This is a genomic window from Actinomadura rubrisoli (assembly GCF_004349215.1).
In the GTDB taxonomy this organism is placed as follows: Bacteria; Actinomycetota; Actinomycetes; order Streptosporangiales; family Streptosporangiaceae; genus Spirillospora; species Spirillospora rubrisoli.
The window spans coordinates 1-56,758 of the sequence record NZ_SMKU01000006.1; the positions used below are offsets into that span (position 1 = coordinate 1).

51 protein-coding genes and 2 CRISPR repeat arrays (1 of these 53 cut by a window edge) are annotated in these 56,758 nt (G+C 68.8%); of the genes, 25 read left to right on the forward strand and 26 right to left on the reverse strand.

What is annotated here, in order from left to right; genetic code table 11:
- The 9 genes from E1298_RS02895 to E1298_RS51090 all read right to left on the reverse strand — a co-directional run.
- A partial coding sequence (locus E1298_RS02895; protein WP_131889159.1) for a type I-E CRISPR-associated protein Cas6/Cse3/CasE occupies positions 1-392 on the reverse strand: 392 nt, incomplete at its 3' end.
- Between the two features lies 1 nt (position 393).
- A complete protein-coding gene (gene cas5e, locus E1298_RS02900) occupies positions 394-1,089 on the reverse strand; it encodes a type I-E CRISPR-associated protein Cas5/CasD (protein ID WP_131889160.1) in 696 nt (231 codons plus the stop codon).
- Entirely contained in the window at positions 1,086-2,279 is a 1,194-nt protein-coding gene (cas7e, locus tag E1298_RS02905; RefSeq protein ID WP_131889161.1) for a type I-E CRISPR-associated protein Cas7/Cse4/CasC, read from the reverse strand. The genes cas5e and cas7e overlap by 4 nt, the downstream gene beginning before the upstream one ends.
- Positions 2,276-2,833 carry a type I-E CRISPR-associated protein Cse2/CasB gene (gene casB, locus E1298_RS02910; protein WP_243725358.1) on the reverse strand — a complete coding sequence of 186 codons (558 nt, stop codon included), beginning with the start codon at positions 2,831-2,833 and terminating at the stop codon, positions 2,276-2,278. The genes cas7e and casB overlap by 4 nt, the downstream gene beginning before the upstream one ends.
- Before the next feature lie 77 nt (positions 2,834-2,910).
- The gene (casA, locus tag E1298_RS02915; RefSeq protein WP_424923056.1) at positions 2,911-4,599 is read right to left on the reverse strand and encodes a type I-E CRISPR-associated protein Cse1/CasA; all 1,689 of its coding nucleotides are present in this window, start codon (positions 4,597-4,599) and stop codon (positions 2,911-2,913) included.
- The gene (gene cas3 / locus E1298_RS02920) at positions 4,565-7,459 is read right to left on the reverse strand and encodes a CRISPR-associated helicase Cas3' (RefSeq protein ID WP_243725359.1); all 2,895 of its coding nucleotides are present in this window, start codon (positions 7,457-7,459) and stop codon (positions 4,565-4,567) included. Before cas3 ends, casA begins: the two co-directional genes overlap by 35 nt.
- A gap of 298 nt (positions 7,460-7,757) precedes the next feature.
- Positions 7,758-8,879: a CRISPR direct-repeat array (repeat unit 29 nt; unit sequence GTGCTCCCCGCGCACGCGGGGATGGTCCC).
- Between the two features lie 91 nt (positions 8,880-8,970).
- A CRISPR array of direct repeats spans positions 8,971-9,548; the repeat unit is 29 nt; unit sequence GTGCTCCCCGCGCACGCGGGGATGGTCCC.
- Between the two features lie 46 nt (positions 9,549-9,594).
- On the reverse strand, positions 9,595-10,962 hold the full coding sequence (locus E1298_RS02925; protein WP_243725360.1) for a tyrosine-type recombinase/integrase: 1,368 nt from the start codon (positions 10,960-10,962) through the stop codon (positions 9,595-9,597).
- Between the two features lie 268 nt (positions 10,963-11,230).
- Complete coding sequence (locus tag E1298_RS51690; RefSeq protein ID WP_207944404.1) at positions 11,231-11,893, reverse strand: tyrosine-type recombinase/integrase; 663 nt, start codon at positions 11,891-11,893, stop codon at positions 11,231-11,233.
- Entirely contained in the window at positions 11,893-12,063 is a 171-nt protein-coding gene (locus E1298_RS51090) for an excisionase family DNA-binding protein (protein ID WP_131889223.1), read from the reverse strand. The genes E1298_RS51690 and E1298_RS51090 overlap by 1 nt, the downstream gene beginning before the upstream one ends.
- Positions 12,064-12,111: 48 nt before the next feature.
- On the opposite strand from E1298_RS51090, the gene E1298_RS02940 reads away from it, so the two are divergent.
- The 3 genes from E1298_RS02940 (at position 12,112) to E1298_RS02950 (ending at position 15,294) form a co-directional block, all read left to right on the forward strand.
- Positions 12,112-12,630 carry a hypothetical protein gene (locus E1298_RS02940; RefSeq protein WP_131889165.1) on the forward strand — a complete coding sequence of 173 codons (519 nt, stop codon included), beginning with the start codon at positions 12,112-12,114 and terminating at the stop codon, positions 12,628-12,630.
- 730 nt (positions 12,631-13,360) lie between these two features.
- Positions 13,361-14,161, forward strand: coding sequence for a phytanoyl-CoA dioxygenase family protein (locus E1298_RS02945; RefSeq protein ID WP_207944405.1), 801 nt, complete (start codon positions 13,361-13,363; stop codon positions 14,159-14,161).
- Between the two features lie 8 nt (positions 14,162-14,169).
- Positions 14,170-15,294, forward strand: coding sequence for a glycoside hydrolase family protein (locus E1298_RS02950; RefSeq protein ID WP_131889167.1), 1,125 nt, complete (start codon positions 14,170-14,172; stop codon positions 15,292-15,294).
- 50 nt (positions 15,295-15,344) lie between these two features.
- Here the strand turns inward: E1298_RS02950 and E1298_RS02955 are convergent, their stop codons facing one another.
- Both E1298_RS02955 and E1298_RS02960 read right to left on the reverse strand, forming a co-directional pair.
- A complete protein-coding gene (locus E1298_RS02955; RefSeq protein WP_131889168.1) occupies positions 15,345-17,513 on the reverse strand; it encodes a discoidin domain-containing protein in 2,169 nt (722 codons plus the stop codon).
- A 146-nt stretch (positions 17,514-17,659) separates the two neighbouring features.
- Positions 17,660-18,976: an aspartate aminotransferase family protein gene (locus tag E1298_RS02960; RefSeq protein ID WP_131889169.1), complete on the reverse strand. Its 1,317-nt coding sequence runs from the start codon at positions 18,974-18,976 to the stop codon at positions 17,660-17,662.
- A gap of 122 nt (positions 18,977-19,098) precedes the next feature.
- Between E1298_RS02960 and E1298_RS02965 the strand changes: the two genes are divergently transcribed.
- The 15 genes from E1298_RS02965 to E1298_RS03035 all read left to right on the forward strand — a co-directional run bounded on the left by E1298_RS02965 (position 19,099) and on the right by E1298_RS03035 (position 34,011).
- Positions 19,099-20,175, forward strand: coding sequence for a Gfo/Idh/MocA family protein (locus E1298_RS02965; protein ID WP_131889170.1), 1,077 nt, complete (start codon positions 19,099-19,101; stop codon positions 20,173-20,175).
- Entirely contained in the window at positions 20,172-21,188 is a 1,017-nt protein-coding gene (locus E1298_RS02970; RefSeq protein ID WP_131889171.1) for a Gfo/Idh/MocA family protein, read from the forward strand. Before E1298_RS02965 ends, E1298_RS02970 begins: the two co-directional genes overlap by 4 nt.
- Positions 21,185-22,072, forward strand: a complete 888-nt coding sequence (locus E1298_RS02975) for a fumarylacetoacetate hydrolase family protein (protein ID WP_131889172.1) — start codon at positions 21,185-21,187, stop codon at positions 22,070-22,072. The genes E1298_RS02970 and E1298_RS02975 overlap by 4 nt, the downstream gene beginning before the upstream one ends.
- Entirely contained in the window at positions 22,069-23,631 is a 1,563-nt protein-coding gene (locus E1298_RS02980) for an ABC transporter substrate-binding protein (RefSeq protein WP_131889173.1), read from the forward strand. The genes E1298_RS02975 and E1298_RS02980 overlap by 4 nt, the downstream gene beginning before the upstream one ends.
- A 24-nt stretch (positions 23,632-23,655) precedes the next feature.
- Entirely contained in the window at positions 23,656-24,615 is a 960-nt protein-coding gene (locus E1298_RS02985; protein WP_131889174.1) for an ABC transporter permease, read from the forward strand.
- On the forward strand, positions 24,612-25,511 hold the full coding sequence (gene opp4C / locus E1298_RS02990; RefSeq protein WP_131889175.1) for an oligopeptide ABC transporter permease: 900 nt from the start codon (positions 24,612-24,614) through the stop codon (positions 25,509-25,511). The genes E1298_RS02985 and opp4C overlap by 4 nt, the downstream gene beginning before the upstream one ends.
- Entirely contained in the window at positions 25,508-26,533 is a 1,026-nt protein-coding gene (locus E1298_RS02995; protein WP_207944406.1) for an ABC transporter ATP-binding protein, read from the forward strand. Before opp4C ends, E1298_RS02995 begins: the two co-directional genes overlap by 4 nt.
- The gene (locus E1298_RS03000; RefSeq protein ID WP_131889176.1) at positions 26,530-27,537 is read left to right on the forward strand and encodes an ABC transporter ATP-binding protein; all 1,008 of its coding nucleotides are present in this window, start codon (positions 26,530-26,532) and stop codon (positions 27,535-27,537) included. The genes E1298_RS02995 and E1298_RS03000 overlap by 4 nt, the downstream gene beginning before the upstream one ends.
- The gene (locus E1298_RS03005) at positions 27,534-27,974 is read left to right on the forward strand and encodes a RidA family protein (protein ID WP_131889177.1); all 441 of its coding nucleotides are present in this window, start codon (positions 27,534-27,536) and stop codon (positions 27,972-27,974) included. Before E1298_RS03000 ends, E1298_RS03005 begins: the two co-directional genes overlap by 4 nt.
- Positions 27,971-29,572 (forward strand): N-acyl-D-amino-acid deacylase family protein, encoded by a 1,602-nt coding sequence (locus tag E1298_RS03010; RefSeq protein ID WP_131889178.1) that lies wholly within the window; start codon positions 27,971-27,973, stop codon positions 29,570-29,572. Before E1298_RS03005 ends, E1298_RS03010 begins: the two co-directional genes overlap by 4 nt.
- Positions 29,569-30,438, forward strand: a complete 870-nt coding sequence (locus E1298_RS03015) for an IclR family transcriptional regulator (protein WP_131889179.1) — start codon at positions 29,569-29,571, stop codon at positions 30,436-30,438. Before E1298_RS03010 ends, E1298_RS03015 begins: the two co-directional genes overlap by 4 nt.
- Complete coding sequence (locus tag E1298_RS03020) at positions 30,435-31,262, forward strand: amidohydrolase family protein (protein ID WP_165975268.1); 828 nt, start codon at positions 30,435-30,437, stop codon at positions 31,260-31,262. The genes E1298_RS03015 and E1298_RS03020 overlap by 4 nt, the downstream gene beginning before the upstream one ends.
- On the forward strand, positions 31,259-32,344 hold the full coding sequence (locus tag E1298_RS03025) for an alanine racemase (RefSeq protein WP_131889181.1): 1,086 nt from the start codon (positions 31,259-31,261) through the stop codon (positions 32,342-32,344). The genes E1298_RS03020 and E1298_RS03025 overlap by 4 nt, the downstream gene beginning before the upstream one ends.
- Before the next feature lie 10 nt (positions 32,345-32,354).
- Entirely contained in the window at positions 32,355-33,353 is a 999-nt protein-coding gene (locus E1298_RS03030; protein ID WP_131889182.1) for a zinc-dependent alcohol dehydrogenase, read from the forward strand.
- A gap of 169 nt (positions 33,354-33,522) precedes the next feature.
- Positions 33,523-34,011 carry a pyridoxamine 5'-phosphate oxidase family protein gene (locus E1298_RS03035; RefSeq protein WP_207944407.1) on the forward strand — a complete coding sequence of 163 codons (489 nt, stop codon included), beginning with the start codon at positions 33,523-33,525 and terminating at the stop codon, positions 34,009-34,011.
- 78 nt (positions 34,012-34,089) lie between these two features.
- On the opposite strand, the gene E1298_RS03040 is transcribed toward E1298_RS03035, so the two are convergent.
- The 3 genes from E1298_RS03040 to E1298_RS03050 all read right to left on the reverse strand — a co-directional run bounded on the left by E1298_RS03040 (position 34,090) and on the right by E1298_RS03050 (position 36,296).
- Positions 34,090-34,746, reverse strand: coding sequence for a DUF4360 domain-containing protein (locus tag E1298_RS03040; protein ID WP_131889183.1), 657 nt, complete (start codon positions 34,744-34,746; stop codon positions 34,090-34,092).
- Positions 34,747-34,766: 20 nt separating this feature from the next.
- Positions 34,767-35,429, reverse strand: coding sequence for a DUF4360 domain-containing protein (locus E1298_RS03045; protein WP_131889184.1), 663 nt, complete (start codon positions 35,427-35,429; stop codon positions 34,767-34,769).
- 414 nt (positions 35,430-35,843) lie between these two features.
- A complete protein-coding gene (locus tag E1298_RS03050; RefSeq protein WP_131889185.1) occupies positions 35,844-36,296 on the reverse strand; it encodes a winged helix-turn-helix transcriptional regulator in 453 nt (150 codons plus the stop codon).
- Positions 36,297-36,427: 131 nt separating this feature from the next.
- Here E1298_RS03050 and E1298_RS03055 point away from each other — a divergent pair, with 131 nt between their 5' ends.
- Both E1298_RS03055 and E1298_RS03060 read left to right on the forward strand, forming a co-directional pair.
- Positions 36,428-37,708, forward strand: a complete 1,281-nt coding sequence (locus E1298_RS03055; protein WP_131889186.1) for an MFS transporter — start codon at positions 36,428-36,430, stop codon at positions 37,706-37,708.
- Positions 37,705-38,613: an alpha/beta fold hydrolase gene (locus E1298_RS03060; protein ID WP_131889187.1), complete on the forward strand. Its 909-nt coding sequence runs from the start codon at positions 37,705-37,707 to the stop codon at positions 38,611-38,613. Before E1298_RS03055 ends, E1298_RS03060 begins: the two co-directional genes overlap by 4 nt.
- 50 nt (positions 38,614-38,663) lie before the next feature.
- Here E1298_RS03060 and helR read toward each other — a convergent pair whose 3' ends face one another.
- Positions 38,664-40,853, reverse strand: coding sequence for an RNA polymerase recycling motor ATPase HelR (gene helR, locus E1298_RS03065; RefSeq protein ID WP_131889188.1), 2,190 nt, complete (start codon positions 40,851-40,853; stop codon positions 38,664-38,666).
- 556 nt (positions 40,854-41,409) lie between these two features.
- Here helR and E1298_RS03070 point away from each other — a divergent pair.
- Positions 41,410-44,148: a helix-turn-helix transcriptional regulator gene (locus E1298_RS03070; protein WP_131889189.1), complete on the forward strand. Its 2,739-nt coding sequence runs from the start codon at positions 41,410-41,412 to the stop codon at positions 44,146-44,148.
- Between the two features lie 12 nt (positions 44,149-44,160).
- Positions 44,161-44,502, forward strand: coding sequence for a cupin domain-containing protein (locus E1298_RS03075; protein ID WP_131889190.1), 342 nt, complete (start codon positions 44,161-44,163; stop codon positions 44,500-44,502).
- A 6-nt stretch (positions 44,503-44,508) separates the two neighbouring features.
- On the opposite strand, the gene E1298_RS03080 is transcribed toward E1298_RS03075, so the two are convergent.
- Positions 44,509-44,850, reverse strand: a complete 342-nt coding sequence (locus tag E1298_RS03080; RefSeq protein WP_131889191.1) for a DUF1330 domain-containing protein — start codon at positions 44,848-44,850, stop codon at positions 44,509-44,511.
- 99 nt (positions 44,851-44,949) lie between these two features.
- Entirely contained in the window at positions 44,950-45,309 is a 360-nt protein-coding gene (locus tag E1298_RS03085; protein ID WP_131889192.1) for a nuclear transport factor 2 family protein, read from the reverse strand.
- Between the two features lie 162 nt (positions 45,310-45,471).
- On the opposite strand from E1298_RS03085, the gene E1298_RS03090 reads away from it, so the two are divergent.
- Entirely contained in the window at positions 45,472-46,245 is a 774-nt protein-coding gene (locus tag E1298_RS03090) for a DUF5995 family protein (protein WP_131889193.1), read from the forward strand.
- A gap of 41 nt (positions 46,246-46,286) precedes the next feature.
- Here the strand turns inward: E1298_RS03090 and E1298_RS03095 are convergent, their stop codons facing one another.
- Positions 46,287-46,499: a hypothetical protein gene (locus E1298_RS03095; protein WP_131889194.1), complete on the reverse strand. Its 213-nt coding sequence runs from the start codon at positions 46,497-46,499 to the stop codon at positions 46,287-46,289.
- Between the two features lie 143 nt (positions 46,500-46,642).
- Positions 46,643-47,110, reverse strand: coding sequence for a cupin domain-containing protein (locus E1298_RS03100; protein ID WP_131889195.1), 468 nt, complete (start codon positions 47,108-47,110; stop codon positions 46,643-46,645).
- Between the two features lie 168 nt (positions 47,111-47,278).
- Between E1298_RS03100 and E1298_RS03105 the strand changes: the two genes are divergently transcribed.
- On the forward strand, positions 47,279-47,977 hold the full coding sequence (locus tag E1298_RS03105) for a TetR/AcrR family transcriptional regulator (protein ID WP_131889196.1): 699 nt from the start codon (positions 47,279-47,281) through the stop codon (positions 47,975-47,977).
- Positions 47,978-48,071: 94 nt separating this feature from the next.
- Here the strand turns inward: E1298_RS03105 and E1298_RS03110 are convergent, their stop codons facing one another.
- Positions 48,072-48,662: a hypothetical protein gene (locus E1298_RS03110; protein WP_131889197.1), complete on the reverse strand. Its 591-nt coding sequence runs from the start codon at positions 48,660-48,662 to the stop codon at positions 48,072-48,074.
- A 93-nt stretch (positions 48,663-48,755) separates the two neighbouring features.
- Here E1298_RS03110 and E1298_RS03115 point away from each other — a divergent pair, with 93 nt between their 5' ends.
- Positions 48,756-50,516, forward strand: coding sequence for an alpha/beta fold hydrolase (locus E1298_RS03115; RefSeq protein ID WP_131889198.1), 1,761 nt, complete (start codon positions 48,756-48,758; stop codon positions 50,514-50,516).
- 67 nt (positions 50,517-50,583) lie between these two features.
- On the opposite strand, the gene E1298_RS03120 is transcribed toward E1298_RS03115, so the two are convergent.
- From E1298_RS03120 to E1298_RS03145, 6 genes are all read right to left on the reverse strand, one after another.
- On the reverse strand, positions 50,584-51,609 hold the full coding sequence (locus E1298_RS03120) for a beta-ketoacyl-ACP synthase 3 (protein WP_207944408.1): 1,026 nt from the start codon (positions 51,607-51,609) through the stop codon (positions 50,584-50,586).
- Positions 51,606-51,869, reverse strand: coding sequence for an acyl carrier protein (locus E1298_RS03125; protein WP_131889200.1), 264 nt, complete (start codon positions 51,867-51,869; stop codon positions 51,606-51,608). Before E1298_RS03125 ends, E1298_RS03120 begins: the two co-directional genes overlap by 4 nt.
- Positions 51,870-51,921: 52 nt before the next feature.
- A complete protein-coding gene (locus E1298_RS03130; RefSeq protein WP_131889201.1) occupies positions 51,922-53,832 on the reverse strand; it encodes an acyl-CoA dehydrogenase in 1,911 nt (636 codons plus the stop codon).
- Positions 53,833-53,838: 6 nt separating this feature from the next.
- Positions 53,839-54,762: a hypothetical protein gene (locus E1298_RS03135; RefSeq protein ID WP_131889202.1), complete on the reverse strand. Its 924-nt coding sequence runs from the start codon at positions 54,760-54,762 to the stop codon at positions 53,839-53,841.
- A 1-nt stretch (position 54,763) separates the two neighbouring features.
- Positions 54,764-55,804: a 3-oxoacyl-ACP synthase III family protein gene (locus E1298_RS03140; protein ID WP_131889203.1), complete on the reverse strand. Its 1,041-nt coding sequence runs from the start codon at positions 55,802-55,804 to the stop codon at positions 54,764-54,766.
- Positions 55,805-56,040: 236 nt separating this feature from the next.
- On the reverse strand, positions 56,041-56,758 hold the 3' portion of the coding sequence (locus E1298_RS03145) for a serine hydrolase domain-containing protein (protein ID WP_165975269.1). Its footprint extends 452 nt past the window's final position; only the last 718 of its 1,170 coding nucleotides appear in the window; the start codon falls outside the window, past its right edge; it ends in the stop codon at positions 56,041-56,043.

A 56,758-nucleotide genomic window follows, 5' to 3' on the forward strand; every position in this document is an offset into this window, starting at 1 on the left:
GGGGCGAGGTGGGCGGTGATCTTGGTGGGTTCGCCGTCTTTCCGTCGGACACTGTGGACGGGGTTGGCGGTGATTCTGAAGCTCCAGGTGTCGCCAGTGTCCAGGCGTTTCAGGAACGGGGCGTAGTCGAAGGTGTCCCAGCGGGCGGTGGTCGGCCAGCCTGCCTGTTCGACCAGGTGCGTGAGGTCTGGCCGCATGGGGCTGACGATGCACAGGTGAGTGTCGGCGTTGCTGTTGCGGTCCAGGCGCCACAGGACCCGAGGTCTGTTGCCGCCGGGTCCGGGCGCCTCGGCGAAGGACGTCATGACTGCTGCGTGCATGGCCTGGGGAGAGGCCAGGATTTTTCGGGCGCCGACGCGTCCGGTGTTGATACGGAAACGCGTCAGGTACATTTCACTCACTCCTCAGGACGATCGTCGGGTCGTGTCCGGGTGGTCGAGCCGCCGCAGGGGCGGCCATCTCGATGTGGAAGGTGCGGACGCCACGCAGTGCGTACTGCCGGTGAGCTGGGTTGTAGCTGATGGGCTGGTCGCGAAGGTAGTCGGCCGGTTGGTCTTCACCGGTCGTCTCCACCAGGATCTCGACCGTGTTGCCGTGCCGCCGCCGGTACCATTCCGCCGCCAGCCATTGCGTGGTTCTCAGCGCCGTTTCGAGGTCGAGATCGTCGTGCAGGCCCAAGTCGATGGGTCGAGATGGGGGGCATGATCGGCGCCCCAGGTAGGGCAGGAAGCCGGGTCGTTGGAGGGCTCGGTGCAGGGTCGAGAGCTGGTCGTGGGGCCCTTCGGTAGCGGCGACGAAGACAGCATCGGCCAGGTAGAACCGCTCGGAGACCGGCAGTGCGTCGCCGGTGTCGAGTTCGTGGGCGGTGTGGAAGTCCCGGACGGGTGTGCCGCGCTGGTCGACGCGGACACCGAAGCGCAGCGCGGCGAGGTCGGATGGGTCGGCGGTGCGGGGACGTCCCAGCGCGGCGGCCAGCAGGCCGAGCACCCCGCTCTTGGTCGGGGCATGCTCTGTGGTGCGTCGGGCGAATCGTGCCGATGCACCCCAGGATTGGAGCGGGCCCGCGAGCTGGATCAGCAGGACGCTCATACCGCGCCGTTCTGCCGCCGCTCGGCCTCGGCGCCGATCGCCGACACCAGTTGTCCCAATGGCAGTTCGGTACCGAGCGAGGACAGCGCCTGGGTGTCGTCGCCGGCGCGTGTGACCCAGGTGAGGGTGTCGCCGCCCACGTCGAAAGCGGTCTCAATGGCGGGGATCTGCTTGGCCAGCCTCTCACTCGCCTCCAGGACGTGACCACCGGAGTCTTCGTTGGCGCGGCAAGGACGCTCGAACGCGCCGACGAAGTTGACCGGACGCGTCGAGCGCACCTTGGCCACGACCGCATCGGGCAGGGTGTGGTGCCCGAACGTGTTGATCTTCCCGGTGGGCAGGGACTCGACGAAGCCGCGGACGAACGCTTCCACCGCGCGGCGGACGGGCACGTCCGCAGGGTCGTCTTCACGCAGTCCCTTGCCCAGGTTCCTGCGGAGTAGGTCGACGTCCAGGGCGGCGTAGCGGTACAGGGTCGCGGAGTTGAACTCGACCGTGCCGATCATTCCGGCGCCTTTGTCGTCCTCTTCGCGCTCCTTGTGGTCGTCGACAGCGGTGTAGTAGTCGGACTCGACGTCGACGCGGTGGACGCTGATGGCGTGGGCGACCTGCGCGGCGGCGTCGACGTTGATGTCGGAGCCGTCGGCGACCATCCGTCCGAACAAGGCGATGTCAACCGAGTGACGGCTGTTGGCGAGCTGCTTGGCCGCGGCCTTGTTCTCCTTGTTCTTGAAGAAGGCGGCGATGTCGTCGCGGCCCTGGACCGCAAGCTCGGCGAGCGCGTCCAGTTGGCGCGCGCTGAGGAAGATCAGATACTTGGCTTCGGGTGCCGGTTCGGGCTCGCCTTCCTTGGTGTTGCGCTTGAGGGGCTCGATCTTGGCGCCGGTCGCGGCCGTGATCGTGGCGGCCGCGACGGCCCACGCCTGGTCCTCGGGAATCGACTTGTCGAGGCCCCGGATTCGCTTGCCCAGCAGCTCGGCGAGACGGCGGGTCCGGACACCCAGCTCCGTGGGGTCCAGGAGCTCTTGGAAGACTTTCCGGGTGGCCCGCTTCCATGCCTGGCTAGACACGCGTGCCCGGCGCACCCCGCCGTAGACGGCGGACTTGGGGGTGCCGGTGTCGTCCCGGTTGAGGTTGCTCGGCGGAACGGTCTGCAGGATGTGCAGCTCAACGATGGTGCGGGAGGTCATGCGGTGTCCTTGTCGGTGGAGGCGCCGTCGTCGGCACCGGTCTTGTAGGTATGGAAGCTTCGGCCCCAGTCGCGGCGCACCTGGCTCATGCCGTCGGGGGTCTGGGCCAGGTAGAGCTGTCCGGCGAGCCGTCCGTAGTCCAGCGGGATGGCGCCGTTGCGCAGCAGGGAGATGACCTCGCGGAGCCGGTAGGCCAGGACGTCGGCGGTCGCGGCGGTGCCGACCCGGACGAAACGGCGGCGGATGGTCTCGTCGATCTCGCCCCGGGGCATCAGCCGCCGGATGCCTTGGCCGAGATCCTCGCCTGTCTTGTGCATGGGGGTGCCCTGAGACTGCTGGTGAAGGGCGTACAAGGTGACAGCCACGAAGAAGCCCACCTCAGCGCGTTCTGCGCGGGTGTCGTCGCCGGACAGCGACTGGTCGTGAAAGAGCTGCTCGGTGCCGGTGACGCCCCACAGCTCGGGCACTTGCCCGGGGAGCTTGCCCGCGCCCCGGCGGAGCTGGGCCAGCGCCCCGACCGCAGCGGGCCGGTCGGCAAGGAAGCCAGCCTGCAAGTCGCTAATGAAGCGACCCGCGGTGGCCTCCACCAGGGACCGTACTGAAGACCGCCGCGCGGCCGGGGCTGTCGAGGTCATGGCTGAACTTCCGTCGTCGGGCGGCCGGGGCTGCGCCCGGCGGGGAGGGCTTGGGCGAGCCTGCCGGTGAAGATCTGCTCGGCTCGGGTCGAGCTCAGCCAGATATCCCGGCCGTCTTTGGTGGTCACTACTCGTCCTTGCCAGGCGGATTCACCGGCGGCGGCCACCATGTCGCTACCGAGATCGCGGATGACCGCGTGTGCCGTCTTCTGCCATGCGTCTTGCGAAAGCTGGGCATCGTCCCCGGGCCGCAATGCGGCGAGCCAGTCACGGAACGGGCCGTCGAGCATGCCGAACCCAAGATTCCGGGCGGCCTCCCGGCGCGGGGCGGGGACGTCGCCGGCGGCTTGGGCGAGATCGGAGGCAAGGTCGCCCAAGATGCCCACGGCATGGTCGGCGTGCGAGACGGCATCGATCGCAGTAGTCGCCAGGTCTGGGTGTTGCTCGTGCAGGAGCACCACCGGCATTCTCACCTCATCGTCGATCACTTCGTCGATGACCGACTGCTGCGTCCCGTACACCGCACCGATCAGCCGGGCCCGCAGCAGATGGTCCTGTGGCAGCGGCCCTTCGACGGTGAGGCGGGCCACCCAGTCCAGGATCCGTGGCCGGACGATCGCCGCCGCCTCGCGGCGCTGCTCGGCCCCTTCGGCTTGTCCGGCGATCAGGGCGCCCAGGCCGCGCCATGCGCTGCGGGTGGGATCGTGCTCGCGCGGTAGGTAGACCTGCTCCTGCCTGAGTTTCTTCTCCTGCGCCGGGCTGCGCCGCCACGCCGTCATCGGCTCGCAGACATGCTTGTTGCGCGGGGCGAGAGCATCTCCGTAGGCCAGGACGACGCCGTACACGCCCGCGTCGTCGAAATGCAGGCGGACACGGCGCGACGGCCAGGTGTACAGGTCGCGCGGCCCGTAGGGGCGCCGAGCCGCCTGCACATCCTCCAGCGGCTCGGCGGTGGGAACATCCCCCGCCCAGGCCGGCCGGTCGTTCTTAGGATCGACCTGGAGAGATGTGGTGTCGAAGGCGATCAGGTTGAGCAGCAACGTCGTCCGCAGATCGTCTCCGGCGGCGAGCACACCGCCCAGGTTGCCCGCCCAGGCGACCCCTTGCGGATACCCCTTGCCGCCCTTGACCCGCGGGTCACCGACCGCTCCCGACTTGATGCCCGAGGTGTCGAACGCCTGCGCGTGCACCAGCCACCGCGCTGCCTCGGCGAAATCGAGCCGGTCGACTCCACCGCCCCGCATGGTGAACAGGCGAGCGCCATTGGGCACATCGGCGATGATCTTTTCGAGAGAGGACAGCTCGTTCCTCGCGGTGTGCAGCGAAGGCGTCTGCAGAAACGGCGTCCGAGGATGAAGCAGGTCGAAACGGTCACGATATTCGTCCAGATACGCCTGCACGCGTTCGAGTGGAAGGCCCCCATCCCACAGTTCCTCCCATTCCTGCAGGTCCTGCGGGCCATCAATGGCGTCGTGCAAGATCGCCAGCAGCAGCCGCATCAGCGCAAACTCCTGCGTAGGCAGATCCCCGACGATCCGGCGCAGCCCACCGGCCTGGACGAAGACCTCCCTGAGTGACAGCACGTCTCTGCTGCCATCGGTGCGCAGCACCGGGATCCAAGGCTCGCAGGTCAGGCGGTAGGACGGTGATTCATTCGGCACAAATGATCTCCAATCCATCATCATCGCTGTAATGCAGCTCGTAGCCTGCCAGCCGGGTACGACAGTTCTCGTCCAGAAACAAGATCAATTCTCCGGCCAGCCACGAACTGTCGCGCGACTGCCATGCCGGAATGACCTCTTTCTCCAGTTCTGCGATGGCCTGATCGGCGATTTCGGGGATGGAGAACTGGATCGGCAACCGCAGCCCGCACGCCGCCACGATGCGACCCAACCACGGTTGCGGGACGGTGTGGGTAGCCAGAGTGAGTCCTCCCTGACCACCGTCCAGCCACGGCAAGGTACGGACCGTCCCGTCGGCCAGGCGCTGCACCACCAGCACCTCAAGCGATTCCACGCCGTCGCGGACCTGAGCCCGCCCAGCGGGAGTGTCGTCAGCGTCGCCCACCCCCGCGTCGATCCAGCCAATCAGCGCGCTACCGTCCCTGCCGGTGTCCGCCAACTGGAAACTCTCGGCCTTCGCACGCTGCCTCTCCCGATGGGCCCGATACTTGTCGCCGGCCGCGTGCATGTCCGGCTGCCATGACTCCGGCCCGACTGCCCTCGTTCCGTACGCGCTCTGAACTATGGGGCTGATGTCTTCGGGCAGACGCACCGTTCGCCCGGTCGACGCCGTCCCGTTCAGGTAGGGCCAAAGCACCCCGGCCGACCGCAAGAGCGCGTAGCGTCCGTACACCCGCTGGGAGCCCGGCACCGGTTCCACCGGAACCGCGCTCCAGTCCGCACCGGTCACCAGGCACCGCGCACGGCGCAGCCGCTCGGGACGGTCCCCCTGGCCCCGGCCGCGCTGGTGGCGGTGCAACCTACCCATCCGCTGTAGCAGTAGGTCGACCGGGCATAGATCCGACACCAGCAGATCGAAGTCGATGTCCAACGACTGCTCGGCCACCTGGCTCGCGACCACGACATGGGGGCCGCGCGGACGCCCCTCGGCCTCGCCTGGCGGCCCAAACCTTCGGGTCAGGTCACTGTCCTTGCGTATCCGATCCAGGTCGATGAAGCGCGCATGCGCGACAGTGACGTTCTCCTCCCCTATCCGGCGCCGCAGGTAAGCGGCGGTATCCAGGACGCGGGCCACGGTGTTGCGCACCACCAGCGCGCAACCACCATCGGCCAGCTCACCGGCCAGTCGGTCGCCCAGCACCTCCAGGTCGTCGTCCAACCACTCAATATGCACATCCGTGCGCCGACCCGATGCGGCAACCGCCTTCACTGTCGCCGCCTGGTCCCGCCCCACGACGGTTATCAGCGGGTAACCGTCCGCCGATTCGACCTCCTGGCGATCGGCACCGTCCGTACCGGCGTATGCCTCCACCAGCTCACGACGGCGACCCGCCGGAAGGGTCGCCGACAACACGACCACCGGCACCCCATAGGAACTCAACCACGACAGCACCCGATCCAGATAAGAGTTCATGTAAGCGTCGTAGGCGTGCGCCTCATCGATCAGCACCACCTTCCCGGCAAGCGCCAGATGCCGCAGCGCCAGATGCCGGCTCTTGAGCCCCATGAACAGAAGCTGATCAATGGTCCCCACACCGAAAGAGGCGAGCATGCCCTTCTTTCGGCCACGCAGCCACTGATGAGCAACCAGCTCTGCCGCCGCCCCGTCCGCTCCCTGCTCGTCCGGCTGCACCCCCTGCACCGATCGCGGGTCAACCCGGGTCAACGCCCGGAAATCCTCATTCAACGCGGCCTTGGAATGCGCCAGCTGGACCGCCCATGCACCCGTCCCTGAATCCGCATCTGGAAGACGCCGCAGCCACTGCAACACCCGGGAGAACATCGCATTACTCGTCGCCATCGTCGGCAACGCGACAAACACCCCACCAGCACCCGACCTGCTAGCGAAGATCTCTGCGACGGCGAGCCCGGCCTCGGTCTTACCCTCCCCCATCGGCCCTTCAATGACCATCAGGCCGGGTGCCATGCCACGCGCGATCAGAACCGCCTGCTCCTGCAGCGGCCGGATCCGGGCACCAGAAGGCAACGCGAATCGGGACGCGAACATCGCCGACGAATCGGCCTCCGGCGCAGAAGCCCGCCACGGCGACGGAAGCGCCAAACCGCGCCACGCCGCCTCAATGCGTTCACGATCGCTTGTTCCCGCGGTGTCGAGCGAATAGGGGAACAAATCGGCGTTACTAGCGATCCAGTCCGCGACAATCACCACGCCCGTCAGCAACGCCTGCGCAGCCTGCGGCAAATTCACCTGCCGCCACTCCGGCAACCGATCCCGCACACCACACACCTCGGCGCAGGCGTCCAGCAACTCCCCCTGCACAGCCCGCCATGCCTGCGCCGCTCCGGGCGTCCGCAACAAACGCCGCCGCGCAGCCAACGCTTGAACGTCCCCCATGGTCGGCGGCACGCCATGATGACCACCCGCGACGATCGCCCACTGCCACGCCTGCCGCTTCGACCAGCCGTACCGCTCGGTGAGCCACTCGTGCAGAAGAAGCATCCCCGCCAGCCCGTGAGGAGCCAGCCGACGATCGTTCAACTGGCGATGCGACGGCATTTCCAAGCCCACGCCGCGCATCTTGTCGGCAAGCGACTCGACTTGGCAGGCAAACGCCGGCGTTGCCTTCCCAATGTCATGCGTAACCGCCGACCAGACCACCAACCGCCGCGCGTCCTCCCCACCTCCAGGCAAGACCGCACCGATCACATCCCGCACCTGAAGAGGCAGCCATTCATCCCAAAGCAGCCCCGCGACCGCCCCGCTATCCGCCAGATGCCGCCATAACGGAAGCCAATCGTCCTTGTCGCGATCATGCTTGGCCCACACGGCACGCGCCGCTTCGGACAGTCCGTCCCCGAGCCGCGCCAACTCCGCCGCATATTCAAACACACTGGCATCCAAGCCGCCCGCCCCTGTGGCCACAGGGGTTCTTCGGCCAATTGGACCAGAAACGGACAAGCCACTACTGACTGCATCGAGTCGTGCTACAGAGCGACACCTCCACCCTGCCTGACCAAGGACCGACTCTTCTCGTCGTCGACGAACTTGCAGACGGCGGCCTTATCACCAGGCAGCTGAACAGTCTTAGACTGCGAGTGCCCGGCGACACTTCCCCATGCCACACAAGTCCAAAATGTCCAAATCCTCAGAAGTGCTCGATTCTTACCCCCTCCCGAGATAGACGCCCAGGTCAGGCAGGGTGCTCCCCGCGCACGCGGGGATGGTCCCGGGCCCTAGTTTCAGATCGTTGACGAGCCCGAGTGCTCCCCGCGCACGCGGGGATGGTCCCCTCAAGGATCCAGTGGTGAACGCGAAGCTGGCGTGCTCCCCGCGCACGCGGGGATGGTCCCTAGCTGCGGAGTGGGCAGCCGGCCGTGACCCTGTGCTCCCCGCGCACGCGGGGATGGTCCCTGATTGGGGAGGTCCTGGACCTGCTCGCGGATGTGCTCCCCGCGCACGCGGGGATGGTCCCGGTTGTGGAACGCCCTGGATGCGCTGCGCATCGTGCTCCCCGCGCACGCGGGGATGGTCCCCGCCAGGCAGGGACGTCAGGCGGTGAGTCCGGGTGCTCCCCGCGCACGCGGGGATGGTCCCGCGACCGCCCCGGCGTCGGACAGCGCGACCAGGTGCTCCCCGCGCACGCGGGGATGGTCCCGCCGAGCAGGAACGCCAACCGATCCGCAGCCGGTGCTCCCCGCGCACGCGGGGATGGTCCCTCGGCCCGCACGCCCGCGACCTCGTACGGGTCGTGCTCCCCGCGCACGCGGGGATGGTCCCGGCTCGGCCGCCCACTTATCGAACGGCCGCAGGTGCTCCCCGCGCACGCGGGGATGGTCCCTCAGTGCCGGTGTCCAGGTCGCGCAGGAACCAGTGCTCCCCGCGCACGCGGGGATGGTCCTGACGACCTGGGCACCTTCGCGGGCGACGGTGTGTGCTCCCCGCGCACGCGGGGATGGTCCTGACGACCTGGGCACCTTCGCGGGCGACGGTGTGTGCTCCCCGCGCACGCGGGGATGGTCCCCCGGGGTAGCGGGCGGGGAACTTGGTCAGCAGGTGCTCCCCGCGCACGCGGGGATGGTCCCGAGGACTACGTGGCCGCCACCAGTCACGCCGTGTGCTCCCCGCGCACGCGGGGATGGTCCCCAGGGTGTACGTGACCCGGTCCCGGTGTCGCTGTGCTCCCCGCGCACGCGGGGATGGTCCCCGGACGCCGAGCCGCTGTACCCGCCGCGCGACGTGCTCCCCGCGCACGCGGGGATGGTCCCTCTCTGAATTGCGGGGGGGTATCTCTGTGCTCCCCGCGCACGCGGGGATGGTCCCGCGTTGATGACCTGCGGGGTCTGTCGCTTCGGGTGCTCCCCGCGCACGCGGGATGGTCCCAGCTCATGGAGCAAGCGGAGAACGCTTCTCGCGTGCTCCCCGCGCACGCGGGGATGGTCCCCGCCAGGCAGGGACGCCAGGCGGTGAGTCCGGGTGCTCCCTGCGCACGCGGGGATGGTCCCCTCAGCCGCCTCCCCGCCCGCCGGGTCGCCACGCGCTCCCCGCGCACGCGGGGATGGTCCCCCGTCTGCGACCAGCTGCCCTCCCTGGACCTGGTGCTCCCCGCGCACGCGGGGATGGTCCCGCCGCGCCCACGATGATGCCGACCTCCCGGAGGTGCTCACCGCGCACGCGGGGATGGTCCCCGGGCGCGGGCCCGGTAGGGCACGGTGACCACGTGCTCCCCGCGCACGCGGGGATGGTCCCGGCGGGGCCGAGCGCACCGTGCGGTCGGTGATGTGCTCCCCGCGCACGCGGGGATGGTCCCCAGTCTCGCCGTCGGCGCAGACGTAGGTCACGGTGCTCCCCGCGCACGCGGGGATGGTCCCGGTCTTGCGCGCTGCCTGTGTTGGACGAACTGGTGCTCCCTGCGCACGCGGGGATGGTCCCCCGATCGAGGTCCGCCTTGACGCGGGTCAGACGTGCTCCCCGCGCACGTGGGGATGGTCCGGAGCCCAGGGCTGCGAGTTCGGTGCGATGTTGAGCGAGAAGGGGGGCTAGGCGGGACGGAGGCCGCGGGAGTCGACTTGATGTTGGGCGATGAGCTGGTCGGTTAGGACCGTTTGAAGCTCCGCGATCTTGGCTTGGGCCTCTTCGAGCTGGTGCTTGAGTTCCTTGACGTTGCCTCGTTCGCCTTGTCCCGTACGAATCTTGTCCAAGGCATGGAGGGCTGTCTCGTCGGCGTTGGGGAGGCTGTGAAGGTAGCGCTCGGTTGTTGAGATCCTGCGGTGTCCGAGACGCTCCTTGACCACCTGTAGGTCGGCTCCGCCAGCGAGGAGCCATGAGGCGTGGGCGTGTCGCAGGTCGTGGATTCGGGGCTTGCTGTCGAGGTCGGCAGCGGCACGAGCCGGGTACCAACAGTGCCTACGGAACCAACTCGCGGAAATGTGCGGGTCAGTGTCGACGGTGCGAGGCTTGCGAGGGCTGTCCTTGCCGCGAGCGCGTCGTTCGGCACGGTAGTCGGCGTACGCGCCGCGACAGTGCGCGCATTTACATTTGCCTAGGTTGTAGGCGGTGATGGTGCCGTGAGTATACATCCGGCCGTTCGGGGCGATGAACTTCAGAGCCTGAGAGTCGAGGAGTTGAGGCGGCGGCTCGGCGGCCTCGTGGCATCGAGAAAACAGAAGGTCCTCTGGGCCGAGGTACTTGGCCTCGACATGGGCTTTGAGTTTTGCGACGATTTGTGCGCTGAGCTTCAGCCGACGCCAGCGCTTGCCCTTGGGGTATTCCTTTATCAGGAATCGTTTCCCGTGTGGGTGATGCTTGGGAACAAGTTCGACCACCGCACGGCTGACGGAAAGGATTTGGGTATCGAAATCGAGATCCTTGACCCGCAACTCGGTAAGCTCTCCCCATCGGAGGCCGCTCTCGATATCGGTCTCGACCAGCAAACGAGCATCGGCACTTGGCAGGGCATTGTAGATCAGATCGAACTGATCAGACGTGATGATGACTCTGGGCTTATCCGGCACGGGGTCCGTGTCCACTGCCCGACTGGGGTGGTAGACGATCACGTCGTCGTTCAGGGCCGTGGTGAAGATGGCGTTGAGGATCGAGGTCTTGCAGTACTTGATCCTGTGAGCCGAGACATTTCGCTTCTTGAGATGGGCGATCCAGTCTCGGACGTGCTCGGATGTGATCGCCCCCATCTTCAGCTTCCCGAAGTACGGCATGATGTGCGCATTCAGGGCGTACACGTAATCCTGCCGAGTACTGGCTTCCATCCGATGGTTCGGCAACCACCTCCCCTCCACGTAGGCGCGGAAGGTCTGTCTACCGCGACGAGCGTCTCCCAGCTTTCCTTCGAAGACACGCCCCTCCGCCCTCATCCATGCCTTCCGGGCATCCTTCTTAATGTCGTACATTCCGGCAGATTGCTGACATCCTTGTCCGTCAAGGTACAGCGCCTGGTACCGCGTCCCCTTCTTGTTGTTGTACGTACGAACGAAACCCATGGCGACCACCTCACGACCTTGATCATCTATCATTTTCCTATCACTGGATCTTGCGTGATTCAGTGATAGTCCGACGGACTGCGCGTCAGAGCACCAGGTGCCCTGACCTGCAGTTTAGCCAGGAAATGGCAAGATCGCCAGCATTGGAAATGGACGCTAATCATTTCTTCCAAACTGGCTACGCGGGTTCGATTCCCGTCGCCCGCTCCCACCAAGAAGGCCCAGGCCAGAGGCATGATCCCCCGACCCGGGCCGTCCTGCTTTCAAGACCGTTTGCGCTTCCGTGCCCGTTGCGTGCCGCCGCGACCACCTGGTCGCGCTTCTGGCTCGCATGCTGGTAGATCAGCGCCGCCCGCGTCGAGGCACGTCCCATCCGGGCCATCAGCTCTTTGAGACTCGCGCCGGTCGTGGCCGAGAGCGTGTTTCCGACGTGCCGAAGGTCATGGAAGTGCAGCCCGGGAAGCCCGACATCGGCACACATCTCGTTCCAGATCCGCCGGAACCCAGAGCGTCGGAGCGGGCCGCCACGAGGACCCGCGAACACCCGGCCGTCCGGCCCATCTTCGGCGAACCCGTCCAGGTGCGCCCGTCCAAGCCTTGAGCACGCGATCATCGATCCACTCTTTGGCGTAGACGTCGAACGGCACTTTGCCCGCGTCCGGGTCGAGCCACTCCCCCGAGTGATTTCCGCTTCCTTGAGGACGAGCCCCTGTTCAGCGTCCCTCTTGGTCGCGAAGGTGCTCGGCGCCGGTCGATCATAGCCGTCCGGTCCCGGATACCGCGCCTGGAAACGCCCAGACGGAAGCTTGCGGACGCGTCCGAAGCGCTGTTTGCCAGCCATTAGGCAGCTCTCCCCGTGTTCGTGCCGCGAAGGGTGGCCGGTTCGACGAGCCTGGCCGCGATGAACTCACGGAGGGCGGATTCGGGGATGCGGACGAACCGTCCGACCCGCACGAAGCGGATGCGTCGTTCTTCCACGAGGCGACGAGGGAACCCCGGACTGGTGTTGATCTGTCAGCGTGGCGTACGCGCCTGGTCGCGCCATGGCATGGTGTTGCGGTGTCGTTTCCCTGGACGAACCTCATCACAGCCGGATCGACTCTGATCGCCGCTCTTGGCGGAGCTTCTCTGACAGCATTACTCAGCGGTCGGGCCGAAAGCCATCGCCTCGCACATGAGCGCCTGATGAACCGCGCTCATCAGCGGACCGAGGGGTACGCGGACTTCCTCCGCATCGCGCAAGCAGACGCCCGCCTCTTGGGCATTGCCGGCTTCCGTTTCTCTCACGGTGTTCCCGACGATGAAGAGGCACAGAAGATGATCGACGAGATGAGCGAGATCGTCGTCGTCTTCCAAGGAGCGTGTGCGCGAGTCGAGATCGTGGGCTCGGAGGCAGCGGCAAGCGCGGCCCGACGCGTCTCCGAGGCCGCCGCTCTGGTGGGCCAACGCCTTCGTATCTCCTACCTCTCAGGACAGCCCGTCGACCTGGACGCCGGGACTGCCGAGCACGCGGAACTGAAGCGCACGATCGACCAGTTCTCGCAACTGTGCCGTCAGGAACTCGCCGACGCGGATTGACCAACCGCTCGTTGCGTGCCCGCTGCGCGTCCATTGGAGCGGGCAACGACGGCGGGTGGACGTCCATACGCAGGTTAGAGGCGTTCCTCGGGTTGATCAGGTACGCGCCCTCCGGAGCCGGGTGCGTCCCTCCGGCCGTGCCCCTGGTTACGCGGGTTCGATTCCCGTCGCCCGCTCCCAAGCTCCCCCAGCCCAGACCACGACTCCCAACCAAGATCTTCTTTTACTGGTTCTATCCGCCGCGGATGGCGTCGGCGGGGTTGTAGCGGTCGGTGCTGGTGTGTTGATCGAACGGTTGTAGGCGGTCTCGTGTGGCGGCCGCGTTGCCACATCGCCATCTCCAGCGCGTCCAGTGGCAGGTCGGTGCGCAGGTGATCGGCCAGTTGCCAGCCCACGATCGGCCGGGAGAAGGCATCCAGCACGAACGCCGCTTACACCCATCTGGCGGGGCAGTCACTCGCGTCCCCGGCAACGTCCGCCGCCCCAGGGGGCACAACCCGGTTTGGCGCGTGGCCATGAGTGCTGATCGCGGTCGGCGCTCAGGTTTCAGTCGTTTTCGTCGCTGCTTCTCCGTCGCTCAGATCAGCCTCTTGACAGTGCCCACTTGATGTTCTATTGATATAGGGAACACTTGATGTGGAATGAGATTCCATGTCATGCGACCGAGGCGAGAGGGAAGTTCGTGAGTGCGGTAGATGGTCCACGTATCGATACCACCGACTGGTCGTCCATGTCCGAAGCGGAGCAGGTACGACATCTGGAGGTGGAGGGGTTCGTCGTCATTCCCGATCTGCTCTCGGCTGAGCGGCTCCGGGAGATGAGGAGAGAGCTCGCAGCGCTACCGACGGAGGGGATGGACTACAGCGAGCATCAGCGGAGCTGCGTGGATGTTCAGTGGACGGACTCTCCGTCGTGTATCGCCGTCATCGGCCTTCCGGAGATGGTGGGGTTCCTTGAGCGGCTCTTTGGAGATGAGCTGATCTGCACGTCGTCGATGTACGCGGTTTCGCGGCCCGGACACCCCGGGATGGCGATCCATACCGACGCGCAACCGTATGGGTCCAGGATCTTCGGGCCGCAGGCGAGTGCGCCGAAGCTGGTGCGGGTGCTCTACTACCTGGATGATCTGACGCCAGAACACGCGCCGCTCAAGGTGGTTCCTCATTCGCATCTGTCACTGCATGCGGATGCCAATCCGTACCGGCGGTATCTCGCGCACCCCGAGGAGGTGATGGTGACCTGCCGGGCGGGGTCTGCGGCCATCATCAACCAGTCGGTCTTTCATGCGAACTATCCGAACACGAGCGAGACGGACCGGGAGTTGTTCGCCATCGCCTATCGGCCCGCTTGGGCGGGGCCGATTGCTCAGGTGGAGGAATGGCCTGCGGAAAAGGTGGCCGGGCTGCCGGAGCATGTTCGGCGTTACTTCGGCAGCCTGAACACCCGCAAGATCGACTTCGATGTGCGGAATCGATCGGATGACATGGCGACCACGGCGCCGGGCATCAATCCCAGCAGGTGGGACGGCTGAGTTTGCCGATGGGGTCCAATCTGATCTCGGTGTCCTGGGGCGACCATCTGGAGTTCGGCCTCGGTGATGGGGCGCTGAGCTCGGCTGATGCCGTCGACCGGGCGGTCGGGCGCTGGCAGGACGAACTCGGGGGCGGGGCGGTGCTCTGGCGGGAGCGCCGCTCCGCCCGGTGGTATGCGCGAACGTTCCAGGCGCCCGGTGTGTCCGCGCGCAGACCGAGCATTTCGAAGGAGCTCGATTTCGACGAGCACGCGGTGATTGTCGAGAGTGCTCATCGGCGCGGGATGAAGGCGTTCGTCTATGTCACGGTTTTCGATGAGGGGTGGCCGCTCGATCTTGGGTGGGGTGGCGGATACGAGACATGGCAGAGCCATTATGTGATCCGTAATCCCGGACATCAGATCGTGGACCGGGAGGGCTCGGCCTATCTGCACGGGGTGCTGTGTTTTGGCTATCCCGAGGTTCGGAGATACAAGCTCGGTGTCATTCGGCGGCTGCTTGCCGAGTATGACTGGGATGGAGTGTTCATTTGTACTCGATCTCAGTCTCGGCCTGCTCCGCACGCGGACTGGTTCGGGTTCAATGAGCCGGTTGTCGAGGAGTTCAGGGCGCGGCACGGGGTTGATATCCGGCACCAGGACTTCGACCTGGAAACCTGGCGCCGGCTGCGCGGGGAAGGATTCACCCAGTTCCTCCGCGAGGTGCAGGCGGATCTTCGGCCGAAGGGGCAGGCGCTCCTTGTCGGGATTCCCCGGGCATCCTATATCGGGCCGCCTATCGGGAACATGCACCTGGACTGGCCGCTGTGGGTGCGGGAGGAAATCGTCGATGGGCTGATTATCGACCAGGTGGCCGCGAGGTGCCCCTCCACGTGGATATGGATGTGGCCGAGCACAGAGCAAGGTTATGGGTATGTCGAAAACGAGCAGCCGCCGCTCGATAAGGATCTGGCCGGGCGGTGGGCAGCGGTGGCGGAGGGCGGTAGGGAGCTTTACCTGGCGAGGCAATGGCACGACTTCGATCGCGAGGAGAACGACCGGCTCTCTGGTCTTCCAGGAGTTGGCGGGCTTGTGTTCAGCTCGTTCCGATACGACAATCCCGACGTTGTCAGGTGGGATGTCTGGGCGATGTAGTAAATGCCGCCGCACCGGCTCAAGGGGGCCGGCGCGGCGGCGCTCTCGTGTCAGGGTTGGGTGGTGGGAGTTGTGGTGAAGAGCTCGGCCTCGGCGAGCTGCGGCTGGCCGGCGCTGACGTGGGTGATCCGTACCCGCACGTGCTTGGCCGTGACCGGCGTGAAGGTCAGATACTGCGTTTGGGCGGTGTCGGCCATCGTCAAGCCCGCGACCTGGGTCCAGGTGGTGCCGTTCGGCGAGGTCTCCACCACGGCGGACTCCTGGTAGCCGGGCTTGAGCATCAGGCCGACCTTGTTGAGCTGGTAGGGCTGGTCGAGCGAGATCTGCCAGGTCCCCGCACAGGAACTGCAGGTGCCCGCGGCGGCATACCAGTAGTCGGCCTTACCGTCGATGGGTCCGGAGGGGTTGATGCCTGGACGAGCGCCGGCAGGGTCGAGGTAGGTGAGGTTCCCGCCGATGCCGGCCTGGCCGTTCAGGAGCATCTGGCGGAGGTCGAGTCTGGTCGATCGGAAGCGGTTGAAGGTCGTCGGCGCGACCCGTACGGCGAGATCGTTGAGGACGGCGGACCCGTTGCCCTGGGTGTCGGTGATCTCCGCCCGGATGTACTTGGCGTCATTGCCCGGCCGGAGCGCGGTCCAGTCATACGCGGTGGTGCCCTGCATCGTGTAGTTGCGGATCGTCTGCCAGTCTCCCGAGCCGGTCAGGCTGGTGCGGAGGCGGGCCGACTCCTGATAGCCCGGTTTGAGCACCACACCGACATCGGTCACCAGGTAGGGCTTGTCCAGTGCCAAGGTGAACGTCTTGGTCGGCGGGGCCCCGGTACCGGCCGCGGCGCTGTACCAGTAGGTGGTGTTGCCGTCCAGCGCTCCGTACGGCTGCATCATGGGGCGGCTGGCGGCCCGGAAGTCCAGGTCGGTCTGGTAGGTGGCCTTCCCGTCGAGGTGCATCTTCCACAGGTCGAGCCGGTAGGGATCGGGCCGCAGGTAGGTGCCGCCCAGGATGCCCTCCAGCCGGTCGTAGTAGACGGTGAGCACCCGGCCGTCGTCCAGTTCCACGCTCGCCGGGTAGGACATGTCCGAGGACGGGAAGCCGGCCCAGCCGGGCTGTGGGGTGCGCGGCGTTTTGTAGATCATCTTGCTCTGGGTGCCGGTCCAGCCGGTCTTGGGATCGTAGATGCGGCCCACCACCGGCCGGCCGCCGGCGAAGGCGCCGGAGGTGTCCCCGTAGGTGAGCAGGTGGCTGCCGCCGCGGAGTTTGAGCATGTGCGGGGCGTGGCCCTTGAGCGAGGGCTCGTCGGCCGGGGCGGTCCAGGTGTTGCCGTTGTCGTAGGAGTGGCTCACCCGCATGACCTGGGCGGCCGGATTGCCGGAGGTCCGGGTGACCATCATGATGTGGCCCCCGCCGAGGTCGGCCAGGGTGGGCTCGGCATAGCTGACGACCCCGGGGTCGCCGTCCCACATGACGACCCGCTCGTCCGCCTTGTCCCAGGTGTAGCCGCCCGACCCGTCCGGACGGCCGCGCAGCACATGGGCGCTGAACTTGCTCGTGGCGCTCCGGTAGTCGCGGTGCACATAGATGGGCAGCAGCAGGTCGCCGTTGGCCAGTTCGACCATGTCGCCGTCGACACCCGCCCATCCATAGGTCGTGTCATAGGCCAGGGTGGCCGGGGTGGTGGCCGCCGACCAGGTCGCGCCGTTGTCGGTCGATCGTTTGACGTACACCTTGCGCCGGTTGGGCCGGGACGGCTTGTAGTCGTAGTAGGCCACCATCAGGTCGCCGTTGCGGAGCGTGGTGAGGCTCGGCTCCTTGACGTCGCTGGCGGTCGGGTCGCTGGCGATGACGGTCTCCGCCGACCAGGTCCGGCCGTTGTCGGAGCTGCGGCGGCCCGCGACGAGGCCGCCGAAGGAGTGGCTGACCGACCAGGAGTAGGCGACGTAGAGGTCACCGTTGGCCAGCCGGGTCAGGGACGGGAACCAGGGGCAGCCGACGGTCTCGTTCAACTGCCGGTTGGCGGCGGAGTCGTTGGTGGCCGGGTCGCCGTCGTCGCCGAGCATGGGGTCCCAGGCCCGGCAGGTGCTGTTGTCCGGAGAAAGGATCTTGAGGTCGGGCACGGCGGGTTCATCGACCGACGGCCCCGCGGCCGAGGCGGGTGGTTGGGGGATCTGCAGCAGCGCCGCGGCGAGAACCGCCGCGGTGAGCAGACAGAGGAACCGGCGCATGGTCCACCACTTCCTGAACGCATCGGACGCACTCGACGTCCTGGACGTTCGCAGGTGATCGCCCGGATCGGGCTTGCTGCGATGGAACGCAAAACTTCATTCCATGTCAATAGGGACGTGGATTGATGTTCCATGTCGCCTCGCCCCTAGGTGGTCAGCAGGCCCTCCGCGAGCATGCCCTTGAGCACGTCGTGGGCGGCCTCCAAAGTGCGTTCGACGTCGTCCTCGGTGTGCGCGCCGGACACGTGGTTGCGCTTGAGCGCCATCGGCAGCATCAGGAAGCCCGCATCCGTCATGCGGCGATGGAACGTGAGGTAGGCGGCGTTGTCGTTGCGCAGCAGGTCGCGATAGCCCAGGGTCGGCGCCGAGGCGAAGTAGAGCACGAAGACCCCGCCGAAACCGCTCACCGTCGCCGCGACGCCCAGTTCGTCGGCGATGCCCGCGAGTCCGAGGCGCATCCGCTCTCCGAGCGTATGCGTGCGGGTGTAGAAGTCGGGATGGTCGCGCAGGTAGGTCATCGTGGCGATCGCCGCCGCGGCGGAGACGGGATGCCCGTTGAAGGTCCCGGCCAGCAGCACGTCCCCGCCGTCGAAGTCGAACCGTTCCATCAAGTCCCGGCGCCCGGCCAGCCCGGCGACCGGGAAGCCGTTGCCCATGGCCTTGCCGAACGAGGTGAGGTCCGGCCGCACCCCGCAGACCTGCTGGTAGCCGCCGAGTGCATGCCGGAATCCGGTGATGACCTCGTCGAAGACGAGCAGCGCCCCCTCCTTGCGCGTGAGCGAGCGCAGTCCCTCGACGAACTCCTGCGTGGGCAGCAGCGCGCCGACGTTGTGCGGGATCGGCTCCAGGATGACCGCCGCTATCCGCTCCGGATGGGCCTCGAACAGGGCCTGGACCGAGCCGAGGTCGTTGAACTCGGCGATCAGAGTCGAGTCCAGCGCGTCGTCCAGGATGCCCGCCGACAGCGGGTCCCGGCCGTACGCCCGGCCGGCCGGCGAGATCACGTTGCGCGCGACCGAGTCGTGCCAGCCGTGGTAGCAGCCCTGGAACTTGATGATCAAGGGCCGCGCGGTGACCGCGCGGGCCAGCCGGATCGCCTGGGCGGTCGCCTCCGAGCCGCTCATCGCCGCGATCATCATCTCCGCCGAGGGGATCAGCTCGACCACCAGCCGGGCCATCTCGATCTCGGTCTCGCCGACCCCGACCCCGACCAGGTCGACACCGTCCAGCGAGCGGGCCACGGCGCCGTTGACCTCGGGTGCGTTGTGCCCGAGCAGCATGGCGCCGAACGCGGCGTGGTAGTCGAGGTAGCGGGCGCCGTCGGCATCTGTGACATAGGCGCCCTGTGCCCCGGCCAGGCTGTACGGCTCGCCGACGTACCTGGTCCCGGAGTTCACCCCACCGGGGATCACCTGGCACGCGCTCTCGTAGAGCCTTCGGCCCACCGGTTTCGGCGTCGTCATGGGTCCTCCTCCTGACATGGATCCGCACGGAAAACAGGCTCGAAAGTTACGTGGAACTTCATTTCATGTCAATGCCAGATCACTCTTGACAGCCGCCCACCTGCGGTTCCAAGATTCACGGCATGGAAAGCGATTCCATCTTGCAGTCGAACGGCGATCCGGTGGGCGTGGTGCTCGTCGGCGCCGGCGGGATCGCCGACCGGCATCTCGCCGCGCTGGCGGCCCACCCCGGCTTCGCCCTCACGGGCATCGTCGACACCGCCGCCGAACGCGCCAGGGAGGTCGCCGGGGCCCAGGGCGGCGCGGCCTGGACGACCGACCTCACCGAGGCACTCGCCTGGCCGCGAGCCGAGGCGTTCGTGGTCTGCACCCCCAACCACACGCATGCGCCGATCGCCCTGCCGATCGCCGCCGCGGGCCGACATCTCATGATCGAAAAGCCGTTGGCCACCACCGTCGCCGATGCCCGGCGCGTCGTCGCCGCTTTCGAAGCGGGCGGCGGTGCGCTGCTGGTCGCACACACCCACCGCTTCTACGAGTACGGCCGTACGGTCAAGGCCGCGATCGACGAGGGGGCGATCGGACGGCCGGTGCTGGTGCGGCTGGCATTCCTCGGCGGCTGGGTCTGGCCGGACTGGCGCTCCTGGATCCTCGATCCGGACCGGTCCGGCGGGCATGCCCTGCACAACGGCGTTCACCTGCTGGACCTGGTCACCTGGTGGATCGGCCGCACCCCGGACCGCGTCTACGCCCGCGGACACCGCCGCACCGCGGCCGAGCTGGACGTGCACGACTACCTGGAGATGGTCGTGACCTACGACGACGGCGCGACCGCGATCTGCGAGATGAGCCGGGGCCACCGGCCGGCCGGGCTGAACCACCGGGACGTCGTCGTGCAGGGCACGGCCGGGCTGCTCACCTTCCCTTGGGACGGCGCGGGTTCGGTGCTCATCGACGAACACGGCGCTGGAACGCTGCCGGGGCCGCAGAACGACGGCTTCCTCGACCAGTTCGACGCCTGGCACATCGCGATCCGCGGCGGGCCCAGCGCCGTCAGCGGCCCCGACGGGGTCCTCGCCGTGGCACTCGGGGTCGCCGCCGAACGCTCGATCGCCACGGGACAGCCGGTCGAGCTCGCCGACGTGCTCGGGGACCCCGGGGAACCCAGCGAACTCGCAGAAAGTGGAGGGCTGACATGACCGCGCCGCTCGGTGTGCTGCTGGTCGGCTATGCGGGCGTCGGCCACCAGGACCATCAGGCCGAGATGTACGCCCCTGGATTCGCCGGGCACCCGGGTTTCCGCGTCATCGCGGTCAGTGACATCCCCGACGAGGGCGACACGGCCGCGAAGGAGCATGCGGACGCACTGGGCGTGCCCTGGATGCCGGACCTGGACGAGGCGCTGCGATGGGCGGACGTGGACGTGGTCAGCGTGTGCGTGCCCTTCGACCGCCGGGTCGAGGTGACCGCCGCCGCGCTGCACGCCGGAAAGCACGTGCTCGTCGACAAGCCCATGGCGCTCACCGTGAACGAATGCGCGGCGATCGCCTCGGTCGCGGCGGAGACCGGCCTGATCTGCATGCCGGCCCACCACCAGCGTTTCCACCCGGTGTTGCGAGCCGCGCGCGCGGCGATCGCGGCGGGCCGGGTCGGACTGCCTTGGAACGTTCAAGCCGACTTCCTCGTTGCGGGCGGCGGCCCTGTCTGGCCCCTGGGTGAGCTCCTGAACTTCGCCCCCTACGCCACCGACGCGGTGCAGGCCCTCACCGGACTGGCGGTCACCCACGTCTACGCGACTGCGGGCGCGCACTTCCACGACCAAGGCCCCGAAGACCTCGTGGTGCTGTGCCTCACCCATGAGCGGGGTCTCACCAGCACGGTCGTCGCCGGGCGCACCCGGCCGCAGGCGGGCGTCGCGGGGCTGGGGCTGCACCGCTACCGGATCAGCGGTTCGCACGGCACCCTGCTCGCCGACGCCGCCCGTCCCGCGGTGACCGTACGGACCGGTGACGGCATGGGAACGCGCTGGTCGGGCGCGGGCACCGTGCATCACATGCTCGACGAACTGCACACCGCCATCCGCTCCGGCCGCCCCGCCGACCTGGGCCCGGCCGACGCGGTCACGGCCCTGAGCATCGTCCGGGCCGCCGAAGCCTCGATCGAAACCGGCCGTCCCGTACCCCTGGAACCAGACAAGGTGGCCCTCCCATGAAGCTGCTCACCTACCGACGCGACGGCGCCGTCCGGCACGGCTGTCTCACCGCCGGATCGCCCGACGCGCTCGTCACCGAGCTCGGCGACGGAGACCTGCTCGGCCTGATAGAAGAACACGGCGACTTCGCCGGATGGCGGCCCGCCAGCGGCGGCCGCACGTACCGGCTCAGCGAGCTCGAACCGCTGGCACCGCTGCAACGTCCGGGCAAGCTGCTCGGTGTCGCGGCCAACTATCAGGAACACGTGACCGAGCTGGGCGCGGCCCGGTTGGACAAGGCGGGGCTGGCCCCCCGGCTGTTCCTGATGCCGATCACCGCGCTCGCCGGGCCCGGTGCGGAGATCCCGTTCCCCTCGGTGAGCGAACAGATCGACTGGGAGGCCGAGCTGGCCGTCGTCCTCGGCCGTACGGCCAAGGACGTCGCGGTCGAGGACGCGCTCGGCGTGGTCGCGGGCTACGCGGTCGGCAATGACGTCTCGGCCCGTTCCGTGGACTACGGATATCCGCGCGACACCGGCGACCCGGCCGTGGGCTTCTTCGACTGGCTGGCCGGCAAGTGGCTGGACGGCTTCGCGCCGATCGGGCCGTACCTCGTCACCGCCGGCGAGGTCACCGACCCGCAGAGCCTCGACATCGAGCTACGCGTCAACGGCCGGATCCGGCAGCAGGGCTCGACCAAAGAAATGATCTTCACGGTGGCGGAGCTGATCTCCTTCGCCTCGCGGCTGATGACCTTGCGGCCCGGCGACGTGCTGCTCACCGGCACCCCCTCAGGAGTGGGTGCCGCCTCGGGGGAGTTCCTTGCGCCCGGCGACGTGATGGAGGTCTCCATCGCCGGTCTGGGCACGCTCACCAACTCCGTCTCCAGGAGGCGCACACCGTGATCAGACGACGCCTGGGGGCCGCGGCACTGGCCGCCACCCTCACCCTGACGGCCGCGGCCTGCTCGGACCCGACCGCCTCCGGAGGATCGGGATCCAAGGACACCCTCAACGTCTACCTGCACCAGAAGCCCAAGCGGTTCAGCCCGCTGGACCCGCCCAGCCTGGCCGACCAGCTCGTCATGCAGCTCGTCTTCGACAACCTGCTCACCGTCGACGACAAGTACCAGTACGCGCCACGGCTGGCAGAGTCGTGGGACGTCGACAAGGCCGCCAAGACCTTCACCTTCCACCTCCGCAAGGGCGTGAAGTGGAGCGACGGAACGCCGTTCACGTCCAAGGACGTGCTCTTCTCCTACAGGCTGCTTGCCGACGCCAAGAGCGGCAGCGCCATGGCGGGCAAGCTCGCCGGGGTCGCGGGGTTCACCGCTCCCGACCCCGCCACCTTCGTGGTCAAGCTGGTCAAGCCGAACGTCGGCTTCCTGTCACTGATCGCGGGCCCGTTCATGTGGGTCATGCCCGAGCATGTGCTGGGCAAGGTCCCCAAGGCCGAGATCGCCGGCCACGCCTTCTTCAACAAACCCACCGTCGGCCTCGGCCCTTACACCTTCGTCCAGTACAAGACCGACCAGTATGTCGAGGTCGCCGCCAATCCCGGCTTCCGGACACCGGTACGGGTCAAGAAGGTCTTCCTCAAGCCGGTGACGTCGGACGTGGCCACGGCACAGCTCGGTACCGGCGAGATCGACCTGGTCCAGATCTCGCCGACCGACCTCAAAAGCGTGCAGGGCATGAAGAACGTCACCGTCGAGGCCAAGCCCAGCCCCAGCTTCGTGCGGATCGCGGTCAACCAGCGGCAGAAGCGCTTCGCCGACCCGCGTGTACGGCGGGCCATGCTGCAGGCGATCGACCGGCAAGGGCTGGTCGACAAGCTGCTGGCAGGCAAGGGCAGTGTGCAGAACACCTCGTTCGTCACCCCGTGGGCGGTGCCGAAGGATCTCCAGACCTACCCGTACGACCAGGCCGGGGCCAAGCGGCTGCTCCAGGAAGCGGGCTGGGATCCGGCCAAGCCGGTCACGCTGACCTGGATCCCCGGCCAGCGTGACCGGGACGCCGCCACCACGGTCATCCAGAGCGCGCTGCGTGCGGTCGGCGTCAAGGTCGAACTCAAGCAGGTGCAGTCGGCCGAGCTGCTCGCCTCCTACGAGAAGGGCACGTTCGACATGTCGCTGTTCGGCGGCGGCACCTATGCGAGCGACCCGTCGAGCAGCGTGCCGATCATCAGTTGCGCCGGGTTCTACCCGCCCGGCGCCAACATCCCGCATTTCTGTGACAAGGACATCGACGGGCTGGCGGGCGCCGCCGACGCGAGCACCGACATGGCCGAGCGGACCCGGCTCTACCAAGAGGCGGCGAAGAAGGACAATGCCGGGGTCTCCTACCTCTGGCTCTACAACGCCGACACGATCTGGGCGCACGGCGGCCGGCTGCACGGCTTCAAGGCCAACGGTGACTTCACCCTCGGCTTCTGGAACGCGCACGAGTGGAGCATCGCCCCATGACCCGGAGCCGGGGGTGAGCCGCCCGTGATCGCGTACATAGTCCGCCGTCTGCTGGTCAACGTCCTGGTCTTCCTCTTCATCAGCCTGGGTGTGTTCCTGCTGGTCCGGGCCGCGCCCGGGGACCCGGTGCGGATGATGGTCAATCCGGAGCAGCTCCAGGCCGGCGGCCCGGAGTTCCTCGCCCGCAAGCGCGCCGAGCTGGGGCTGGACCGCTCGATCGCGGTCCAGTACGGCCAGTGGCTGGGCGGCGCGCTCACCGGCGACCTGGGTTTCTCCTATGTCAGCGGACGGCCGGTCACCACGGTGCTGGGCGAGCGGCTGGGCCCGACCGTGCTGCTCATGGGCACCGCGCTGCTGATCGGGCTGGCGATCGCCGTCCCGGTCGGGGTGCTGGCGGCGGTACGCAAGAACGGGCCGGTCGACTACACGGCCGCGGTGCTCAGCCTCAGCACCATCTCGATCCCGAGCTTCTTTCTCGGCATCGTCGGAATCTATGTGTTCGCGCTCAAGCTCGGCTGGCTGCCGTCCGCGGGGATGTCCACCCCGGGCGGCGGCGGGCCGGCCGACACCCTGCGCCATCTGGTCCTGCCGGTCACCATCCTGGCGCTGTCGATCGCCGGCCCGTTCGTCCGGTACGTGCGCAGCGGGATGCTCGCCGAGCTGAGCGCCGACTACATCCGCACGGTCGAGGCCCGAGGCGCGGGGCGGATGCGGGTGCTGTTCCGCCACGCGCTGCGGAACGCCCTGATCCCGCTCATCACGGTCCTGATGATCTACATCCCGCAGTTGCTCGGCGGTGCGGTGGTGCTGGAGCAGGTCTTCGCCTGGCCGGGGATGGGGCAGCTCGCGGTGAGTTCCATCGGACAGCTCGACTATCCCGTGGTCGTCGGGTTCGCGCTCTACACCGGCGTGCTCGTCCTGCTGTGCAACCTCGCCGCGGACCTGTTCTACGCCGTGGCCGACCCGAGGATCGAACTGCGATGACGACCTTGGTGACCGATGCCGCACCGGCCGCCCGGCGGCGCTCGCCCGCGGCCCGTACCCTCCGCCGTTTCCTGCGCAACCGGCTCGCCGTGGCCGGCGCGGTGATGCTGATCGTGGCCATCGTGCTGTCGGCCTGCGCACCGCTGATCGCGCGGTACGAGCCGAACGCCGTCGATCTCGGGGCGTTCCGGCAGCCACCCTCGGCCGAGCACTGGCTGGGCACCGACTCCTCCGGCCGTGACGTGTTCGCCCGGCTGGCCCACGCGGGCCGGGTCTCCCTGGCCGTCGGGCTGCTCGCGTCGGTGGCCGCGGTGCTGGCCGGGCTGGTGCTCGGCGCCATCGCCGGGACCATCGGCGGGCTGCTGGACGCACTGATCATGCGGATCGCCGACATCGTGCTGTCATTTCCCGCGCTGATCGTCATCATCGTGCTGGCCGGCATCCTCGGGCCGAGTGTGCCGATGCTCGTGATCGTCTTCGCCGCGTGCAACTGGCCCACCGCGTGCCGGGTGGTTCGCGGCCTTGCCCTGTCCCTGCGCGAGCAGGAATATGTGCAGGCGGCGCGGTCGGCCGGCGCGGACACCGGATGGATCATCAGACGGCATATCGTGCCCGCCGTGCTCGGCCAGGTCGCGGTGGTCGGCACGCTGCTCGTCGCCCAGACGATCCTGCTGGAGGCGGTCCTGTCGTTCCTCGGGCTCGGCGTCCAGCCACCGCAGGCGAGCTGGGGCAACATGCTGACCGACGCGCAGAACCTGACGCTGATCCGGACCATGCCGTGGCTGTGGGTGCCCCCCGGCCTGGCGATCGCGCTGACCGTCCTCGCGGTCAACTTCGTCGGCGACGGCCTGCGGGATGCCGTCGACCCCAAGCAGAACCGAGGAGCAGGCCGATGAAGCACCCGGTCGAGGGTCCGCTGCTCGCCATCGACGATCTGGTCGTGGAGTTCCCCACCGAGGACGGCTTGGTCAGGGCCGTCGACGGGGTGAGCTACGACGTCGCGCCCGGCGAGATCGTCGGCGTGGTGGGCGAGTCCGGCTCGGGCAAGAGCGTGACCGCGCTGTCGGTGCTCGGCCTGATCCGGCCGCCCGGACGGGTGGCCGCCGGGCAGATCCGGTTCCGCGGCCAGGATCTGCTCCAGGCGTCCCGGCGTGAGCTGCGCACCCTGCGCGGCCGGGAGATCGGACTGATCTCCCAGGATCCGATGACCGCGCTCAACCCGGTCATCTCGGTCGGGCGGCAGATCGCCGAGGCCCTGCGCCTGCACCAGCGCGGGATGAGCAGGGCCGCCGCCCGTGAACGCGTCGTGGAGCTGCTCGGCACCGTCGGCATACCGAACCCGCGCGCACGGTACCGCGAGTATCCGCACCAGTACTCCGGCGGGATGCGGCAGCGGGCCCTGATCGCGATGGCGATGGCCAACCATCCGGCGCTGCTGATCGCGGACGAGCCGACCACGGCACTCGACGTGACCATCCAGGCCCAGGTGCTGGAGTTGCTGCGGACCGCCCAGCGGGAGACCTCGGCGGCCACCCTGCTCATCACGCACGATCTCGGTGTCATCGCCGAGCTGGCGGACCGGGTCGTGGTCATGTACGCGGGCCGGGTGATCGAGCAAGGGAACGTCCATACGGTGTTCAACGCCCCACGGCACCCCTACACCGTGGGACTGCTGTCCGGGCGGCCGTTGCTGTCCGGGGAGATCACCGAGCTACGGCCGATCCCGGGGAGCCCGCCGAGCCTGCTCACGCGGCCACCCGGGTGCCCGTTTCAGCCGCGCTGCTCCTTGGGCGGCGCCCGTACCCGGTGCGGATCCGAACGGCCGCGACTTCAGACGGTCGCGCCGGGGCATGTCAGCGCCTGCCACTACCACGATGAGCTCGGCGAACCGGCGGAGGCGGAGGTGATGGCCCGATGAACCCGGATGAGCTGCTGCGGGTGGAAGGGCTGGTCAAGCATTTCCCGGTACGGGCCGGTGTGCTCCGCCGCCAAGTCGGTGCCGTGCGAGCCGTCGACGGGGTCGACCTGAGCCTGCGGCGGGGCGAGACGCTCGGCCTGGTCGGGGAGTCGGGCTGCGGCAAGTCCACCACCGGACGCCTGATCGTACGGCTGCTCGCACCCACGGCCGGGCGCATCGAGTTCGAGGGCCGCGATCTGTCCGGGCTGCGCCCGGCGGAGCTGCGGCCATTGCGCCAGCAGATCCAGATCGTCTTCCAGGACCCCTATTCCTCGCTCTCACCGAGGCTGACCGTGCACGACATCGTGGCGGAGCCGTTGCGCATACATCGGCGGTACGGCGACGGCGGCCGCGAGCGGGTGGCCGAGCTGCTGGAGCTGGTGGGGCTGTCCGCCGAGCATGCCGGCCGCTACCCGCACGAGTTCTCCGGCGGGCAGCGGCAGCGGGTCGGGATCGCCCGCGCCCTCGCGCTCGGCCCGAAGCTGCTCGTGCTCGACGAGCCGGTGTCGGCGCTGGACGTCTCGATTCAGGCCCAGGTCGTCAACCAGCTCGCCGAGCTGCAACGGCGGCTCGACCTGGCCTACCTGTTCATCTCGCATGACCTGTCCGTCGTCCGGCACAGCTGCGACCGCATCGCGGTGATGTATCTCGGCAGGATCGTGGAGACCGGGACCCGCGAGGACATCTTCGAGCGGCCTTCCCATCCCTACACGCAGGCTCTCCTGTCGGCCGTGCCCATCGCGCACCCGGCGGACCGGGGCGCCCGGGAGCGGATCGTGCTCACCGGAGACGTACCGAATCCGACGGCGCCGCCGTCCGGGTGCCGGTTCCGAACCCGGTGCTGGAAGGCGCAGCCGCGCTGTGCGGAGGAGGAGCCGGCGCTCACGGACCGGCTGGGCGCAGGTCATCCCAGTGCCTGTCATTTCCCCGAACCCGTCAACGTTCTCGAAGAGGTGCCTCGATGAGCTCGACTGCTCGTCCTCCGGTGGCGGCGGTGCGTGCCGCGCACGGCTCGCGGCTGGTCGTCGCGTCCGGCCAGGTGGCGACCCGCGATGGCGAGCTGATCGCCGAGGGTTTGGTGGGCGATACGGTCGACCTGCCCACGGCCGGCGAGTGCGCCCGCCAGTGCGCTCTGAACGTGATCGAAGCCGTACGCGCGGAACTCGGCGGCCTCGATGCCGTCACGGCCGTGCTGCGGCTCACCGTCTACGTCGCGAGCGCGCCCGGGCTGCGCGAGCAGCACCTCGTCGCCGACGCCGCCACCGATGTGATGCTGGAGAGATTCGGAGCGCGGGGGAAGCACGCGCGGGCGGCGATCGGCGTGGCCGGTCTCCCGCTCGGCAGCCCGGTCGAGGTCGACGCGATGTTCCTGGTGAGCGATGCTCCTGGCCGGCGGGCATGACCGATCTCCTCATCACCGGCGGTCTGGTGGCCGATGGCACCGGGTCACCGCTGCGCAGGGCGGACATCGCCGTGTCGGACGGCCGGATCACCGGGGTCGGCACTGTCGCGGGGCCGGCCGCCCGCGTCATCGATGCCACCGATCGCGTCGTGTGCCCTGGGTTCATCGACTTGCACAGCCACTCCGATCTGGCCCTGCTCGGCAATCCGGCCGCGCACAGCAAGATCCGGCAGGGGGTGACCACGGAGGTGGTCGGCAACTGCGGGCTGGGCGCCGCCCCGCTGATCGCCGACGTCGACCGGGCGGCACTGCGGGCGGCCATCGCCTTCATCGACGTCGACCCTGGTCTGCGATGGACCTGGCAGGGCTTCGCGGACTACCTGGACGTCCTGGCGCGGGCCCGGCCGAGCGTCAACGTCGTGACCTTGGTGGCCCACCTGCCGCTGCGCGCGGGGGTCGTCGGGTTCGCCGACCGCCCAGCCACACCGGCCGAGCTGAGCCGGATGTGCGGGCACCTCGCGGAGGCACTGGACGCCGGTGCGGCCGGACTGAGCACCGGGCTGGTGTACGCACCGCTCTGCTACGCCGCGGAGGACGAGCTGACCGCCCTCGCCAGAGTGGTCGCCGCACACGATCGAATCTTCGCCTGGCACGTACGCGACTACGGCGATGACCTCCTCGAATCGGTGCGGCAGGCGCTGCGGGTCGCGCGGAGCAGCGGCTGTCGCGTCCAGATCTCCCACCTGGCCGCAGTCGGACGGCGCAACTGGGGCAAGGTCGCAGCGGCGCTCACGATGATCGACGAGGCCCGGGCGGGCGGCGCCCGGGTCACCGCCGACGTCTACCCGTACCTGGCGGGCAGTGCGAACCTGTCCCAGCTCCTCCCGGCATGGGCGCACGCGGGCGGCGGCTCGGCGATGACCGCCCGGCTGGCCGACCCGGCCGTACGGCAGCGGATCCGCCGGGAGTGGGCCGACGCGTTCTGGAGCTGGGACGACATCATGGTCGGCTCCGTCCCCGAATCAGGTGATCGCGAGGCGGCCGGACGTACCATCGCGGAGCTCACCGCTGAGCGCGGCCAGTCCGGCGACGACGTGGTCATGGACCTGGTGGCCGCCTACGGCAACGCGGTGTCCATGGTCGCGTTCGGCCGGTCCGAGGACGATCTGCGCACGGCCCTGCGGCACCCGGCTGTGGCCATCGGCTCCGATGGATTCGCGCTCGACCCCGACGGCGTCGGCGGCGAAGGGGTCCCTCACCCGCGCTCGTACGGCTGTTACCCTCGGCTGCTGGCCCGCTACGCCGGTTCGAGCGAACTGACCCTGGAAGATGCCGTGCACAAGAGCAGCGGCCTGCCCGCGGAGCTGTACGGTCTGACCGATCGTGGGGTCCTCCGCCCCGGCGCCGCGGCCGACCTGGTCGTGCTCGATCCCGGCACGATCGGCGATCGCGCCACCTTCACAGACCCCCATCGCTTCCCGGCCGGCATCGAGGTCGTAATGGTCAACGGAGCCTTGGCCGTCACCGGCGGCACACACACCTCAGCGCGCACCGGGATGGTCCTGCGCGCCCACGGACAGATCGGAGCACGCCCATGACACGTCCCACGAAGGCCAGCCGGCCTCCGTCGGTCGATGACGCACGCCCGGCCGCGGCCAACTACCACGCGCATGCGCTGGCCCGCGGCCTGGCGCTACTGGAAGAACTGGCCCGGGCCCGCGAGCCGGTCACCCTCAACGACCTGGCCGACACGACCGGGCTGCCCAAGAGCACGCTGGTGCGGCTGCTCGCGGTGCTCGCTGAGACCGAGTACGTCGTCAGGGTCGACGACCGGCCCGCCTACCGGCTGGGGCACAAGGTGCTCGGCCTGTCCACCGCGTACCTCTCGGTGCTGGACGTGGCCTCCGCGGCCCGCGGCAGTCTCACCGAGCTCGCCGAGATCAGCGGGCAGACCGCGAATCTCGGCGTGCTGGACGGCCGCCAGGTCCTGCACGTGTGCGTGGAGGAGCCCGACCGGCCCGTCCGCTACACCGCCGTCAGCGGCTCGCGCGCCGACACCTACTGCACGGGCCTGGGCAAGCTGCTGCTCGCCGGGCTGGACGAGCAAGAGGTGGCCGCGCATGTGCCGGACGAGCCGTACGCCGCCCGGACCGCCCGGACCATCACCGACCTGCACGGGCTGCTCCAGGACCTGCGTAAGGTGCGCCGCCAGGGCTACGCGTTCGACAACGACGAGTACAGCGTCGGGCTCCGATGCATCGCCGTACCACTGGAGATCGACGGGCAATGGCTCGCGTCGATCAGCATCTCGGGACCCTCAGGGGAGTTCAGCGCCGACCGGCGTACCGGCTATCTCGGTCACCTGAACGCCACTGCGGCGGCGATGACGGCCGACCCCGATCTGGTGGCCGGTCTCCGCTTCCTCTCGCACTCCCTGGTGGCGGGCAGAGGACGGATCGAATGATCGACGTGCACACCCACTGCATGCTCGCCGAGCACTGGGGCTGCGAGTTCGAGGAGCACTGGCGCCCGGTCTACGGAAAGGGCTGGCCGGACGTCCGGCCCGACGACTACGACCGGGCGATGCGGCCCGTGCGCACCGCGTTCGTGTTCGGAATCCGGGCCACCGCCGCCGGGGTCGCCACCCCCAACGAGTACGTCGCCCGATTCTGCGAGGACACCCGGACCGACACCGTCGGCTTCATGGCCCTCGACCCGGCCGACCCGGACCTGCTGGAACAAATGGCCGACGGGATCCGGCGCGGACTGCGCGGCATCAAGCTCTACCCGGTGCTTTCGCACTCCGATCCCCGCGACCCGGCTCACGACCCGTTCTACGAGGCGGCCGAGCAGGCCGGGTTGATCGTGCTCTGGCACATGGGTGCCACCCCCAGCCCCGTCGGAGACCTGGAGATGAGCAGTCCGCTCATCCTCGACGCGGTGGCCCGCAGGCATCCCGGGCTCACCCAGATCATCGCCCACCTCGGCCATCCCTGGCAGCGCGAGACCCTGATCCTGCTGCGCAAGCACCGGCGCGTCTTCGCCGACGTCTCAGCGAACTGGGCCCGGCCACTGGACGGTTTCCTCGCCCTTGCCCGGGCCCAGGAGTGGGGCGTCACCGGCAAGCTGCTGTTCGGCTCCGACTACCCGCTGTGGACCCCCGACCAGGCCGTCGAAGGGCTCCGCGCGCTCGTCGACATCCGGATCCCCGGCCACCCCGGAGTGTCCAAGACCACCGTGGAGCAGCTCCTCGACACCGACACCCGAGAACTCCTGGGCGTGACATGACCGGGGAGCCACTGCACGAGCTGCCCACCCCGGCGCTGGTGGCCGACCGCCATCGGCTGACCCGCAACATCGCCGACATGGCCGCACTCACCGATCGCGCGGGCGTGCGGCTGCGTCCGCACTTCAAGACCTCCAAGTGCCTGCAGGTGGCCCGGCTCCAGCTCGACCACGGCGCCATCGGCTTCACCTGCGCCACCCCGGCCGAGGTCACCCTGCTCCAGGACGCCGGCGTCCCGGACCTGCTCTGGGCACACCAGCCGATCGGCCCTGCAAAGGTCGGCTTCGCCGTCCAGGCCAACACCAAGAGCACCGTCACGGTCGCCCTCGACTCGGTCGAAGCCGCGACCCCGTTGGCCTCAGCGGCCTCGGCGGCGGGCGTCCGGGTGCCCTACCTCATCGAGGTGGACACCGGGCTCGGCCGAGCCGGAGTCGCCCCCGACCGCACGCCGGCCCTGGCAGCGGCTCTCGCCCGCCTTCCCGGTCTCGAACTGCGCGGCGTCTTCACCCACGAAGGCCACCTGGCCCGGCACGTCGCGGACCGAGACGAACTCCGCACCGCCGGAAGACAAGCCGGGACGACACTTTCCGAGGTCGCCCGCACCCTCACCGACGCCGGACACCGGTGCGAAACAGTCTCCGTCGGCTCCACTCCCGGCGCCGACTCAGCGCCCTTCGCACCAGGCATCACCGAGGCCCGGCCCGGCACCTACGTCTACTACGACGCCAACCAGGTCGCCCTCGGCAGCGCCACCGCCGACAGGTGCGCGCTCACCGTGCTCACCACCGTGGTCAGCACCCCCCGCCCCGGCACCGCCATCACCGACGCCGGACTCAAGGCGATGAGCTCCGACGCCTCCGTACACGGCACCGGCTTCGGCACCATCACCCCCGACCTGGCCTTCCACACTGCCAACGAGGAACACGGCTACCTCTCCGGCCCCGGCTGCACCAGCCTCCAGGTCGGCGACCAACTCCAAGTGGTGCCCAACCACGCCTGCGGCACCGTGAACATGTGGAGCACCATCCACGTCACCGAGGACGGCATCGTGACCGACCGCTGGCCGATCCGCGCCCGCCGCTAAGGAACGCCCCGTGAACAGACGATGGGTCCTCACCGCCCCACGCCAGATGGAGCTCCAGACCTTTGCGGCGCCCGAACCCGCGCCCGACGAGGTCACCGTCCGCACCGAGATCAGTGCCGTCAGCGCGGGAAGCGAACTACACGCGTACCGCACCGGCCCGAGCGCGTTCATGGAAAGCCCCGGCTACCTGACCGTCGGGACCATAACGGCGAAGGGCAGCCAAGCCCAGAGCCTTCAACTAGGAGACCGGGTCTTCGTCCCTGCGCCCCACGGTGGCCTCACCACCATGCCCGCCCACAGAGCTGTGCCGGTGCCCCCTGAACTGCCCTCGGAGGAAGCCGTACTGACCTACCTGGCCAGCCTCGGCCTGTACTGCCTGCACGCCGGGACCTACCAGGCAGGCGAGAATGTGGCGGTCATCGGCCTGGGCGTCGTAGGCGTGTGCGCGGCTTTGGTGGCCGCCCTCGCGGGCGCCCGCGTCCACGCGGTGGACACCGACGACGCTCGCCTCGGCCTGGCCGCCGAGCTCGGTCTGCACACCTGGAACGCCCGTCCTGCGGACCTACAGGACGAGATCCTCTCTGCCTCCCCACAGGGCATTGACCTGGTCGTAGAGACCAGCGGTGTCTGGGCCGGCCTGGACACCGCAGCCCGCCTATGCCGATCCGGCAGCCGCATCTGCGTCCTCGGCGTCTACCGCGACCCGCCCTCCCGAGAAACCGGAACCGCCCTGCACGAACGCCTGCTGAGCTTCCCAGCCCGCTTTCACTACGAGAACCTCCGGCTGATCGGCTGCGCCAACCACCCCTGGGAAGGCCCCGGCTCCCAGATCACCCGCTGGTCCGTCCAGCGAGCACTCCATTACCTGATGGAATGCCAGGTAGACGAACGCCTCGCCCTCTCTCCCGTCATCACCCACCGCATCCCCCCGGAGGGCCTGCCCGACCTCTACCATCGCCTGGACACCGGCGACCGCTCCATCCTCGCCGCAGTCATCCACTGGCCCTGACACCGCACCACCCAACGCGGGACGAGTCCGACGAACGGGGCCGTCGCTGCGTCAGGCCGCCAGCCGGAACGGTCCGGCGATGTGTCGATGTGCGCGCGGCGCCGTTCGTCTAAGAGGCACACCCTCCCGGCAGGGGAGGGGGAACTCACACCCACGTGAAGGGGAAACCGTGCATGTTGACCAAGAACTCGCCTCGATCCCGGTCCCGCGCAGCCTGGCCGAGCGGCGGGCCCATGCCCGAAACCGGCTCGAAACCGGCTTCCAGATGTGGCTGGCCACCGGCAGCAATGGTCATGGTGCGCATCTGATCCCCGTGGCCCATGTGTGGGACGGCTCGGCCCTGTATACCGCGACCTTTACTCAGAGCCGCACTGTCGCCAACATCAAAGGACACCCGCAAGCGCGGGTCGCTCTCGGCGACACCGCCGACGTCGTCATGATCGATACCAGCGCGTCGCTCATGGACGTCCCCGACATCGACGCTGACATCGCCGAGCGCTACGCCAAGGTTTCCACAGACCCCCGTACCTCCCCAGAGGGCATGTTCGTCTACCTGCGCCTGCACCCCAGGCGCATCCAGGTCTGGAATGGCTTTCACGAATTCGTTGGGCGCACGGTCATGCGGGATGGCCGATGGCTGGACAACCCAGTCGACTGAGGCGATCTCACAATCATCGACCCGGAGGCAGGACCGGGCCGTGCCCCTCCCGTAAGGGGCATGGCCCGGCCGACCGGATCAGTGTCCGGGGCACTGCTTCCATTCGAAGTGGTAGACGGTGCCAAAGCGGCTGTCGGTGGAGTCGAAGGAGATGAAGCTGGTCTCTTCGGGCTTGGAGGTGCCCTCGTCGACGCGCAGTTCGGCGTCGATGTGGAAGTTGCGGTCCTCGCCGCAGGGCTTCCAGACGAGTTCGGCGACCGGGTTGCGGTCGGTGAACTGCCAGCTCTTGGAGTACTTGCCGTGGATGGTGTGGCTGACGGATGTCGTCCGCGACACGCCCTGGTGGTAGTAGACCGCGCGTACCAGCCCGGACGCGCCGTCGGCCAGCTTCGCGTAGCCGCGGTAATCGGTGCCGGCGATGGCGTAGGTGAAGCCCTGCGGGACATGGACGCCAAGGTCGAGTTGGCAGAACTTGCGCTGGTCGGCGGGGCTGGAATTTCCGCCGGCCTGTGCCGTGTGTTCGCTGTAGGTGACGGTGAACGCGGTGTTGTCCTCAGCCGCGGCCACGGCTGCGGTGTGAGGAGGGCAGCCGGAGCCGTTCATCGAGAGGACCTGAATGGTGATCCGTCCCGGTGGGGGCTCTTTCGGTGCCGCAGCCGACGCCGCGGGGGCCATACCCACGCACAGCGCGAGAGCGGACAGGCAGGCCGCCGAAGGCGTCACTCCCTTGCGCATGGATTCTTCCCCTTCAAGGACTACTTTTGGGGAGGGCAGGGCTTCCAAGCGTAGTGGTAGGTCGTCTTGATGGTGTTGTCTGTGGAGTCCATGGTGATGAGGCTGACCTTTGAGGGGATGGAAGTCCCTTGGTCCACTCGCAGTTCCGTGTTGATGTTGAAGTTCCGCTCCTCGCCGCACGGTTTCCATACGAGCTGGGACACGTTCACCTTGTCGGTGGACTGCCAGCTCTTGCCGTAGGGGCCGTTCAGGGAATGCGAGTACTGCCTGGTGCTCGGATCGCCTTGGAAGTAGTAGCTGGCGAGCTGGGTGGCGTTCGCGCCGGCCTGCAAGGAGGCGTAGCCGCGGTAGTCCGTCGAGGCAATGGCGTAGGTGTAGCCCTGCGGGACGTGCACGGTCATGTTGATCTGGCAGTTCTTACGGGCGTCGGGGGGACTCGATGCGCCACCCGTCTGGGCCGTGTACTTGCTGTAGGTGACGGTGAACGCCTCGTTGTCCTTCGACAGGGCGACCGCGGCACTCTTGGGCGGGCATCCGGAGCCGTTGACGGTCGCGATCTCGATGGTGACTCCGATGGGGCCGCGGGAGAGCAATTGCTCGGACGCGGCGGCGGCGGGGGCGACGGACGCGGCGGTCATGGCGAGCGCGGCGGCAGCGGCGGAAATGGCGATCCCTTTACGCATGCGATTCCTCTTTGCTGGAGAGTGGGCGCGTTCTTTCTTCGGCGGCCGAAGGGGCGGGCGCCGGGTATCTGGGTTGAACAGATACAGTCAATGACTGTAGATCCAGGATCTCAACGGAGAGTAACTTTCGTGTCAAGTGTTGTCAATCACAGCTTTTCAACCTATTTCGATCCGCGTTCAATTGACAAGCAAGGGCGCTTCGTTCAACTTGATCATCGGTTATCGAGCGTCAATACCGACCTTTTGACAAGGATCGTTCCATCGCGCTTCGCGGCCGCCGCCGGGGCCGTGAGCAGGCAGGACGCGTATCGGGGAATGGCCGGAAACGGTCGCCCCGCTGTCATAGTTCGTTCCCCGCCGTCCCCTTTTCAGGTGGCGGCCGGTGCGGGCATGGACGGCAGGGGCAGGGCGCCGCTACTCCGGTGGGGCGGCGACTTTGCGTACTGTCACCTCTGCCGGTGACACGGCCGCTCCCTGCGGTGTGCTGTAGGTGAGCCTGGGGATCCGCTCGCCGGTGGCACGGTCGACCAGGGACGAGTGCGGCTCGCCGGGCTCGAAGGCGTGCCGTTCGCCCCACTGACGCAGGCTGAGCACCAGGTCGAACAGGTCCCGCCCTCGGTCGGTGAGTACGTACTCCTGGTACCGGCTGCCGTCCGAGGCCGGTTCGAGACGGAGCACGCCCGCGTCGACCAGGTTGCGCAGGCGTGCGCTGAGGATGTTCTTGGCGACGCCGAGACTGCGCTGGAACTCCCCGAAGCGGCGGGCGCCGTCGAAGGCGTCCCTGACGACCAGCAGCGACCACTTGTCGCCCACGATGTCGGCCGTCCGCGCGACCGGGCAGGTCGGGTCCGTCCATGTCTCGCCCACGGCGCCGCCCTCTCGTGGTTGCAAAATGAAACCGATCGCCGTACTCTCCAAACTGGTTTCAGTTTACTACCACGCGGTGGGGACGGCACGCTCCTTCTCGCCGGTTCGCCCTGCCCTGAACTGGGGAAACGATGACACCTGACAATGCGCCGCCCGGCGAGAGCCCGCAGGAGGCGAGGATCGGCACCGGCCTCGCGCTCCTGCTGGCCGTCGCGTGCGGCGTGTCGGTCGCCAATATCTACTACGCGGAACCGGTCCTGGACAGGATCGGCCACGACCTCGGGATCGCCCCGGCCGACCTGGGGATCGTCGACACCGTGACGCAGTCCGGCTACCTTCTCGGCCTGGTGCTGATCGTGCCGCTCGGCGACCTGATGAACCGGCGCGTGCTGATCATCGTGCAGTGCACGGTCGTCGCGGCGGCTCTCGTGGCCGTGTCGCTGGCGCGGGCTCCCGTCGTGTTCCTGATCGCGATCGGCGTCGTCGGGCTGTTCTCGGTCGTGGTCCAGGTCATCGTCGCGTACGCGGCCGTGCTCAGCGATCCCCGGTCCAGGGGACGGACGGTCGGCGTGGTCACCAGCGGCGTCGTCTGCGGCATCCTCCTGGCCAGAACGCTGTCCGGTCTGCTCGCCGAGGCGTTCGGGTGGCGCTCGGTCTACGTCGTGTCGGCGCTGATGAGCCTGACGCTCGCCCTGACCCTCTCGCGCTTGCTGCCGCGCGACCTCGTTTCGCGGCAGCACGTCTCGTACGGCCGTCTCGTCACCTCGGTCTTCACGCTCACCGCACGCGAGCGGACCTTCCGTGTCCGGAGCCTGATCGGGCTGTTCATGTTCGCCGGATTCGGCGCGCTGTGGGGCTCGGTCGTGCTTCCGCTGACCGCCGAGCCCTGGCACCTGTCGAGCGGCCAGGTGGGGCTGTTCGGGATCGCGGGCGCCGCCGGTGCCCTCGGCGCCGCGCGCGCCGGGACGCTGGCGGATCGCGGCCTCGGACGGCGTGTCACCGGGTCCGCCCTCGTCCTCTTCCTCCTCTCCTGGGCGCTGATCGCCCAGGCACCGCACTCGCTGATCGCGCTGGGCGCCGGCATCGTCCTTCTCGACTTCGCGGGCCAGGCCCTCCACGTGACCAACCAGAACATGATCATCAACATCCGTCCCGGCGCGGGCAGCAGGCTCATCGGCAGCTACATGGTCTATTACTCCGTCGGCATCGCCGGTGGCGCGATCACCGCGACGACCGTCTACGGCGCCTGGGGATGGAGCGCGGTCTGCGCGCTCGGGGCCGCCTACGGCACGGCGGCGCTGGCGATATGGGCGCTGGACGAGTTCCTGACCTCGCGCCGTCCCCGGGCCGGACGACCCGCAACGGCGGTGGACCACCGTTCCCCGTCCCTTTCCCTTCGGAGGCCGGCATGACCAGCAACAATCATTCGAACGCCACGGCGGCTGTGCACCATCGCACCGCGACGGTGCGCGGTCTCAAAGTCGCCTATCGGGAAGCCGGTGCGCGAACCGCGCCCACCATCGTGCTGCTGCATGGTTTTCCCACCGCCTCGCATATGTTCAGCGGGCTGATCGAAGACCTGGCGGGCACGTATCACGTCCTCGCTCCCGACTACATCGGCTTCGGCGCCTCCGACGCACCGGCCCCGGACCGATTCAAGTACACCTTCGAGAATCTCGCGACGGTCACGTCCGAACTGCTGGACCAGCTCGGCGCCGAGCGATTCGCGCTCTACATCCAGGACTACGGCGCCCCGATCGGGTTGCGGATCGCCGAACGCCGGCCGGGCCTCGTCTCCGCCCTCATCGTGCAGAACGGCAACGCCTACCTGGAGGGCATCACCCCTTTCTGGGACGCTCTGCGCCCGTACTGGAAGGACCGCGAGACGCACCTGCCCGCCGTCCGGGAGCTGCTGAGCAGCGACGACTTCCACTGGACCTACACCCACGGTGTCCCGGCCGAGCGGCTTGACCGCGTCAACCCCGACAACCGGGCGCTCGACCGCCTCAGGATGGACCGTCCTGGGAACGTCGACGCCCAGGCACAGCTGTTCTGGGACTACCAGAACAACCTCGATTTCTATCCGGCCTTCCACGCCTATTTCCGGTCCCACCGTCCCCCCACCCTCATCGCCTGGGGCAGGCACGACGAGATCTTCGGAGCCGACGGCGCCCGCGCCTTTCTCCGCGACCTTCCGGACGCCGAACTCCACCTGCTCGACGCGAGCCACTTCGCGCTCGAAACCCATCGGGAGGAGATCGCCGCACTGATCCACGACTTCCTGCCCCGCGCCCTGCACCGGCCCGGCCGGGACTGACGCCGCTTTTTGGACGACCCGGCGCGCGCCGGGTCGTCCAAAGAGCATTCTCACCGGCTATCTGGCGAGCTGCTCGGGCTCGTGAGAATGACGAGCCGCTGGGTCGCCCGGGTCATCGCGACATAGCGGTCGACCGCACCTTCGATGCCCTCGCCGAACGTTTCCGGGTCGATGAGGACGACCAGGTCGAATTCGAGTCCCTTCGCCAGCTCCGGCGTCAGCGAACGGACGCGGGACGTCTCCCGGAACGCGGGGTCGCCGATGACGCAGGCGGTCCCTTCGCCATGCGCGGCGAGCCAGGTGTCGAGGATCGAGCCCAGATCCGAAACGGGTCCGTGGACGACGGGGACGCCGCCACTGCGGATGGAGGCCGGCACGTTGGCGTCCGGGAGCACGGCCCGGATGACCGGTTCGGCCTCTGCCATGACCTCCTCCGGTGTCCGGTAGTTGGTGCTCAGGGAGGCCGGCTTGATCCGGTCGAGCCCGATCCGCTCAAGCCGTTCCCGCCACGACTCGGTGAACCCGTGCCTGGCCTGGGCGCGGTCCCCGACGATGGTGAAGCTCCGGGACGGGCAGCGCAGCAGCAGCATCTGCCACTCCGCGTCGGTGAGCTCCTGGGCCTCGTCCACGACGATGTGCGCGAACGGCCCGGCGAGCAGGTCCGGGTCGGCGCTGGGGAGCGCGGTCTCGTCGACCAGGGTGTTCTGCGCGTCCTGGACTCGCAGCATCATCACCAGGCCCTCGCCGTCGTCACCGTCGGCGCCGGAGACGGCGGCGGCCTCGATGAGGTTGTCGACGACCTGTGCCATGCGCTCGCGCTGGGCGGCGAGGGCGGCCTCGTGCCGGCGCCTGCGCCGGGACACCTCCGGGTCGCCGAGCCGCTGCCGCGCCGCGTCCAGGAGCGGCAGGTCGGACACCGTCCACGCCTGGGCGTCCGCGCGCTGGAGCGCCTGAGCGTCGTCCGGGCCGAGCCAGGGAGCGCACAGCCGCAGGTAGGCGGGCACCGACCACAGGTCTCCGACGAGGTCGGTCGCTTCGAGCAGCGGCCACGCCCTGTTGAGGGCCGTGACCAGCTCCTTGTCCTGCAGCAGCGACTTCCGCAGCAGGTCGGACGAGACGTCGTCGTCGTGCTTGTCCATCAGGATCGTGACCAGTTCCTCCCAGATCTGGTCGCGCGCCTCGTTGTGCGGGGTGCCGGGTTCCGGTGCCTCGAACGCCTCGGCCCAGTCGTCGGCGCTCAGCCAGACGTCGGACCAGTGGGTCGTGACCGTCATGCCCTGGACGGGCGGCCTCTCGTAGAACCTGACGGCCGCCTCGATCGCCTTCACCAGTTTCGCGGACGACTTCAGGCGGGCCACGTCCGGATCGGTCTCGACCGGTGCTCCGGCTCCCTCGGGGACGAGGTCCCGCAGGGTGCAGGTCTGCACGCCCTCCTCTCCGAGGCTTGGGAGGACGTCGGCGACGTAGGCCAGGTAGGGCTGGTGCGGACCGACGAACAGCACGCCGCCCCGGCGGTGACCGAGGCGGGGGTCGGAGTAGAGGAGATAGGCGGAGCGGTGCAGGGCGACGACGGTCTTCCCCGTCCCCGGACCGCCGTCGACGACCAGAGCGCCGCTGGAACCCGCGCGGATGATGGCGTCCTGGTCGGCCTGGATGGTGCTGAGCACGTCCCGCATCCGGGACGAGCGGTGACCGCCCAGGCTGGCGATGAAGGCGGACTGGTCGTCCAGCGCGGCGTGCCCTTCGAACCCGTCCGAGGTGAACACCTCGTCCCAGTAGTCGTTGATCCGGCCGCCGGTCCAGCGGTACCTGCGGCGGCTCGCCAGCCCCATCGGGTCGGCGTGGGTCGCTCCGAAGAACGGTTCGGCCGCGGGGGAACGCCAGTCGAGCAGTAGCCGGCGGCCCGCGCCGTCCTTGAGGCCGAGCCGTCCGATGTACACGGGCTCGGGATCGTCCGCGCCGACGATCCGTCCGAGGCACAGGTCCAGACCGAAGCGGCGCAGGGCGCGCAGGCGACCGGTCAGCCGGTGGATCTCCATGTCCCGGTCCAGCGCCTTCTGGCCGAGACCGCCCGGCGCCTTGCGCTCGGCGTCGAGGCGGTCGGACAGGTCGGCGATCGAGTGCTCCAGGCTCTCCGCGATGGCCGCGAAGTGCCGCTCATCGTCGGCGATCAGCGCCGGGTCGGCCTTGGGGGCGAGGTGGTCGGGAAGGTCGAACGCGCTGTCGGTCAGGGGACTCACGTCATCGGCTCCGTTCCGAGATACGTACGGTGAGGTCCGGTTCGGCGCTCACGAGCGCGGCTGGACTCTGCTGTGACTGAGGAAGAGGGCGTCGCTCGCGACCCCTGCGCGCGGCAAGGCGCAATCGCCGGGCACCGAGCGCCGCGCGGCCGGGTGCACGGGACGGCAAGATCAGGGGTTGGCGGGTGCTGGCGGGTACTGGCGGCTTACAGCGGCGGCCGCGCGTCGATCGCGTTCATCGGTCCCACGCCCGTCCTCCCCAATACGGGTGGACGGACCGCGCCCCCGCGCGACCCGATCGTCGACGACACACGCACTCCGTATCCCCCGTTACCGCAGGTTCTGGCCTTGGTCCGACGATTGTGCGGCACGACCCGGGTCTTGCCGCAAGCCCCCCGGTGCGCTATAGATTGAGAGTGGAAAGGAGTGGGTACTCCCCTTTCCTATGACCGTCCGATGCGGACGGCCCCCCAGGCTCCCCCTCCCAGGCTCACGGCTCCACCGCGTGCTGACCTGCCCGTACGGGACACTCCCGGACGAATGTCAGGATGGGATCATGGGCGCGGGGGAACTGCACGGGAGAAAGCCCGAAGAGGACGCGATCGTCGAACTGCTGGCGGGCGCCCGTGCGGGCACCAGTTCGTCGCTGGTGCTGCGCGGCGAGCCGGGTATCGGAAAGACGGCGTTGCTCGACCATGCCGCCGCGGCGGCCGGGGACCTGCGGGTGATCCGCGGTACGGGGGTCGAGTTCGAGGCGGAGCTGCCGTTCTCGGGGCTCCAGTTGCTGCTGCGCCCGGCGCTCGGATCGCTCGCGGCGCTGCCCGTCCCGCAGCGCGAGGCCCTGGAGGCGGCGTTCGGGCTCGGGCCCGCGGCGGGCTCCGAGCCGATGCTGGTGGGGCTGGCGGTGCTCTCCCTGCTGGCGGAGCACGCGGGCGAGACGGGGCTGGTGTGCCTCGTCGACGACGCGCAGTGGCTCGACCGGGCGTCGCGGGACGCGCTGCTGTTCGCCGCCCGGCGCCTGCACGCCGAGGGCGTGGTCATGATCTTCGCCGCGCGGGACGGCGAGGGCTCCTTCCCCTCCCCCGGCCTCCCGGAAACGCGCCTGTCCGGGCTGGCTCCGGAGGCGGCCGCGGCCCTTCTCGACCGGCATCCGCTCGCGCCCGCCGTCCGCTACCGCCTGCTCGCCGAGGCCCGCGGCAACCCGCTGGCCCTGCTGGAGCTGCCGGTCGCCCTGGCCGCCGAGGGAGGCAGCGCGTTCTCGCCGGGGGCGCTCCCCCTCACCGGCCGCCTGCGGCTGGCCTTCCACGGCCAGGTCAGCCGGATGCCGGAGGGGTGCCAGAGCCTGCTGCTGGTGGCGGCGGCCGACGAGACCGGCGAGCTCGCCGTGATCCTGCGGGCCGCCGCCGCGCTGGGGGCGTCCGTCGAGGACCTGTCCCCCGCCGAGCGGGCCGGCCTGGTGCTCCGCGGCGACGCCGACGCCGCCGCGATCCGCTTCCGCCATCCGCTGATCCGCGCCGCCGTCTACCAGCGGGCGCCGCTCGCCCAGCGCCTCGCCGTCCACCGCGCGCTCGCCGCCGCCCTCGGCTCGCCCGAGCACGCCGACCGCCGGGCTTGGCATCTGGCGGCCGCCGCCACGGGACCCGACGAGGAGACCGCCGCCGCGCTGGAACGCACCGCCGCCCGCGCCCGCGAACGCAGCGGCCACGAGGCGGCCGCGGCGGCGTACGAGCGGGCCGCCCGCCTGAGCGTCGAGCCCGCCGCCAGGGCCCGCCGCGAGGCCCTGGCGGCGGAGGCGGCGCTGGAGGCGGGCGATGTGGAGCGTGCCAGAGCCCTGGGGGCCCGCGCGGCCCAGCGGCTGGACGAGGCCCCGGCGGTGAACGCCCGGATCGCCCAGGTGCGGGCGCTCGCGGACTTCTGGCAGGGCGCCTACCCCGCCGCGCACCGGCTGCTGACCGACGGCGCCGGGCTCGTCCGCGACACCGATCCGGGCCAGGCCGCCGTGCTGCTGGTCCAGGCCGTCCATACGTCCTGGTATCTGGGGGAACGGCAGCTCGCGGCGACGCTGGACCGGCTGGCCGCGCTGCCGTTGGACGACGCGGACCCCCTCGCGCCGGTGGGACCCTACCTCGTCCACCTCGACCGGGGCCGTTCGGAGCGGCCGCCGCCGCTGGGCGACACCCTCGCGGCGGTGCGGCGGCGGGGCCGGGTCCCCGACCAGGTGCTGATGATCCTCTGCGGGGCGGCACTCGCGCTGGGCCAGGACGCCGACGCCTACGAGCTGGCGACCGCGCTCGCCGCCGAGCACCGCGCCCGAGGCGGCGCCGGGCGGCTGCCGACGGTGCTGTTCTTCATGGCCGAGGGCGAGGTGTTCACCGGACGGCACCGGGACGCGCTCGCCACCGCGACCGAGGCCCTGGGGCTCACCCGCGCCACCGGCCAGCGGCAGTGGGTCAGCCAGTTCAGCAGCGTGCTCGCCTACCTCGACGCGGCCGAGGGCGAGGAGGCGGACTGCCGGCGCAACGCCGAGGCGGGGCTCGCGGGGGCCACCGCCGGGGCCATCTCCCCCGGCGCGCCGTGGGCGCACTGGTCGCTCGGGCTGCTGGACCTCGGCCTCGGCCGCGCCGAAGCCGCGCTCGCCCGCTTCGAACGCCTGACCCGCGAGCCGATGCGCCACCACATCTGCGCCACCCGTTCCACCCCCGACCTGGTGGAATCGGCCGTGCGCGTGGGGGCGCCGGAACGCGCCGCCGGACCTCTGGCGCGCTTCGAGCGGTGGGCCGGGTCGGTCCAGCAGCCGTGGGCGGACGCGCTCGTCCTGCGCTGCCGCGGGCTGCTCGCCGACGACGACCAGGCCGAGACGTCCTACACGGCGGCCCTCGAACTGCACGACCAGGACGGACGCGCGCTGGAGTACGCCAGGACCGCGCTGCTCTACGGCGAATGGCTGCGCAGGGCCCGCCGGAAGGCCGAGGCACGCGGGTCGTTGAAGGACGCCCTGGAGATCTTCGACCGGCTGGGCATGCGGCCGTGGGCCGAACGCGCCCGCGGCGAGCTCACCGCGACCGGCGCCAAGGACCTGGGGCCCAGGTCCGCCGAAGGCGCGGCCGCCGGCCTCACCCCGCAGGAGCTCCAGATCGTCCGGCTCGCCGCGCAGGGCCTGTCCAACCGCGACATCGCCGCGCGGCTCTTCCTCAGCCACCGGACGGTCGGCTACCACCTCTACAAGTCCTATCCCAAGCTCGGCGTCGCCTCCCGGGGCGAGCTCAGGGATCTCGCCGATCGCGAAGGACTGTGAGATCGTGACCCGATGATCACTCCGGAACAGGTGCTACCTGGACAGATACTCCCCGTGGACGTCGATGGCGTCCCGCCGATCGAGCTGGGTCCCGGCGTCCATGTCCGGATGCTCCCGGGCATGCCGGGGATCAGGACGTGGGTGATCGACATCGCCCCGGGCGCCGAATGGCCGGACCTCGACGTCCACGAGACCTACGGTGAGGCGTACTTCGTCGTCAGCGGCGAGATCATCGAGGGCGACCGCACCCACGGCCCGGGCACCTACGTCGCGTTCGGCCCGAAGACGAGCCACCGGCCCCGTACGGAGACCGGTGCGCGCGCCTTCGGCTTCAACTACGACGCCACCGCGTGACGTGCGTCAGAGCCCCTTCCTGATCTCGGCGGCCATCGCGGCCGAATCATGGTCGGGCCCAACGCCTTCGACGAGGATGACCTCGCCCTCCAGGTGGTCCGCCCGCAGCGGAAGGATCGCCTGGTAGGCGTCCGACTCGTACCAGCCCCGCGCGTCCTCCCCCGACGGGAACTCGATCATCACGACGCTCCCGGGCCAGTCGCCCTCGCGGACATCCACCGCTCCCCCGTGGACGATGAAGCGGCCGGAGAACGGGTCCAGCGTCGCCTGGATCCGCTCCATGTACTCCAGCACCTCCGGATGGACCTCGTCCGGGTCACGAAGATGCGCGATAGCGTAGGCCGTCATGATTCCTCCCAGTTCCGTAGTTCCGCGGACGACGGTTCCGCGGACGACAGTGCCGCGGACGACCGGGGCGGACCGGCCGGACGGCCCGCCCCGAGGTGGTCAGACTCCGGCCGGCACCTTGTCGAGGAAGCCGAGCACCTTGCCGATCCGTCCGTCCTCACCGATCACCGCGACGTCGAAGCCGATGACGACCGGCTCGGCGCCCTCCGGCCCGAGGTGCCAGGTGAACCGCGCGATGTCGTGGTGGGCGTCCACGGCGCCGCCCAGGCTGAAGACCAGCCCTCCGAACTGCCCCTGGACCGCCGCGATGGTGGCGTCCAGGCCGTCCCTGCCCTGGACGGAGACCAGCGGGTCGGTGTACACCGCGTCCTCGGCGAAGACCTCCGCCAGGACGGCCTGCCGCGCGGCGGCGTCGGTCTCGTTCCACGCGGCGAGGTAGCGCTGGATCAGCTCGTTCATGTCTCTCTCCTCAGTGGTCGTACTCCCTTGTGACCACCAAATTACGGAGACGGGGACGACGGGGAATCTGACGCGTATAAGTACTTTCGCCCACGCCTTCAGTACAACGCGGAGGCGCGCGTAGGCTGGTCGGCGAACGTCATCGCGCACTGGGAGTCGCGCATGGCCGCGGAGAACATCGACGATGTCATCGACGGGCTCGCCGCAATCGTGCGGGACGCCGACCGCGCCGGCGACCGGGCCGGGTACTTCGCCGCACTGTACCGGCAGGTCACCGTCGAAGTCAGGAACGCCATTCGCGGTGGGCGATTCGACGACGGCGCGCGAATGGACCGGTTCGACACGCTGTTCGGCAACCGCTACTTCGACGCGTACGACGCCTGGCGGCGCGACCAGGGCGGACCGCGCTGCTGGCGCGAGACGTTCGGGCTGCTCCGCGCCGGCGACACCATCATCGTCCAGCACCTGGTCCTCGGCGTGAACGCGCACATCAACCTCGACCTGGCGATCGCCGCCGCGCGGACCAGCCCGGGCGAGGCCATCCACGCGCTGCGGCGCGACTTCATGCTGATCAACGACATCCTGGCGCGGGTGGTGCTGGCGGTGCAGGACGCGGTCGGCGACGTGTCGCCGTTCCTGCGCCTGCTGGACCAGGTCGGCGGCCGCACCGACGAGCGGATCCTGGACTTCAATATCCGCCAGTCCCGGCAGGAAGCCTGGTACAACGCCGTCCTGCTCGCCGGTCAGGACGACGCGGAACGCGAGGAGACCATCGAGCGGCTCGACGTCCGTGCCACCGTGCTCGCCCGCTTGATAGCGCGCCCCGGTGGGCTCGTCCGTCCGGCTGTGGAGCTGATCCGGAGGAGCGAGAGTGATGACGTGCAGGCCGTCATCACGCATCTGGACCACGCCATGGAACAGCGTTCAGCCCGGTAGATCGCGCCTTCGCCTCGGCCGGTTCGCGGTCGATGGGGGGCTCAAGGAGGGCCGTCCATCACCCATGTGACGGCGGGGGCGGTGCGCGTGAACGTGCGGCGGACCGCGACCACGGTGCGGGTCGTGCGGTCCGACCGGGTCGCGACGGACTGCGAGGGAGGCACGCGGGCGGCGACCGTCCCGGGCGGAGGGACGAGGAGCACGCCGAGGGAGCCGACGCCCGGCGGACGGCTGGACCCCGCCGAGACCGCCACGGTGAAGGTCGACGTCGGGGGCGGCGCCTACCTGATGGCACTCGCGGACACCCCGCGGAAGACGTCCCTGGGGATGATCGGCTGGACGAGGGCCGACCTCGGCGGACGCGCCGGGATGCCGGCTGCGCTTCCAGGTGCTCTAGTCAGCGCGGGGGGCCGACGACGACCTGCCCGTAGGCGTCGGCCGCGGCGCCGAGGGCCTCTTTGCCGATCTCGAAACCGGGCGGCCTGGGCGTGGAGAGGTCGCGTCCGGCCTGGCGGAACATGCCCTCGATGCCGCCGGGTGTGGCGATCATGAGCAGGTCGGCGGTGTCGGAGGTGATGCGGTAGCCGTGCGGGATGTTGCGGGGCAGGAAGACGATGCCGCCCTCGGACAGCTCCCGCTCCTCGTCGCCGACCCACAGCAGGGCGGTCCCCTTGATCAGCAGGAAGATCTCGTCCTCGCGGGTGTGCATGTGGAACGGCGGCGCCTCGCCCTTGGAGACGTCGAACCGGCCGACGGTGAGCTGCCCGTCGGTCGCGGCGGAGTCCAGCAGGACCGCGAACGTGCCGCCGTCCAGCCATTCGAGTTTCTGCTGCTGGTCGGGCTGGGCCAGATACGGGATGCTCATCGCGCGTTCCCTCCACCACGTGCGCGTCGCCACTTACCGGAATATTTCATCCGGTTTAATGGAGCCTAGCGGTTCGCGGCTCCCGCCGCCACGGCTCGGCGCGATGGTCATGGTGAGGCGCGGTACGCGGTTGCGCCAAGGACCTCGCAAAGGAGGAGAGGAGGACACGTGACCAGGAAGAACGGGCGCACGGACGACGGCGGCGAGGCGGCGGGCACGTCGCCCGGGCCTCGCCGGACGCGTCGCCGCCCCCGGCGTGACTCCGAGGTCAACCGCGAGAGGCTCCTCGCCGCGGCCATCTCCGCCATGCTCCGCGAGGGCCGCAACGTCCCCCTCGCCACCATCGCCGCCGAGGCCGGGGTGGGCGTCGCGACGCTCTACCGCAAGTACGCCGACCGCCAGGCCCTCATGCACGAGATCGAGCACCGCGCCTACGGCCTGCTCGTCCACATCCTGGAGGAGATCGAGGAGCTGGGGTGCCCGGGACGCGAGGCGGTCGGCGAGTACCTCACGCGCTGCCTGGAGGTCGGCGACCAGCTCGTCCTGCCCCTGCACGGGGCGCCGCCGCTGATGACCGCCGAGGCGGTACGGGCTCGGCAGACGATCAACCGCCACCTGGACGCCTTCCTTGACCGCGGACGGTCCGACGGCACGATCCGGGCGGAGGTCAACGCCACCGACGTCATCGTCTTCACCGCGCTCATCACCCAGCCCCTGTCGTACGGCCCGAGCTGGCCCCGGATGGCCGGACGGCAGATCGCGATCTTCCTGAACGCCCTGGCCGTCGACGGACCGATCGGCATTCCCGGCCCCGAGATCACCCAGCGGGACATCGAGGACTCCTTCGCCGCACAGGACGCCACCTGAGGCGGGGCCGTGGAGGCCGCCCGTCCTGCCAGGTCGCAGCGCTCCGGGGAGCGCCGCGCCCGGCACTTCGGCTCCGCTGCGGACGGTGCTCAGGTCATTCGCCGGTGGCGTTCAGGGTTCTTGCGACGGCGTCGCCTCGCGGGGATAGCCGGTAGCCGGTTCCGAGGCTTTCGGTGAGGCCCAGTTCCTTGAGCTTGCGGACGTCGCGTTTGAGCGCCGGTGTGTCGCGGCCGAGGCGCTCGGCGAGAACGGCGGCGGGCGTGGCGGGCAGTTCCTGGATGAGGCGCAGCAGACTCGCCGTCCAAGGCCCCCGCCTGCCGGCGCTGTCGATGCGGGCCAGTTCCGCGCGGACCTCGGCCGCCTCGTCGGCGTCGAGGTCGCCCTGCTCGCGGAGCGCGATCCGCGGATCCGAGCCGGTCAAATGCAAGCCGATCCGGTAAAGGCTCCCCTCGGGGAACCTGGCCAGTTCCTTCCACAGGTCGTCCGGTGACGCGTAACCCGCGCGCCGGATGTCGTCCAATGTCACCGTGTCATCGCTGACCTCCGTGACCGCGTCGATCTCGACGACGCCGACGGCCGTGCGCAAACGGCTCCCCGGACGGACGGCGCAACGTTTCCACCGGCGGAAGGCCAGCGTGACGCTCCCGTCCGCGATCCCCTCCAGCACCTTCTGCTTGAACAGCATGAGACCCTCCTCCCCTCACGCCATCATCTCGCGCCCCCGCGTCCTCACGGGCCGGTCGCCACAGCAGTCACGCGCGGTGACCAACCGGCGCCCATGCCCAACGAGGTTCCCGCGAAGCCACGGAAACGGCGAGGAAACCATCGCTGGAGTACCAATGATCCTCAAACTCGGCGCGCCGTGAGCGGCTTGAGCTTCTCGCGCGTTCTCCCGTGGAAAGGATCCTTGGTTGTGAACCGTGCGGCAGCAACGCGCGTCACCGGCCTGTCCTGGGCGATGCCACCTTTTCGCGGGAGGTATATCTCCGCTGTGGCGCTGGTGGCGGCCACCGGATACGTTGCGTCGGCGGGGCTGGCGGCGGGTCCGTCCACCGCGGCGGATCAGCCCGCTCCCGCCGTCAACTGGAAACGCTGTCCGTCTTACTCCGATGCGGTCATCCGGAGCCAGGGCGTCTCCGATGCGCAGATACCGCAGTTCCGCGCTCAGATGAAGCGCCTGGAGTGCGGAACGGTCAGCGTCCCGCTGGACTACCGCCATCCGAACGGCCGGAAGATCAGCATCGCGATCACCCGGCTCGGCGCTGTGGACAAGAAGCGTCGGCTCGGCTCCATCGCCTACCTCACCGGCGGACCGGGCAGCGCGGGATACCTGACGCCCATCACCAAGGTCGCGCTCGCGAACAGGGAGAGCGCCCGGCTCAATGACCGATACGACCTCATCGGCATCGACCCGCGCGGGGTGAACTACAGCACCAAGAGCACCAAGACCCGCTGCGAGAATCCGACTATCTCCGAGGAGAAGCCGGGACCGCTGACCAAGGCGGAGGCCAAGAAGGACCATGACGCCCAGGTGGCCGACAACCGCTCCTGCGGGCGGTCCGATCCGGCCTTCTTCCGCCACCTCAACACCATGAACGTGGTCAGGGACCTGGACCGGGTGCGGGCCGCGCTGCATGAGCGGAAGCTCAACCTGTACGGCGTGTCCTACGGCACCTGGCTCGGGGTGATATATCACGGCATGTTCCCTGACCGGCTGGGACGCGCCTTTCTGGACAGCGTGGCACCGCCTCGCACCCGTCCCCGCTTCGACGAGAGCATTGACGTGGGCGCCGACGCCGCCGAGCGCGACTTCGCGCGCATGGCGGCCTGGCTCGCCCGCCGTCACACCACTTTCGGGCTCGGCGCCACCGCCGCACAGGTCCGAGCCACGGTGCTGGAGCTCGCCCGCGAGTACGACCGGCACCCCAAACAGTTCACCGATCTGAAGACGCCCATCGATGGCATGATCATCGCCTTGTTGGCCGCCAAGATCTCACCCGAGTGGCCGCCGGCCGGCAAGGCGCTCGCCGAACTCCGGCGTGCCACCGGTCCCAAAGCGCCGCCCGCGGTCAAGGAGATGTTCGAGAAGTTCGGCGGCGGACCGCCCAAGCCCATCCCAGGCGCGCCCGAGACCCTCGGCATGACGATGCACCGGGTGGTCCAGTGCAACGAAGAGGCCAGCCGAGTCGGCTTCTCCAGCGCATGGACCGCCTACCAGCAGCGCCTCAAGCGCAACCCGGTGACCGGCCGAGCCTTCGGCCCCGGCGCCGTGTGCGCGGGCTGGCCGCTGCCCGTACAGCAGCTCCGATTCCAACGCGGCGGAGGGTCGCTCGTCCTGTCCGGGCACCGACATGAGCAGATCACCGCGTATGAGTGGACACTGCAGATGCAGGCCACCGTCGGCGGCAAGGTCTACACCATCGACGACGACGTGCACACGGCGGCCATGCGCGTACCCGAGTGCGCCGCCGATGTGGTGGCCTACTTCACCACAGGCCGAATCGACCGGGGCTGCCAAGGCGTCAGACCTGTGGGCTAGGTACTGCGCCGTGCGGTGCGGCATCGGCCGGCAGAAGGGGCGATTCACCACCCGGCAGCGGGTCACGTCAATCCGGGCCAGTCGGCGAGGTTGAGGTAGGTGCTGGCTTTTCGGGGATGAGTATCGCCTGCCCGGCATAAGCCAGTCCGGCGCCGAAGCCGATCAGTACCGCCCATTGGCCGGGACGGGCCCGTCCGGTGCCGATGAGCCGGTGGAGGGCCAGCGGGATGGAGGCGGAGCTGGTGTTCCCCGCTTCCTGGATGTCGTCGGCGATGACCACCTTTTCTGGGATCTCAAGCAACCTGGCGATTCTCCGGATCATGTTCCAGTTCGCCTGGTGCGGAACGAACGCGGCGACGTCGTCCCATTCAAGGCCGGTTCTGGTGAGAATTTCCCGGACGACGTTGGGAATGGTCGTGAAGGCCCAGCGGGCGACGGCACCGCCGTCCAGTCGCAGTGCGGGGGAAGCCGACTCCGGCTGCGGACTCCCGAAAACGGGGGGCTGCACCTGGAGGGCGGATGCGCGGCCTCCTTCCGAACCCCAGACGACCGGCCCGATTCCCGAGGGGCCGGTCGTGGTGGTCACCAGCATGGCGCCGGCGCCGTCGGAGAAGAGCGGTGCGGTGGCCAGGTCGGTGGTATCCACGATGTCCCGCATGCGCTCTGCCCCGATCACCAGTACGGTCTTGCAGTCGCCCGCGGCGATGAGTGATCGTGCCATCTGGAGCGCGGAGCAGAAGCCGGCGCACGCGATATTGATGTCGAACGCCGCGGCGTCGATCTCCAGGGCGGCGGCGAGTTGCGGCGCTACCGCGGGGCACGGTTGCGGGTTGGTTATCGTTGCCACCAGTACCGCGTCCACTGCGTGCGCGGGCATGCGCGCGGCCGACAGCGTTCGTCTGGCGGCGGCGACCGCCATGGCGACCACCGACTCCTCGGGACCGGCCACGCAGAGGCTTTCCACCCCCGTGCGGGAGACGATCCAGTCCCGGGTCACGCCGAGCTTGGCGGCGGCCTCGGCGCTGTCGAGCATTTCAGGCCGGTAAGAGCCCACCGTCAGCACACGACTGGCGCGGGCGGCGTTTCCGTTCACCCCTGACCGCCGGCAGTGAGGGAGGCGACAAGGTCGATCAAGGCGCGGGGCGTGGTGAGAGACTCCGCCTGCTCGTCGCTGATGGCGATCTGGTACGTGTCACTCAGGACGATCAGCACCTCCGCGACCGCTACCGAGTCCACGCCCAGATCGCCGAATTCGGTGTCGAGGTTCTCGTCGGTCAGGCGTACCGGATCACGCGGTGCATCCTCCTCAAGGAGCGATTCATTGAGAAGGCGTTCAAGATCTGCTTTGGTCATCAGGATTCTTTCACTTCGAGGGCCGCCCAGCTGACATTGGATCGGTATGGCGTCATTGAACCGACGCTGATGACGAGGACCTCGGGTCGTCGCCACATGTCCAAGCCAGTGATGAGGCCAGTGCGGGTGCGTAGGGGGTTCTGCCGATCGGTGCGCGGGTCACGCCACCGGGATAACCGAAGGCTTCGGTCAGGACGTCGCAGTGTTCGGCCAGGGCATCGCAAAGGTGCATGATGGATGATTCGATGCGCCGGTAGTCATCGACGTCGAGCAGGTCTTCGCTGATCAGCCATGCGGCGTGCCGATCTATTTGATCGAGGGCGTAGACGGCGGTCAGATTCCGCAGAATGGTCGCGGCTTGTGCGTCGTGCACGGCGTCCAGGACCGCGACGGTGCTGTCGATGGCGAGGTGGAGCCCGTACGCGACGCCCAGTTCGCGGAGCCTGCCCGCCAGCGGGTCCCAGGTGTCGAACGCATCCCTGCCTTGGAGTAATCGGCCGGTGGCGTCATTGGAGATCGAGGCGGCGAGGCGGTTCTGGCGTATCCCGGCGAGTTCGAGCCACAGCCGAGGGTCCTCCAGGGCGAAAGCCGCGCCGGACCGATCTTGTGGGCGTGGGGACTCCTGCTCGGCATCGGCGACAAGTGCCCGAGCGGCGTCCAGGACGATCAGCAGGTTGTCGCCGGCTGCGGCGTTGCACACAAGCCCCAGTCCTTGGTGGTGAAGGAACCGGTTCCGGGTCAGGCAGCCCGCCACCCCGCAACGCAACCGGCTCGTAGCGGTGACCTCCTCGGCGGCCCAGGTCGTCATTGCCTTGATGGCACCGAACATCTGACTGCTCGCACCCCAGGGCCCCCAGGTCTTGGCGCCTGGTTCAGTTCCCGTCGGGACCGGGACGGCGGGGCTCTGCGTCCATGCCCGTCCCGCCGCGTTGGCCGCGCAAGTGGACACCCAGGAGGTCGCCAGCGCGGCCATCAGCGAGCGGCGAAGAAGCCGGTAGCGCAGCAGCGGCTCCCCCGGGGTGAGCCGCGACATCATGGGCCGGTGGGCGGCGAAGGCCAGCGCATGGGCGACGCTCGCACGGGCCACCGCCGCCAGGGAGGTGGAGACCATGGCCCAGACATTCTGGACAGGGGCGAGCGTGCGCTGGAGCCGCCGGTCCCGATCACCGAAGGGGTCATGGAACATGCCGGAGTCGTCGATCGATGCCGTGTCCCGAAGCCATGCCGAGTTCGGCACGCGCACGTCGTTCAGGGAGACCAGACCGTAGTCGAACGAGACAAGGGGTATCTCGGCCGGGGCGGACAGCCGCACACCAGGGCGCGGCCCGGCCGCGTCGCTGAGGTCGAAGACGAAGGGGAACACCCCTCGGTCGGTACCGCCGACCATCAGCCGCGCGAACAGCACGCCCAGCTTCGGCAGGTCGCTGCCCGCCGCGTTGGTGAACTTCACGGCATCAACGTCAGGAGTGTGCAGGACGAATTCCCGAGTCTCAGGGTCGTACACCGCCTGAGTGCGCACCGCGAGCGAACTGTTGCCGTACCCGATCTCCGTGACCATGAAAGCGCCGAACTTGTCACCCGACTCCATGGCCTTTCGGTGGGCGACGACAGCGGGGTCTTCGTTCTCGAACTCCAGCAGCGTTCCCAGGCACAGGCCGTAGTGGATGAGCACTGCCAGGCACAACGACGGATCGGCCACCGCGGTCCATTCGCTCACCGACAGCAGCCCGGCCCGCCGGGTGAACAATTCCGTAGCCGGGGGAAGTGCGCGCACCAACTCGGTGAGCTGCGCGTAGGTGCGACGGTACGAATCGGAGCGGTCATCATCCCGGTAGATGTCCGCGGTGAGAATGCGAGCCAGATGAGCCGAGTCATGCGGGAGTCTTGGCCCGGCCAGCGCGGTCTCAAGCGCGTCGATGGTCGTCTGGCGGGCGGCCAGGGCAGAGTCCGAATCCGTGGTCATCCCCAGTCACCTCCGCCCCGGATTGGTTCCGGAAGCCGACGAAACCGGCCGGTAAGCGGCACAAGCGGCCGCATCACCGGGTCCAAGGGCCAGGAAGAGCAAGGGACCATCATGGCGAGCATCGGCGGATTCGGTGGCTATCTGGTGAAAGGCGATGCTGAGAGCCGAGGTGTGGGGGTCCGAAACGGTGCCCCGGCTCGACACCACTCGGTCGCGCGAGATACCGAGGCGACCGGCGAGCTGGTCGGCGAAACCCGGCTGGGGGCGGGAAGTCACTATCATCGTGTGCTCCAGATCCGCTGCTTCGGCGGAAAGACAGGTGCGGACAATGGAGGCCGCCCGGTCGGGCAGGCGCCCGAACGTGGTCGGACCTCCCTCAACGGTGATCGTCTTTGCGCCTTCCACGCCCATGCCGGCGAGGTCCAGGTAACCGTGAACAGGTGATTGTCCAAGGCCGGACGCAAAGTGCACCGGGCCGAACCCTCCCGGTCCTTCGTGGTGCCCCAGCAGGAGAGCCGCACCACACGAGGCGTAAGGGAATCGAGCATCGGGGCGACCTGAGGGGTGAGCGTCGCAGGAGATGACAAGGGCATAGCGGGCCTTGCCGGTGACGAGAATGGCGGAGAGCACGTGTACCGCCGTGAGCAGACCGCATGCGCCGTTCATCAGATCGAAGGACAGCGTCGGCCTGCCGCCCTGCGAGCCCCGGTAGTCGAGGTGGATGCCGAGCTCATGCTGGATCATCGCGGCCATGGCGGGCTCGACGATGTTCTCGTCGCGGTAGACGCCGACGTCAACGAGCAGGTCGATGGCGTCCACCTCGCGCGGGGCCCGGCCGAGGCAGGCGCGTGCGGCGCGGGTGGCGTGGGCGACCGAGCCGGTGACCGCGGGGTCCAGGCTCACGCCGGACGCCAGGATCGAGACCGCCATGTCATACCGCCAACGCCGAAAGAGTCATGGACGCCATACCCATGACGATCCCGGAGCCCGAGGGCACGAACAGCACTTTGTCCCCCTCTCCCAGATCGCCGTCGGAGAGCTGCCGATGCAAGGCCATAAAGATCGAGTTCGTTGTCGTATTGCCGAGATCTCCGACGACCTTCGGCGATGGCGGAAGGGGGGAATCGAACGCCTGCCGCCCGTGCCTCAGGGCCCGCTCGATGACGGGGCCGGTAACCTGATGAAAAATGAGGCTGTCGAAACCCTCGGAGGCGAAGGTCCTGCCGGTCTCGGCCAGCATGTCCGCAACGAAGACCGGCCACACCGAATAGACATCGTCATTGAGCTGCCGGGCAACGTCGGTGTACATCGCGTATCCGGCTGTACGGGCACTGGGCTTGGCCACGCACCAGTACGCCCCCTTGGCGAATGTCATCAAATCCACGCCGTGAATGGGGCTTCCCACACCTTCCTCGCCATCAATGAGGAGCGCCAGGCCAGAGTCGCCCGGTGTCAGCGAGGCGAACTGCGGATGGCGAACCCGGTCGACCTCATTCATCGCCGTCTCGGTGACGATCGTGACCTGCTCGCCGCTCACCACCAAGCCTCGCCGCGCATACCCGGCTTTGATCATCCGATCGATGATCAGGATTGCCGTGGCCACGCCGGCGCAGGCGTTGGAGACGTCGAAGCACAGTGCCTCGCGAGCCCCGATCCGGTCCGCGATCATCGCGGCGAAGGGGGGCTCGAAGTAGAAGCGGCGATCTCTGATCCGCATGATCGGCGCAGAGATGATCACATCCAGGTCGGCCGGGCCGTACCGTGACTTTTCCAGGCACGCCAGAGCCGCCCGGTTCGCCAACGCAAAAGAATCCTCACCGGCGTTTCGATCGCACCATCGCCGACTGCTTATCCCGGTCATTAAGCGCAACGCCGAGTCAGGGACCGTTCGAAGGGCGGCGCCAAGCTCGTCGCTGGCAACGGAGGCTGATGGCAGGCATGTGGCGAGAGCCTCAATCCTGGCGAACGTCACGTATAAGTCACCTCATTCAGGGGAAACGCGCGGAGGCAGGCCCTCCCACATCAGTCCTCATCTACCAGTTGCACTCATCGTCCCCCCGACCGGCAAGACTCCGCGGTCGCGAAGTTGTCGCGCTTTGAGGACTTGTCGCGCTTCAGGGCGATTCCACCGTCATCCGATGGCCCTACCGCCGCGAACGGCCGCCCGCACGTTGCCTTACGCACGCGGCCTGCGGCACTGCTTGTCGTTCAGGTGCGGGCGTGGCGCGCGATGCCTCGGGTCAGCTCGGTGGCGTGGTCCTCCAGGTTCCATTCGCCGTCCTGGTGGGCGTAGTTGCTGATCCAGAAGACCATCACGCGGTGGTCCAGGTAGCGGGCGAAGTCGCCGTAGCCCCAGTCGTTCCCGCCGTCGTGCAGGACGATCCGGCTGCCGTCGCCGCGCGTGACGGCCCAGCCGTAGCCGTAGTGGAGCTTGAAGCCCTGGCGTGCACCGATGTACACACGCGGTTTGAACATCTTGCGCTTGGCGCCGGCGGAGAGGACCGCGTTCCCCTCCAGCGCGCGGTGCCAGCGGAACATGTCGCGCGGCGTGGACAGGACGCCGCCGTTGCCGCGGAGGAACCAGTGAGGGCCGTCGGCGGCCCAGGGGTGCTCGTTCGGCCTGCCCTGCGGCTTGCCGTGCTCGTCGTACTCCACCGCGATCTGGTCCGGGCGCCATCGCGGCAGCACGTACCCGGTTCGCCTCATTCCCGACGGCGCGAACAGGTGGGTGGCGAGAAAGCGTTCATAGGGCAGGCCCGAGACCTTCTCGATGATCGCCGCGAGGACGCTGTAGCCGAGGTTGGAATAGTGAAACTCCGCGCCCGGAGCGGACTGGAGCCGGGACTTCAGGACGATGCCGAGCATGCCGTCGCGCGAGACGGGATCGTAGTCGTCGCCGCCGGCCCCGTCGTCCAGCCCCGCCGTG

Excerpts from the sequence above, each read along its gene's own strand:
- casA (WP_424923056.1), bottom strand. The coding sequence starts at position 4,599 with ATGATGATGGATTGGAGATCATTTGTGCCGAATGAATCACCGTCCTAC.
- E1298_RS02950 (WP_131889167.1), top strand. The coding sequence starts at position 14,170 with ATGGGGTCCAATCTGATCTCGGTGTCCTGGGGCGACCATCTGGAGTTC.
- E1298_RS03100 (WP_131889195.1), bottom strand. The coding sequence starts at position 47,110 with ATGAGCATCCCGTATCTGGCCCAGCCCGACCAGCAGCAGAAACTCGAA.
- E1298_RS02975 (WP_131889172.1), top strand. The coding sequence starts at position 21,185 with ATGAAGCTGCTCACCTACCGACGCGACGGCGCCGTCCGGCACGGCTGT.
- E1298_RS03075 (WP_131889190.1), top strand. The coding sequence starts at position 44,161 with ATGATCACTCCGGAACAGGTGCTACCTGGACAGATACTCCCCGTGGAC.
- E1298_RS03025 (WP_131889181.1), top strand. The coding sequence starts at position 31,259 with ATGACCGGGGAGCCACTGCACGAGCTGCCCACCCCGGCGCTGGTGGCC.
- E1298_RS03090 (WP_131889193.1), top strand. The coding sequence starts at position 45,472 with ATGGCCGCGGAGAACATCGACGATGTCATCGACGGGCTCGCCGCAATC.
- E1298_RS03060 (WP_131889187.1), top strand. The coding sequence starts at position 37,705 with ATGACCAGCAACAATCATTCGAACGCCACGGCGGCTGTGCACCATCGC.
- E1298_RS02995 (WP_207944406.1), top strand. The coding sequence starts at position 25,508 with ATGAAGCACCCGGTCGAGGGTCCGCTGCTCGCCATCGACGATCTGGTC.
- E1298_RS03080 (WP_131889191.1), bottom strand. The coding sequence starts at position 44,850 with ATGACGGCCTACGCTATCGCGCATCTTCGTGACCCGGACGAGGTCCAT.
- E1298_RS03085 (WP_131889192.1), bottom strand. The coding sequence starts at position 45,309 with ATGAACGAGCTGATCCAGCGCTACCTCGCCGCGTGGAACGAGACCGAC.
- E1298_RS03005 (WP_131889177.1), top strand. The coding sequence starts at position 27,534 with ATGAGCTCGACTGCTCGTCCTCCGGTGGCGGCGGTGCGTGCCGCGCAC.
- E1298_RS03015 (WP_131889179.1), top strand. The coding sequence starts at position 29,569 with ATGACACGTCCCACGAAGGCCAGCCGGCCTCCGTCGGTCGATGACGCA.
- E1298_RS03045 (WP_131889184.1), bottom strand. The coding sequence starts at position 35,429 with ATGCGTAAAGGGATCGCCATTTCCGCCGCTGCCGCCGCGCTCGCCATG.
- E1298_RS02960 (WP_131889169.1), bottom strand. The coding sequence starts at position 18,976 with ATGACGACGCCGAAACCGGTGGGCCGAAGGCTCTACGAGAGCGCGTGC.
- E1298_RS02955 (WP_131889168.1), bottom strand. The coding sequence starts at position 17,513 with ATGCGCCGGTTCCTCTGTCTGCTCACCGCGGCGGTTCTCGCCGCGGCG.
- E1298_RS51690 (WP_207944404.1), bottom strand. The coding sequence starts at position 11,893 with ATGGCTGGCAAACAGCGCTTCGGACGCGTCCGCAAGCTTCCGTCTGGG.
- E1298_RS03125 (WP_131889200.1), bottom strand. The coding sequence starts at position 51,869 with ATGACCAAAGCAGATCTTGAACGCCTTCTCAATGAATCGCTCCTTGAG.
- E1298_RS02945 (WP_207944405.1), top strand. The coding sequence starts at position 13,361 with ATGTCCGAAGCGGAGCAGGTACGACATCTGGAGGTGGAGGGGTTCGTC.
- E1298_RS03010 (WP_131889178.1), top strand. The coding sequence starts at position 27,971 with ATGACCGATCTCCTCATCACCGGCGGTCTGGTGGCCGATGGCACCGGG.
- E1298_RS03020 (WP_165975268.1), top strand. The coding sequence starts at position 30,435 with ATGATCGACGTGCACACCCACTGCATGCTCGCCGAGCACTGGGGCTGC.
- E1298_RS02965 (WP_131889170.1), top strand. The coding sequence starts at position 19,099 with ATGGAAAGCGATTCCATCTTGCAGTCGAACGGCGATCCGGTGGGCGTG.
- E1298_RS03070 (WP_131889189.1), top strand. The coding sequence starts at position 41,410 with ATGGGCGCGGGGGAACTGCACGGGAGAAAGCCCGAAGAGGACGCGATC.
- E1298_RS02970 (WP_131889171.1), top strand. The coding sequence starts at position 20,172 with ATGACCGCGCCGCTCGGTGTGCTGCTGGTCGGCTATGCGGGCGTCGGC.
- E1298_RS03000 (WP_131889176.1), top strand. The coding sequence starts at position 26,530 with ATGAACCCGGATGAGCTGCTGCGGGTGGAAGGGCTGGTCAAGCATTTC.
- E1298_RS02925 (WP_243725360.1), bottom strand. The coding sequence starts at position 10,962 with ATGTACGACATTAAGAAGGATGCCCGGAAGGCATGGATGAGGGCGGAG.
- E1298_RS03115 (WP_131889198.1), top strand. The coding sequence starts at position 48,756 with ATGCCCAACGAGGTTCCCGCGAAGCCACGGAAACGGCGAGGAAACCAT.
- cas7e (WP_131889161.1), bottom strand. The coding sequence starts at position 2,279 with ATGACCTCCCGCACCATCGTTGAGCTGCACATCCTGCAGACCGTTCCG.
- opp4C (WP_131889175.1), top strand. The coding sequence starts at position 24,612 with ATGACGACCTTGGTGACCGATGCCGCACCGGCCGCCCGGCGGCGCTCG.
- E1298_RS03110 (WP_131889197.1), bottom strand. The coding sequence starts at position 48,662 with ATGCTGTTCAAGCAGAAGGTGCTGGAGGGGATCGCGGACGGGAGCGTC.
- E1298_RS03040 (WP_131889183.1), bottom strand. The coding sequence starts at position 34,746 with ATGCGCAAGGGAGTGACGCCTTCGGCGGCCTGCCTGTCCGCTCTCGCG.
- E1298_RS03055 (WP_131889186.1), top strand. The coding sequence starts at position 36,428 with ATGACACCTGACAATGCGCCGCCCGGCGAGAGCCCGCAGGAGGCGAGG.
- E1298_RS03130 (WP_131889201.1), bottom strand. The coding sequence starts at position 53,832 with ATGACCACGGATTCGGACTCTGCCCTGGCCGCCCGCCAGACGACCATC.
- cas5e (WP_131889160.1), bottom strand. The coding sequence starts at position 1,089 with ATGAGCGTCCTGCTGATCCAGCTCGCGGGCCCGCTCCAATCCTGGGGT.
- E1298_RS03135 (WP_131889202.1), bottom strand. The coding sequence starts at position 54,762 with ATGGCGGTCTCGATCCTGGCGTCCGGCGTGAGCCTGGACCCCGCGGTC.